The organism is Cupriavidus sp. GW823-FHT06D04 (assembly GCF_058795055.1).
In genome coordinates, this window is sequence record NZ_JBXAHL010000001.1 from 1 (window position 1) to 56028 (window position 56028).

Annotated in this window: 54 protein-coding genes and 2 pseudogenes (1 of these 56 only partly in view); 25 read left to right on the top strand and 31 right to left on the bottom strand. The window is 66.3% G+C overall.

Going from position 1 to position 56028, the window contains the following annotated elements; translation table 11 throughout:
• The 18 genes from AC1Q7H_RS00005 to AC1Q7H_RS00090 form a co-directional block, all read right to left on the bottom strand.
• Positions 1-1414, bottom strand: a 1414-nt coding sequence (locus AC1Q7H_RS00005) for a type IV pilus assembly protein FimV (protein WP_492380804.1), incomplete at its 3' end; no start/stop codon positions are given.
• 287 nt (positions 1415-1701) lie between these two features.
• A complete protein-coding gene (gene asd, locus AC1Q7H_RS00010) occupies positions 1702-2838 on the bottom strand; it encodes an aspartate-semialdehyde dehydrogenase (protein ID WP_013957413.1) in 1137 nt (378 codons plus the stop codon).
• Positions 2839-2928: 90 nt separating this feature from the next.
• The gene (locus AC1Q7H_RS00015) at positions 2929-3060 is read right to left on the bottom strand and encodes a hypothetical protein (RefSeq protein WP_013957414.1); all 132 of its coding nucleotides are present in this window, start codon (positions 3058-3060) and stop codon (positions 2929-2931) included.
• Between the two features lie 113 nt (positions 3061-3173).
• Positions 3174-4241, bottom strand: coding sequence for a 3-isopropylmalate dehydrogenase (gene leuB / locus AC1Q7H_RS00020; protein ID WP_013957415.1), 1068 nt, complete (start codon positions 4239-4241; stop codon positions 3174-3176).
• Positions 4242-4262: 21 nt separating this feature from the next.
• Entirely contained in the window at positions 4263-4913 is a 651-nt protein-coding gene (leuD, locus tag AC1Q7H_RS00025; protein ID WP_211979975.1) for a 3-isopropylmalate dehydratase small subunit, read from the bottom strand.
• A gap of 18 nt (positions 4914-4931) precedes the next feature.
• Positions 4932-6341 (bottom strand): 3-isopropylmalate dehydratase large subunit, encoded by a 1410-nt coding sequence (gene leuC, locus AC1Q7H_RS00030; RefSeq protein ID WP_013957417.1) that lies wholly within the window; start codon positions 6339-6341, stop codon positions 4932-4934.
• 345 nt (positions 6342-6686) lie between these two features.
• On the bottom strand, positions 6687-7388 hold the full coding sequence (locus tag AC1Q7H_RS00035) for an ABC transporter ATP-binding protein (protein WP_013957418.1): 702 nt from the start codon (positions 7386-7388) through the stop codon (positions 6687-6689).
• Positions 7388-8179 carry a high-affinity branched-chain amino acid ABC transporter ATP-binding protein LivG gene (gene livG, locus AC1Q7H_RS00040; protein ID WP_013957419.1) on the bottom strand — a complete coding sequence of 264 codons (792 nt, stop codon included), beginning with the start codon at positions 8177-8179 and terminating at the stop codon, positions 7388-7390. Before livG ends, AC1Q7H_RS00035 begins: the two co-directional genes overlap by 1 nt.
• Positions 8176-9456 carry a high-affinity branched-chain amino acid ABC transporter permease LivM gene (locus AC1Q7H_RS00045; RefSeq protein WP_013957420.1) on the bottom strand — a complete coding sequence of 427 codons (1281 nt, stop codon included), beginning with the start codon at positions 9454-9456 and terminating at the stop codon, positions 8176-8178. Before AC1Q7H_RS00045 ends, livG begins: the two co-directional genes overlap by 4 nt.
• A gap of 14 nt (positions 9457-9470) precedes the next feature.
• Positions 9471-10397 carry a high-affinity branched-chain amino acid ABC transporter permease LivH gene (gene livH, locus AC1Q7H_RS00050; protein WP_010814623.1) on the bottom strand — a complete coding sequence of 309 codons (927 nt, stop codon included), beginning with the start codon at positions 10395-10397 and terminating at the stop codon, positions 9471-9473.
• Between the two features lie 85 nt (positions 10398-10482).
• Entirely contained in the window at positions 10483-11598 is a 1116-nt protein-coding gene (locus tag AC1Q7H_RS00055; RefSeq protein ID WP_013957421.1) for a branched-chain amino acid ABC transporter substrate-binding protein, read from the bottom strand.
• 525 nt (positions 11599-12123) lie between these two features.
• Entirely contained in the window at positions 12124-13425 is a 1302-nt protein-coding gene (gltA, locus tag AC1Q7H_RS00060) for a citrate synthase (RefSeq protein ID WP_013957422.1), read from the bottom strand.
• A gap of 43 nt (positions 13426-13468) precedes the next feature.
• Positions 13469-13756 carry an FAD assembly factor SdhE gene (locus AC1Q7H_RS00065; RefSeq protein ID WP_013957423.1) on the bottom strand — a complete coding sequence of 96 codons (288 nt, stop codon included), beginning with the start codon at positions 13754-13756 and terminating at the stop codon, positions 13469-13471.
• An 82-nt stretch (positions 13757-13838) separates the two neighbouring features.
• Positions 13839-14540, bottom strand: coding sequence for a succinate dehydrogenase iron-sulfur subunit (locus AC1Q7H_RS00070; protein ID WP_011298473.1), 702 nt, complete (start codon positions 14538-14540; stop codon positions 13839-13841).
• 34 nt (positions 14541-14574) lie between these two features.
• Entirely contained in the window at positions 14575-16353 is a 1779-nt protein-coding gene (gene sdhA, locus AC1Q7H_RS00075; protein WP_013957424.1) for a succinate dehydrogenase flavoprotein subunit, read from the bottom strand.
• A gap of 3 nt (positions 16354-16356) precedes the next feature.
• Positions 16357-16722 carry a succinate dehydrogenase, hydrophobic membrane anchor protein gene (sdhD, locus tag AC1Q7H_RS00080; protein ID WP_211979977.1) on the bottom strand — a complete coding sequence of 122 codons (366 nt, stop codon included), beginning with the start codon at positions 16720-16722 and terminating at the stop codon, positions 16357-16359.
• A gap of 11 nt (positions 16723-16733) precedes the next feature.
• On the bottom strand, positions 16734-17144 hold the full coding sequence (gene sdhC / locus AC1Q7H_RS00085) for a succinate dehydrogenase, cytochrome b556 subunit (protein ID WP_010814616.1): 411 nt from the start codon (positions 17142-17144) through the stop codon (positions 16734-16736).
• 281 nt (positions 17145-17425) lie between these two features.
• A complete protein-coding gene (locus AC1Q7H_RS00090; protein WP_211979978.1) occupies positions 17426-18307 on the bottom strand; it encodes a GntR family transcriptional regulator in 882 nt (293 codons plus the stop codon).
• A gap of 410 nt (positions 18308-18717) precedes the next feature.
• On the opposite strand from AC1Q7H_RS00090, the gene AC1Q7H_RS00095 reads away from it, so the two are divergent.
• The 7 genes from AC1Q7H_RS00095 to AC1Q7H_RS00125 all read left to right on the top strand — a co-directional run bounded on the left by AC1Q7H_RS00095 (position 18718) and on the right by AC1Q7H_RS00125 (position 27467).
• Positions 18718-19701: a malate dehydrogenase gene (locus AC1Q7H_RS00095; protein ID WP_010814614.1), complete on the top strand. Its 984-nt coding sequence runs from the start codon at positions 18718-18720 to the stop codon at positions 19699-19701.
• A gap of 132 nt (positions 19702-19833) precedes the next feature.
• Positions 19834-20814, top strand: coding sequence for an HpcH/HpaI aldolase/citrate lyase family protein (locus AC1Q7H_RS00100; RefSeq protein ID WP_211979979.1), 981 nt, complete (start codon positions 19834-19836; stop codon positions 20812-20814).
• Positions 20815-20864: 50 nt separating this feature from the next.
• Positions 20865-22061, top strand: coding sequence for a bifunctional 2-methylcitrate synthase/citrate synthase (gene prpC, locus AC1Q7H_RS00105; RefSeq protein WP_013957427.1), 1197 nt, complete (start codon positions 20865-20867; stop codon positions 22059-22061).
• A 165-nt stretch (positions 22062-22226) separates the two neighbouring features.
• On the top strand, positions 22227-22784 hold the full coding sequence (locus AC1Q7H_RS00110) for a hypothetical protein (RefSeq protein ID WP_211979981.1): 558 nt from the start codon (positions 22227-22229) through the stop codon (positions 22782-22784).
• Positions 22785-23063: 279 nt separating this feature from the next.
• The gene (acnA, locus tag AC1Q7H_RS00115) at positions 23064-25769 is read left to right on the top strand and encodes an aconitate hydratase AcnA (protein ID WP_211979982.1); all 2706 of its coding nucleotides are present in this window, start codon (positions 23064-23066) and stop codon (positions 25767-25769) included.
• 237 nt (positions 25770-26006) lie between these two features.
• Positions 26007-26159 (top strand): hypothetical protein, encoded by a 153-nt coding sequence (locus AC1Q7H_RS00120; protein ID WP_013957430.1) that lies wholly within the window; start codon positions 26007-26009, stop codon positions 26157-26159.
• A gap of 105 nt (positions 26160-26264) precedes the next feature.
• Positions 26265-27467 carry a DUF2863 family protein gene (locus AC1Q7H_RS00125; RefSeq protein WP_013957431.1) on the top strand — a complete coding sequence of 401 codons (1203 nt, stop codon included), beginning with the start codon at positions 26265-26267 and terminating at the stop codon, positions 27465-27467.
• 66 nt (positions 27468-27533) lie between these two features.
• Here AC1Q7H_RS00125 and trmB read toward each other — a convergent pair whose 3' ends face one another.
• The gene (trmB, locus tag AC1Q7H_RS00130; RefSeq protein ID WP_492380805.1) at positions 27534-28220 is read right to left on the bottom strand and encodes a tRNA (guanine(46)-N(7))-methyltransferase TrmB; all 687 of its coding nucleotides are present in this window, start codon (positions 28218-28220) and stop codon (positions 27534-27536) included.
• 137 nt (positions 28221-28357) lie between these two features.
• On the opposite strand from trmB, the gene AC1Q7H_RS00135 reads away from it, so the two are divergent.
• Positions 28358-29989, top strand: coding sequence for an ABC transporter substrate-binding protein (locus tag AC1Q7H_RS00135; RefSeq protein WP_211979984.1), 1632 nt, complete (start codon positions 28358-28360; stop codon positions 29987-29989).
• Positions 29990-30041: 52 nt separating this feature from the next.
• Here AC1Q7H_RS00135 and AC1Q7H_RS00140 read toward each other — a convergent pair whose 3' ends face one another.
• The 3 genes from AC1Q7H_RS00140 to AC1Q7H_RS00150 form a co-directional block, all read right to left on the bottom strand.
• Positions 30042-30914 carry a class I SAM-dependent methyltransferase gene (locus AC1Q7H_RS00140; protein ID WP_211982292.1) on the bottom strand — a complete coding sequence of 291 codons (873 nt, stop codon included), beginning with the start codon at positions 30912-30914 and terminating at the stop codon, positions 30042-30044.
• Positions 30915-30969: 55 nt separating this feature from the next.
• Complete coding sequence (locus AC1Q7H_RS00145; RefSeq protein ID WP_211979985.1) at positions 30970-31722, bottom strand: tetratricopeptide repeat protein; 753 nt, start codon at positions 31720-31722, stop codon at positions 30970-30972.
• Between the two features lie 74 nt (positions 31723-31796).
• Positions 31797-32933 carry a PLP-dependent cysteine synthase family protein gene (locus AC1Q7H_RS00150; protein ID WP_211979986.1) on the bottom strand — a complete coding sequence of 379 codons (1137 nt, stop codon included), beginning with the start codon at positions 32931-32933 and terminating at the stop codon, positions 31797-31799.
• A gap of 324 nt (positions 32934-33257) precedes the next feature.
• Here AC1Q7H_RS00150 and AC1Q7H_RS00155 point away from each other — a divergent pair, with 324 nt between their 5' ends.
• From AC1Q7H_RS00155 to AC1Q7H_RS00165, 3 genes and pseudogenes are all read left to right on the top strand, one after another.
• Positions 33258-33524, top strand: coding sequence for an HPr family phosphocarrier protein (locus AC1Q7H_RS00155; RefSeq protein ID WP_249221186.1), 267 nt, complete (start codon positions 33258-33260; stop codon positions 33522-33524).
• Positions 33521-34393 (top strand): spermine/spermidine synthase domain-containing protein, encoded by an 873-nt coding sequence (locus AC1Q7H_RS00160; protein WP_211979988.1) that lies wholly within the window; start codon positions 33521-33523, stop codon positions 34391-34393. The genes AC1Q7H_RS00155 and AC1Q7H_RS00160 overlap by 4 nt, the downstream gene beginning before the upstream one ends.
• Positions 34394-34449: 56 nt before the next feature.
• Positions 34450-35252 (top strand): annotated as a pseudogene (locus AC1Q7H_RS00165) (YoaK family protein); the annotation flags it as partial.
• A gap of 43 nt (positions 35253-35295) precedes the next feature.
• Here AC1Q7H_RS00165 and AC1Q7H_RS00170 read toward each other — a convergent pair.
• Positions 35296-35733, bottom strand: coding sequence for a universal stress protein (locus AC1Q7H_RS00170; protein ID WP_211979989.1), 438 nt, complete (start codon positions 35731-35733; stop codon positions 35296-35298).
• A 246-nt stretch (positions 35734-35979) separates the two neighbouring features.
• A complete protein-coding gene (locus tag AC1Q7H_RS00175; protein WP_211979990.1) occupies positions 35980-36138 on the bottom strand; it encodes an alpha/beta fold hydrolase in 159 nt (52 codons plus the stop codon).
• A 393-nt stretch (positions 36139-36531) separates the two neighbouring features.
• On the opposite strand from AC1Q7H_RS00175, the gene AC1Q7H_RS00180 reads away from it, so the two are divergent.
• From AC1Q7H_RS00180 to AC1Q7H_RS00195, 4 genes and pseudogenes are all read left to right on the top strand, one after another.
• Complete coding sequence (locus AC1Q7H_RS00180) at positions 36532-36765, top strand: LysR substrate-binding domain-containing protein (protein ID WP_211979991.1); 234 nt, start codon at positions 36532-36534, stop codon at positions 36763-36765.
• Between the two features lie 111 nt (positions 36766-36876).
• On the top strand, positions 36877-37677 hold the full coding sequence (locus AC1Q7H_RS00185; RefSeq protein ID WP_492380806.1) for a dienelactone hydrolase family protein: 801 nt from the start codon (positions 36877-36879) through the stop codon (positions 37675-37677).
• Between the two features lie 103 nt (positions 37678-37780).
• Positions 37781-38116, top strand: a pseudogene (locus AC1Q7H_RS00190) (chemotaxis protein); the annotation flags it as partial.
• Positions 38117-38150: 34 nt separating this feature from the next.
• Positions 38151-38939 carry a type IV pili methyl-accepting chemotaxis transducer N-terminal domain-containing protein gene (locus AC1Q7H_RS00195; RefSeq protein ID WP_013957446.1) on the top strand — a complete coding sequence of 263 codons (789 nt, stop codon included), beginning with the start codon at positions 38151-38153 and terminating at the stop codon, positions 38937-38939.
• Between the two features lie 18 nt (positions 38940-38957).
• On the opposite strand, the gene AC1Q7H_RS00200 is transcribed toward AC1Q7H_RS00195, so the two are convergent.
• The 3 genes from AC1Q7H_RS00200 to AC1Q7H_RS00210 form a co-directional block, all read right to left on the bottom strand.
• A complete protein-coding gene (locus tag AC1Q7H_RS00200) occupies positions 38958-39470 on the bottom strand; it encodes a DNA-deoxyinosine glycosylase (RefSeq protein WP_153953657.1) in 513 nt (170 codons plus the stop codon).
• 73 nt (positions 39471-39543) lie between these two features.
• Positions 39544-41445, bottom strand: coding sequence for a molecular chaperone HtpG (htpG, locus tag AC1Q7H_RS00205; RefSeq protein WP_013957450.1), 1902 nt, complete (start codon positions 41443-41445; stop codon positions 39544-39546).
• A 123-nt stretch (positions 41446-41568) separates the two neighbouring features.
• A complete protein-coding gene (locus tag AC1Q7H_RS00210; protein ID WP_492380807.1) occupies positions 41569-43119 on the bottom strand; it encodes an aminotransferase-like domain-containing protein in 1551 nt (516 codons plus the stop codon).
• 84 nt (positions 43120-43203) lie between these two features.
• On the opposite strand from AC1Q7H_RS00210, the gene AC1Q7H_RS00215 reads away from it, so the two are divergent.
• From AC1Q7H_RS00215 to AC1Q7H_RS00250, 8 genes are read left to right on the top strand one after another with little or no spacing between them, the layout of a single operon-like run.
• Positions 43204-43881, top strand: a complete 678-nt coding sequence (locus tag AC1Q7H_RS00215; protein ID WP_013957452.1) for a VOC family protein — start codon at positions 43204-43206, stop codon at positions 43879-43881.
• A 34-nt stretch (positions 43882-43915) separates the two neighbouring features.
• Positions 43916-44629, top strand: coding sequence for an alanyl-tRNA editing protein (locus AC1Q7H_RS00220; RefSeq protein WP_211979994.1), 714 nt, complete (start codon positions 43916-43918; stop codon positions 44627-44629).
• Positions 44629-45267 (top strand): LysE family translocator, encoded by a 639-nt coding sequence (locus AC1Q7H_RS00225; RefSeq protein ID WP_211979995.1) that lies wholly within the window; start codon positions 44629-44631, stop codon positions 45265-45267. The genes AC1Q7H_RS00220 and AC1Q7H_RS00225 overlap by 1 nt, the downstream gene beginning before the upstream one ends.
• 46 nt (positions 45268-45313) lie before the next feature.
• Positions 45314-46291, top strand: a complete 978-nt coding sequence (locus AC1Q7H_RS00230; protein ID WP_041228431.1) for a DMT family transporter — start codon at positions 45314-45316, stop codon at positions 46289-46291.
• A gap of 11 nt (positions 46292-46302) precedes the next feature.
• On the top strand, positions 46303-46773 hold the full coding sequence (locus AC1Q7H_RS00235) for a RidA family protein (RefSeq protein ID WP_211979996.1): 471 nt from the start codon (positions 46303-46305) through the stop codon (positions 46771-46773).
• 7 nt (positions 46774-46780) lie between these two features.
• Positions 46781-47110 carry a DHCW motif cupin fold protein gene (locus AC1Q7H_RS00240; RefSeq protein WP_010813560.1) on the top strand — a complete coding sequence of 110 codons (330 nt, stop codon included), beginning with the start codon at positions 46781-46783 and terminating at the stop codon, positions 47108-47110.
• A 53-nt stretch (positions 47111-47163) separates the two neighbouring features.
• Positions 47164-48354: an aminotransferase-like domain-containing protein gene (locus AC1Q7H_RS00245; protein WP_013957457.1), complete on the top strand. Its 1191-nt coding sequence runs from the start codon at positions 47164-47166 to the stop codon at positions 48352-48354.
• A gap of 31 nt (positions 48355-48385) precedes the next feature.
• Positions 48386-49030 carry a glutathione S-transferase family protein gene (locus AC1Q7H_RS00250; RefSeq protein ID WP_211979997.1) on the top strand — a complete coding sequence of 215 codons (645 nt, stop codon included), beginning with the start codon at positions 48386-48388 and terminating at the stop codon, positions 49028-49030.
• A 34-nt stretch (positions 49031-49064) separates the two neighbouring features.
• Here AC1Q7H_RS00250 and AC1Q7H_RS00255 read toward each other — a convergent pair whose 3' ends face one another.
• Positions 49065-49718 (bottom strand): LysE family translocator, encoded by a 654-nt coding sequence (locus AC1Q7H_RS00255; RefSeq protein ID WP_013957459.1) that lies wholly within the window; start codon positions 49716-49718, stop codon positions 49065-49067.
• 411 nt (positions 49719-50129) lie between these two features.
• Here AC1Q7H_RS00255 and AC1Q7H_RS00260 point away from each other — a divergent pair, with 411 nt between their 5' ends.
• Both AC1Q7H_RS00260 and AC1Q7H_RS00265 read left to right on the top strand, forming a co-directional pair.
• Positions 50130-51812: an L-lactate permease gene (locus AC1Q7H_RS00260; protein WP_013957460.1), complete on the top strand. Its 1683-nt coding sequence runs from the start codon at positions 50130-50132 to the stop codon at positions 51810-51812.
• Between the two features lie 176 nt (positions 51813-51988).
• Positions 51989-53818, top strand: a complete 1830-nt coding sequence (locus AC1Q7H_RS00265) for an ABC transporter ATP-binding protein (RefSeq protein ID WP_211979998.1) — start codon at positions 51989-51991, stop codon at positions 53816-53818.
• A gap of 13 nt (positions 53819-53831) precedes the next feature.
• Here AC1Q7H_RS00265 and AC1Q7H_RS00270 read toward each other — a convergent pair whose 3' ends face one another.
• The 3 genes from AC1Q7H_RS00270 to parC form a co-directional block, all read right to left on the bottom strand.
• A complete protein-coding gene (locus AC1Q7H_RS00270) occupies positions 53832-54362 on the bottom strand; it encodes a chromate transporter (RefSeq protein ID WP_211979999.1) in 531 nt (176 codons plus the stop codon).
• On the bottom strand, positions 54359-54931 hold the full coding sequence (locus AC1Q7H_RS00275; RefSeq protein ID WP_013957463.1) for a chromate transporter: 573 nt from the start codon (positions 54929-54931) through the stop codon (positions 54359-54361). The genes AC1Q7H_RS00270 and AC1Q7H_RS00275 overlap by 4 nt, the downstream gene beginning before the upstream one ends.
• Before the next feature lie 140 nt (positions 54932-55071).
• Positions 55072-56028, bottom strand: the 3' end of a protein-coding gene (gene parC / locus AC1Q7H_RS00280; protein ID WP_492380808.1) for a DNA topoisomerase IV subunit A. 1383 nt of this gene lie beyond the right edge of the window; 957 of the gene's 2340 nt are visible here — the last part of the coding sequence; its start codon lies off the right edge, out of view — the gene reads right to left on this strand; its stop codon occupies positions 55072-55074.

Genomic DNA, 56028 nt, shown 5'->3' on the forward strand with positions numbered 1-56028 from the left:
CTGCCGGGGCGCTGGCTGCGGTTGCGGCAGCCGTCGCGGCGGCCGCAACCGGCGCGGGGGCCACGGCATCGGCCTTCGGCGGCTGGGCCGCCACCACGGTCGGCGCCGCCGCCGCGGCCTTGGCCGCGGCTTCAGCCTTTTCCTTCTCGGCCAGCACCGTCTGGTTGGCCTGGCTCAGCTTGGCGATCTCGGCGTTCTTCAGCTCGAGCAGCTTCTGCATGTCGCCGACGTTCTTTTCCAGCTGCGCCAGGCGGGCTTGCGCCTCCTTGAGCTCACGCTCGCGCGCGACGCCGGCTTCGGCCTTGGCCGCGGCGTCGGCCTGCGCGCCACGCGCGGCCTTGCTGAGCTTCAGTTCATCACGCGGGCCGTCGGTCGGGGCGGCCTGCTCCTGCACCCGGGCGGTCACGTTGCCGGACTGCTGGCGGCCGCTGTCGGGCTCGACCGACTTGGCCGCGGCAGCGCTGGCCAGCCGGCTGCGGTAGGCATTGAAGCCCTGCGTGCGCGCCACCACCTCGCGGCGGGCGGCCTTGGGTGCGACGGCCTGCGCCTGCTGCTGGGTCGGGACCTGCAGCACCGCACCGCTGCGCAGCCGGTTCATGTTGCCGCCGATAAAGGCGTTGGGATTGTTGCGGTAGAGCGCCACCAGCATCTGGTCCAGCGAGACCGATTCCTGGCCTTGCACGGCTTCGCCGGCGATGGCGTATAGCGTGTCGCCGCGCTGCACGGTGTAGCCGCCGCCGGGCGCCATCTCGGTGCTGCCACTGGCGGCCTGCGCCGGTGCCCGCTTTGCGCTCTGGCGGGCCGGGCGCGCGGGCGCGGCTGGCTTGACTGCCTCGGCGGCCGCGGCGGGCGCAGCTACCTGGGCCGGCGCAGGCTGCGGCGCGGCGGCAGGTGCCGGTGCCGCTACGGGAGGCGCATCCGGCGTCGCCGCCTGCATCACCGTCGCCGGCGAGAAGGTCTGGTTCGAAGGCTTGGCCCCGGCAGGGTCAAGCAAGAAGGTATAGGCGCGCGAGACCTTGCCGCTGGCCCAGCTCATGTCGACCAGGATGTCGACAAAGGGCTCGCTGATCGGCTGGCTGGAGCGGACCCGGGCCACATAGCTGCCGTTCGGGCGGCGCTCCACCTCCAGCCGCAGGCTGCTGACAGCCGGCAGGTAGGTCAGCCCGGCCGCGGCATACGCCGCTGGCGACGCCAGCTTGACATTGAGCCCGGCGGCCTCTTCGGCACTGACCCCACTGATGTCGATCTCAGCCTGCAGCGGCTGCCCCAGATTCGACTGAACCCGCAATTGCCCGAACCCCGCGGCATATGCGGCCGGCTGCGCAAGCAGCAGGCCCAGTGCCGTGACGGCCAGCGTTGACCAGCGCTGACGGGCAGTAGGCGCATCTTTCCGGCGATGTTGGCTCACACTCACCTTGTGCTCCGTTATGTTTTAGTAGCGATATAAATCGACAAACCGACCCCATAAACCAGGTCCGCCCGGCTGGCGGGACATTCTGAACGGCCCCTTTGCCAGCCCGCGCGAGCGGCGCCGGCAACTGCCGGCGCGAGGCGCATGCCGGCGTATTGTGACGCATCGCCCGGGGAAATAGGCGCCCGGATACAACAACGCCGCGCATGGGCGCGGCGTTGTCGGCAAAGCGGTGCATTCTGTTGCCTGGCTGCAACGGACGCAACCAGGCAACAGGCGGGGGCCCCGGATCAGGACTCGATCAGGATACGCAGCATGCGGCGCAGCGGCTCGGCCGCGCCCCACAGCAGCTGGTCACCCACGGTGAAGGCCGACAGGTACTCGCCGCCCATCTGCATCTTGCGCAGGCGGCCGACCGGGATGGTCAGCGTGCCGGTCACGGCAGCGGGCGTCAGGTCGGTCATGCTGGCCTCACGCGTATTCGGCACCACCTTGGCCCACGGGTTGTGGGCGGCGAGCATGCCTTCGATCTCATCGAGCGGCACATCCTTGCGCAGCTTGATGGTCAGCGCCTGCGAGTGGCAGCGCATGGCGCCGATGCGCACGCACAGGCCGTCCACGGCGATCGGCGTGGCGCCGGTCGCACCCAGGAAGCCCTCGCCGCGGCCCAGGATCTTGTTGGTCTCGGCGCCGCCCTTCCATTCTTCCTTGGACTGGCCGTTGCCCAGGTCCTTGTCGATCCAGGGGATCAGGTTGCCGGCCAGCGGCACGCCGAACTGCTTGGTTTCTTCGGCGGACAGGCCATGCTGGGTCGCCAGGATGGTGCGGTCGATTTCCAGGATGGCCGAGGCCGGGTTGTCCAGCAGCGGCTTGACCGAGGCGTTCAGGGTACCGAACTGGGTCAGCAGCTCGCGCATATGCTGCGCGCCGCCGCCCGATGCGGCCTGGTACGTCATCGAGGTCATCCACTCGATCAGGTCGGCCTCGAACAGGCCGCCCAGGCCCATCAGCATGCAGCTGACCGTGCAGTTGCCGCCGATGAAATTCTTCACGCCCTTGGACAGCGCGTCCTTGATCACGCCCTGGTTGACCGGATCCAGCACGATGATGGCATCGTCCTTCATGCGCAGCGAGGACGCCGCGTCGATCCAGTAGCCCTTCCAGCCGGCCGCGCGCAGCTTGGGGAAAACCTCGTTGGTGTAGTCGCCGCCCTGGGCAGTCACGACCACGTCGCACTTCTTCAGCGCTTCGATGTCATTGGCATCTTTCAGCGTGGTTTCGTTCTTCGCCATGGCGGGCGCCTTGCCGCCGGCATTGGACGTGCTGAAGAAGACGGGCTCGATATGGTCGAAATCACGCTCTTCCTGCATGCGCTGCATCAGGACGCTGCCGACCATTCCCCGCCAACCGACGAGACCTACAATCATGATTTACCTCGGATGTGATTTTTACTTCCCCGCCATTTTCCTCGCCCGGCGTGGCTGCGCGGGGAAGACGGGCAGGCACGACGAACGGATCTAGGCGATCGCGGTTTTAATAATGGTTTTAATCGTCGTTGCGGTCTGGCCGAGCGAAATCGTGCCGACCGGGCCGCGGGTAGCGGTCAGGGCAGCAACAGCAGTCAGGGTGGACTGGGAAAATCGGGCCATCGTCAGAGTCTACACGATTTTGCGGCGCTGCCGCAGCGTGCAGATACGGGAAATAAAGGGGACAAATCAGACAAAGGGGGCACTACCTGCGCACCGCCCCCTTCCGGTGTGACTTACAGTGCCGCCAGCACCGCGTCACCCATCTCGCGGGTGCCGACCTGCTTGCAACCCGGCGTCAGGATGTCGCCGGTGCGGTAGCCCTGGGCCAGCACCTTCTTGACGGCGTTCTCGATGCGGTCGGCCTGCTCGGCGCGGTTCAGCGAGTAGCGCAGCATCATCGCCGCCGACAGGATGGTGGCCAGCGGATTGGCCACGCCCTTGCCGGCGATGTCCGGCGCCGAGCCGTGCGACGGCTCGTACAGGCCCTTGTTGTTGGCATCCAGCGACGCCGACGGCAGCATGCCGATGGAGCCGGTCAGCATGGCGGCCTCATCCGACAGGATGTCGCCGAACATATTGCCGGTGACGATCACGTCGAAGCTCTTGGGCGCCTTGACCAGCTGCATGGCCGCGTTGTCGACGTACATGTGCGACAGCTCGACCTCCGGGTACTCTTTGTGCACCTCGATCACGATGTCCTTCCAGAACTGGAAGGTCTCGAGCACGTTGGCCTTGTCGACGCTGCACAGCTTCTTGCCGCGCTTGGCCGCGGCCTGGAATGCCACGTGCGCGATGCGACGGATTTCCGGCTCGCTGTAACGCATGGTGTCGAAGCCTTCGCGCGCGCCCTTGAACAGGCCATCCGGCGCTTCGCGCACGCCGCGCGGCTGGCCGAAGTAGATGTCGCCGTTCAGTTCGCGCACGATCAGGATGTCCAGGCCGGCCACCAGCTCGGGCTTCAGGCTGGAGGCGCCGGTCAGCTCCGGATAGCAGATCGCCGGACGGAAATTGGCGAACAGCTGCAGGTGCTTGCGCAGGCCCAGGATGGCCTGCTCCGGACGCAGCGGGCGCTCCAGGCTGTCGTACTTCCAGTCGCCGACGGCGCCGAACAGGATGGCGTCGGCTTCCTTGGCCAGCTTCAGGGTGTTCTCCGGCAGCGGATGGCCTTCGGCCTCGTAGCCGGCGCCGCCCACCGGGGCGGTTTCCAGTTCGAACTTCTCGTCGAGCGCGTTCAGGACCTTGACGGCCTCCGCGATGATTTCAGGACCAATGCCGTCACCCGGCAGGACTGCGATCTTCATTGTTGTCTTTCCTCTTGAGTCTTATCCGACCAGGCGGTTGTTCAGCCACGGCATCTTCGCCACGCGCTCGGCCTCATAGGCCTTGATCTTGTCGGCGTGGCGCAGGGTCAGGCCGATATCGTCGAAGCCGTTCAGCATGCAGTACTTGCGGAACGGGGCGATGTCGAACTCATACGCCTGGCCGCCCGTCGTCAGCACCACCTGCTTGTCCAGGTCGATGGTCAGCTTATAGCCGTTGAAGGCGTTGGTCTCGTTGAAGAGGTGATCGACCTGCTGTTCGGTCAGCACCACCGGCAGCAGGCCGTTCTTGTAGCAGTTGTTGAAGAAGATGTCGGCAAAGCTGGGCGCGATCACGGCGCGGAAGCCATATTGCGTCAGCGCCCACGGCGCATGCTCGCGCGAGCTGCCGCAGCCGAAGTTGCGGCGGGCCAGCAGGATCGATGCGCCCTGGTAGCGCGGCTGGTTCAGCACGAAGTCCGGGTTCAGCGGACGCTTGCTGTTGTCCATGCCGGGCTGGCCGACGTCCTTGTAGCGCCACTCGTCGAACAGGTTGGGGCCGAAGCCGGTGCGCTGGATCGACTTCAGGAACTGCTTCGGGATGATGGCGTCGGTGTCGACGTTTTCGCGGTCGAGCGGCGCCACGAGGCCGTTGTGTACGGTGAACTTGTCCATGTCTCTTTCCTTACTTCCTCAGCCCAGCTTGCGGATATCGACGAAATGGCCTTCGATGGCGGCGGCCGCTGCCATCGCCGGGCTCACCAGATGCGTGCGCCCGCCCGCGCCCTGGCGGCCTTCGAAGTTGCGGTTCGAAGTCGAGGCGCAACGCTCGCCCGGATCGAGGCGGTCGGCATTCATCGCCAGGCACATCGAGCAGCCCGGCTCGCGCCACTCAAAGCCGGCGGCCTTGAAGATCTTGTCCAGGCCTTCGCGCTCGGCCTGTTCCTTGACCAGGCCCGAACCCGGTACCACCATCGCCAGCTTCACGTTGGCAGCAACCTTGCGGCCCAGCTTCTGCACCACCCACGCAGCGGCGCGCATGTCTTCGATGCGGCTGTTGGTGCAGGAACCGATGAAGACCTTGTCGATATTGATGCTCTCGACCGGCACGTTGGGCTGCAGACCCATGTACTCCAGCGCGCGCTCCATCGCGTTGCGCTTGTTCGGGTCCTTTTCCTTCTCGGGATCCGGCACGCGGTCTTCGATGCTGATCACCATTTCCGGCGAGGTGCCCCAGGTCACCTGCGGACGGACGTCTTCAGCGCGCAGCTCGACCACCTGGTCGAACTTGGCACCGGCATCCGAATGCAGCGTGCGCCAGTAGGCCACGGCCTGCTCCCACTCCACGCCCTGCGGCGCGTAGGGGCGGCCCTTCACGTATTCGAGCGTGACGTCGTCCACCGCCACCAGGCCGGCGCGCGCACCGGCTTCGATAGCCATGTTGCAGACCGTCATGCGGCCTTCCATGGTCAGGTCGCGGATGGCCGAGCCGGCGAACTCGATGGTGTAGCCGGTGCCGCCCGCGGTGCCGATCTTGCCGATCACGGCCAGCACGATGTCCTTGGCGGTGCAGCCGCGCGGCAGCTTGCCTTCCACCTTGACCAGCATGTTCCTGGCCTTCTTGCCCAGCAGCGTCTGCGTGGCCAGCACGTGCTCCACTTCCGAGGTGCCGATGCCGTGCGCCAGCGCGCCGAAAGCGCCGTGCGTGCTGGTATGCGAGTCGCCGCACACCACCGTCATGCCCGGCAGCGTGGCGCCCTGCTCCGGCCCGATCACGTGCACGATGCCCTGGCGGTGGTCGTTCATCTTGAACTGGGTGATGCCAAAGCTGTCGCAGTTCGCGTCCAGCGTGTCGACCTGCAGCTTCGACACCGGATCGGCAATGCCCTGGCTGCGGTCGGTGGTCGGCACGTTGTGGTCCGACACGGCCAGGTTGGCGCTGATGCGCCATACCGGACGCTCCGCCAGCTTCAGCCCTTCAAACGCCTGCGGGCTGGTCACTTCATGCAGCAGGTGGCGGTCGATATAGAGCAGCGTGGTGCCGTCTTCCTCGACGTGGACGGTGTGGTCATCCCAGAGTTTGTCGTAGAGCGTCTTGGCCATGATGCGATGGCGGGCCGGAGGACCAACCCTTTGCAGGAGAAGTCCGCGGTGACCGCGCAGTAGTTTGCAGGGGTTTTTGTTCGCTTCGGTCGCGGTGGCGAACACGGGGGGCAATAGCGATGATCGCGCCGGAAGCCGCCTGAAGCGAGCGTTATTTCAAGCGTTGCGGCAATGCTTGACTTGGCAATCGATTATGCCACAGGGGGTGCGGCACTCAGCCCCCTGTCCGGCCCGGGCGGCGGCTGCGATGTAATGTGATTGGCGAAAGGGGGATTTCGCGGATGGCGAAAAGGAAAAGGCCGCCGCCCCGCCTGGGGGGGCGGCTGAGGCGGCGGCCTCTCAGGATCAGCCGCCCAGGTAGGCGGCCTTGATCCGGTCGTTGGCCAGCAGGTTGGCGCCGGTATCGGCCAGCACCACCTTGCCGGTTTCAAGCACATAGCCGCGGTCCGCCACCTGCAGCGCCTTGTTGGCGTTCTGCTCGACCAGGAACACAGTGACGCCTTCGTCACGAATGGTGCGAATGATGTCGAAGATCTGCGCGATGATCAGCGGCGCCAGCCCAAGCGTGGGCTCGTCCAGCAGCAGCAGGCGCGGCCGGCTCATCAGCGCGCGGCCGATCGCCAGCATCTGCTGCTCGCCGCCCGACATGGTGCCGGCGCGCTGGCTGGCGCGCTGGTTCAGGCGCGGGAACAGCTTGAAGACGTGTTCGATGCCCGCCTCGATCTCGTCGCGCCTGGCGAAAAAAGCGCCCATCTTCAGGTTCTCCAGCACCGTCAGGCTCGGAAACACGCGCCGGCCCTCGGGCGAGATCGCCATGCCCAGCCGCATGATCTCGTGTGTGGACCGGTTGGTGATGTCCTGCCCTTCGAACGTCACGCGCCCGCTGGACGCGCGCGGCGTGCCGCATACGGTCATCATCAGCGTCGTCTTGCCGGCGCCGTTGCTGCCGATCAGGGTGACGATCTCCCCCTTGTTGACTTCGATCGATACGCCCGACAGCGCCTCGACGGCGCCGTAGTGGGTATGGACCTGTTCCAGCTTCAGCATCAGTCCTCTCCCAGGTAGGCCTTGATCACGCGCGGGTCGTTGCGCACTTGCTCCGGCTTGCCAATCACGATCGGCTTGCCGTGCTCCATCACCAGGATGCGGTCGGACACGCCCATCACCAGGCTCATGTCGTGCTCGATCAGCAGCACCGAGATGCCGAACTCGCGCCGCAGCTGGTCGATCAGCTGCTGCAGCTCGATCTTCTCCTGCGGGTTCAGGCCGGCGGCGGGCTCGTCCAGCATCAGCAGGCGCGGCTTGGTGATCATGCAGCGCGCGATCTCCAGCCGGCGCTGGTGGCCGTACGACAGCGTGCCGGCCTCGCGGTTGGCGACCTTGGTCAGGCCCATGCGCTCCAGCCAGACCGCGGCGCGCTCCAGCGCCTCGCGCTCGGCGCGCCGGTAGGCCGGCGTGGCGAACAGGCCTCGCAGGATGCCGGACTGCACCTGCAGGTGCTGCGCGACCAGCAGGTTTTCCACCACTGTCAGCGACTTGAACAGGCGGATATTCTGGAAGGTCCGCACCAGGCCCTGGCGCGCCACCTTGTGGCTGGGCAGGCCGGCAATGTCGCGGCCGTCGAGCGTGACATCGCCCGCGGTCGGCTTGTAGAAGCCGCCCACGCAGTTGAACACCGTGGTCTTGCCGGCGCCGTTGGGGCCGATGATGGCGAAGACCTCATCCTTGCGAACATCGAAATCGATGCCATCGACGGCCAGCAAGCCGCCGAAGCGCATCTGCAGGCCGGAGACTTTCAGCAGCTCGGCTGCTTGCACCGCTTGTTGCACATTGGTCATCGCGGCAACTCCACGTGGGGACGGCTCGCGGGCAGCAGGCCCTGCGGACGCCACATCATCATCAGCACCATCACCAGGCCGAAGATCAGCATGCGGTATTCGGCAAAGCCGCGCGCCACTTCGGGCAGCACCGTCAGCAGGATCGCCGCCAGGATCACGCCCAGCTGCGAGCCCATGCCGCCCAGCACCACCACGGCGAGGATCAGCGCCGACTCGATAAAGGTGAACGATTCCGGATTGACCAGCCCCTGGCGCGCCGCGAAGAACGCGCCGCCGATGCCGGCGAACGATGCGCCCAGCGTGAACGCCGACAGCTTGATGCGGGTCGGGTTCATGCCCAGCGAACGGCACGCGATCTCGTCGTCACGCAGCGCTTCCCAGGCGCGGCCCATCGGCATCCGGATCAGGCGGCTGGTGACGAACAGCGTGAAGCCAACCAGCAGCAGCGCCAGCAGGTACAGGAAGATCACCATGTGCTGGCCGCTGTAGTCCAGGCCGATCAGGTCATGGAAAGTCCTGGTGCCCTCCACGCTCGCACTGCGCGCCATTTCGATGCCGAACACGGTCGGCTTCGGGATGCCCGAGACGCCGTCCGGGCCGCCGGTCAGGCTGGTCAGGTTGTTGGCCAGCAGGCGGATGATCTCGCCGAAGCCCAGCGTCACGATCGCCAGATAGTCTCCTCGCAACCGCAGCACCGGGAAGCCAAGGATAAAGCCGAAGGTCGCCGACATTGCCGCGGCGATCGGCAGGCATTCCCAGAAGCCCAGCCCGAAGTACTGGTTCAGCAGCGCATAGCTATAGCCGCCGATCGCGTAGAAGCCGACATAGCCCAGGTCGAGCAGGCCGGCATAGCCCACCACGATATTCAGGCCCAGCCCCAGGATCACGTAGATCAGCGCCAGCGTGGCCACGTCGACCGCGCCGCGCGAGCCAAAGAACGGCCACACCAGCCCGATCGCCAGCAGCACCCACACCGCCACGCGCTGCTGGCGCGCCCCGAGTTGCGGCACCGACGGCAGGCGCACGGCGCTGCCGGCACGCGACAGCAGCGGCTTGAACAACTGGAACAGGAACACCGCCGCCACGGCGATCCACACCGGCCGCCAGTGCGGCTCGAGCACGACCTTGTAGCCTTCCAGCTTGAGCTGCAGGCCCAGGATGGGAATGGTGAGGATGGCCGTCATCACGGCCGCGAAGATCGCGTTCTTCAGCGATTGCCCGGGTGCGGCCGCGCGGGCGGCTTGCCCCGCGGGCATCGCGCTAATTTTGTTGGTCATGGTCTCGTCCTCCCTCAGACCTTTTCGACATCAGGCTTGCCCAGCAGCCCGGTCGGACGGAACAGCAGCACCAGCACCAGCAGGCTGAACGCAACCACGTCCTTGTACTCGGCCGGCATATAGCCCGAGGCGAAGGTCTCCGCCAGGCCCAGCAGCACGCCGCCGAGCATCGCGCCCGGGATGCTGCCGATGCCGCCCAGCACCGCCGCGGTAAAGGCCTTGATGCCGGCGATAAAGCCGATAAAGGGATTGAGCTTGCCGATGGTCAGGCCGATCAGCACGCCGCCCACCGCCGCCAGCATCGCACCCAGCACGAAGGTGAAGGAAATCACCTTGTTGGTATCGATGCCCAGCAGGTTGGCCATGCGCATGTCTTCGGCGCAGGCGCGGCAGGCACGGCCCATGCGCGAACGGCCGATAAACAGCGTCAGCGCGATCATCAGCACCAGCGTCACGCCGACGATCAGCAGGCGCGAGTACGGCACCGTCACGGTGAAGTCACTGCCCATCTGGAACTCGATGGCGCCCGAGATCAGCACCGGCACGGACACGTCGCGCGCGCCCTGCCCGATCTGGACATAGTTCTGCAGGAAGATCGACATGCCGATGGCCGAGATCAGCGGCACCAGCCGCGGTCCGCCCCGCAAGGGCCGGTATGCCACCCGCTCGACCGCATAGCCGTACACCCCGGTGACCAGCACCGAGACCAGCAAGGCGGCGCCCAGCACCAGCGGCAGGGGGTAGCCTGCCTGGGCGCCGATCGCGGTGAGCGTGACCAGGCCGACATAGGCACCGATCATGTAAATCTCGCCGTGCGCGAAATTGATCATGCCGATGATGCCGTAGACCATTGTGTAGCCGATGGCGATCAGCGCATAGATCGCACCCAGCGTCAGGCCATTGACCAGCTGCTGGGTGAACTGTGGAAGGAATTCATTCATTGGGGAAGCCTCAGGAACTTGAAGCCCGATACCAGAACGCCCCGCCCGGGGTCCGGGCGGGGCGTGTGCGTGGGAAAGCGCCGGCTTAGTTGGCGGCCGTCTTGCTGGCGTCCTTGTGCCAGGTGTAGACCACGAACTTGAAGGACTTCAGGTCGCCCTTGTCGTCGTACTCGACCTTGCCGATCGGGGTGGTGAAGGCGTTCTTGTGCATGTACGCCGCAACCTTGGCCGGGTCGGTGCTCTTGGCGCCGGCAATGGCGTCGCCAATGATCTTGACGGCGGCATAGGCCGGCATCTGGAACGGGCCGTTGGCGTCACGCTTCTTGTCGGCAAAGGCCTTCACCAGCGCGGCGTTGGCCGGATCGGCCGAGAAGTCGGCCGGCAGCGTCACCAGCATGCCCTCCGACGACGGGCCGGCAATCGCGGTCACGTCCTTGTTGCCCACGCCCTCGGGGCCCATGAAGGTGGCCTTGACGCCCTGCTCGCGCGCCTGGCGCAGCAGCAGCCCCATTTCCGGGTGGTAGCCGCCGAAGTAGACGAAGTCCACGCCCTGCGACTTGAGCTTGGTGATGACGGCGGAGTAATCCGAATCGCCGGCGTTGATGCCTTCGAACACGGCCACCGGGATCTTGGCGGCTTCCAGGTCCTTCTTCACCGAGCTGGCGATGCCCTGGCCGTACGACTGCTTGTCGTGCAGCACCGCAACCTTCTTCGGCTTGACCTTGCTAATGATGTACTGGGCAGCGGCCGGGCCCTGCTGGTCGTCGCGGCCGATGGTGCGGAAGATGAACTTGCGCTTCTTGGTCTCGGTCAGCTGCGGCGCGGTGGCTGACGGCGTCACCATGACGATGCCTTCGTTCTCGTAGATGTCCGAAGCCGGGATGGTCGAACCCGAGCAGACGTGGCCGATCACGTACTTGATGTTCTGGCTGACGATCTTGTTGGCAACCGCCACGGCCTGCTTCGGCTCGCAGGCGTCGTCCATCATCACCACTTCGAACTTGTTGCCGCCGGCGCCGCCAGCTGCGTTGATCTGTTCGATGGCGGTCAGCGCACCGGCCTTGACCATGTCGCCATACTGCGCCACCGAGCCACTCATCGGGCCGGCAATGGCGATCTTCACGGTTTCGGCGTTGGCAGCGACGCCAATGGTGGCCAGCATGGTGGCCAGCGAGATGGACGTAAGACGGGACAGCGTCATCAGGAGCTCCTCGATTTATGTTTGGGTCAACCGGGCAGAAACGGTTTGACCTGCGCAATCGAACAACACCCGCGGACTACGAATAAAGACGCCCGAGACGCGGAAGACGGGCCTGCAAGGGAGAGACAGCGTATGCGGGGCCCGGCATGTGTCAGTCCCGCTGGGGTGTCGGGACCAAGGTTCGGAAAGACAACGTTTGATGCGTTCTCTATTGCGCAAGCGATTCGCCTGCCCCGCTTGCCGCACCGCACGCCGGAAGGGTGGCCCGGCTGCCGTCGGCAAAGCAGCCCGCATTATAGGGTCAAATTTCCTGCCACAGGCGGAAATCGCACAACAAATGCGGAACTGAATTGACAGACTGAGACACAATTCTCCGCAAATTGCCGTTCTCACCACTTATCCGGCAATTTCCTGCTCCCTGCCCTGCTGCGACGCACAAGGCGCTCCGGCCCAGAAACACAAACGCCCCGGCGGGCCGGGGCGTTTGTGATTGCTGCATCGCGCAGCCGGATGAAAAGCCAGCGATCAGCGCTTGGCAACGTCCGGCACGTCGCGGGTAGCTGCGCCAACAAACAGCTGACGCGGACGACCGATCTTGTACTCCGGATCGGTAATCATTTCTTCCCACTGCGAGATCCAGCCCGGGGTACGGGCCAGCGCGAAGATGCAGGTGAACAGCGAGGTCGGGATACCCAGCGCGCGCTGGACGATGCCCGAGTAGAAGTCGACGTTCGGGTACAGCTTGCGGCTGACGAAGTACTCGTCTTCCAGGGCGATCTTTTCCAGTTCCATGGCCAGCTTGAACAGCGGGTCGTTGTGCAGGCCCAGTTCTTCCAGCACTTCATGGCAGGTTTCGCGCATCAGCTTGGCGCGCGGATCGTAGTTCTTGTACACGCGGTGGCCAAAGCCCATCAGGCGCACGCCCGAGTTCTTGTCCTTGACCTGCTTGATGAACTCGTTGATGTTGTCGACGCTGCCGATTTCTTCCAGCATCTTCAGCGCGGCTTCGTTTGCGCCGCCGTGGGCCGGGCCCCACAGGCAGGCCACGCCGGCGGCGATGGCTGCGAACGGGTTGGTGCCCGACGAACCGGCCAGGCGCACGGTCGAGGTCGAGGCATTCTGCTCGTGGTCGGCGTGCAGGATGAAGATGCGGTCCAGCGCACGCTCCAGCACCGGGTTCACGGTGTACGGGGCGCACGGCGTGCCGAACAGCATGCGCAGGAAGTTGCCCGAGTAGGACAGGTCGTTCTGCGGATAGATGTACGGCTGGCCGATGTTGTACTTGTACGCCATGGCGACCATGGTCGGCATCTTGGCGATCAGGCGGATGGCCGAGATCTCGCGCTGGTGCGGATCATCGATGTCCATCGCGTCGTGGTAGAACGCGCTCATGGCACCCACCAGGCCCGTCAGCACGGCCATCGGATGGGCATCGCGGCGGAAACCGCGCATGAAGAACTGCAGCTGCTCATGAACCATGGTGTGGTTCATGACGTGGCCGGTGAATTCATCCTTCTGCTTGGCGTTGGGCAGCTCGCCCTTGAGCAGCAGGTAGCAGACTTCGAGGTGGTTGCACTTCTGCGCCAGCTGCTCGATCGGGTAGCCGCGGTACAGCAGCTCGCCCTTGTCACCGTCGATATAGGTGATCTTGGAATTGCACGAAGCCGTCGACATGAAACCGGGGTCGTAAGTGAACTTACCGGTCTGTCCGTACAGCTTGCGAATGTCGATTACATCCGGGCCAACGGTACCCGTGTAAATCGGCAGCTCAACGCTGGGGGAACCATCGGAGAACGATAGCGTGGCTTTCACATCGGACGGCGTCATGTCGGATCCTTCAAATGCTGTGAATAATAATGTTGACCAAAACTCAGACCGTACGCAGCAGGGTGATCACTCGCTGCATCGGGGGCGTGTCGAGCTCACCGTCCAGTTCCTTGCGCGCAAGGAGCAGGTCCATCAACTCGTTGTCGCTGAGTTCGAACAGCACGCTCAGCGAAGCCACGTCCTCGTCGGACAGGCTCTCCTCGTAACGGTTGAAAAAACGTTCGACGATGATGTCGTTCTCCAGAAGGCCGCGGCGGGCGCGCCAGCGCAGGCGGGCGCGCTTGTGCGGATCGGCCTGATGGGAGAAAGTGGTGGCAGGACTCTCAGTCATGGCTTCCTACTTCCGGCACGCCAACCCGATATAGCCGCTCGGGCTGACGTGCCGCTTACAACTACTGCAGACAGCCGCAGGATCAGACCGCGCGGCGGACCATCAGCTCCTTGATCTTGCCGATGGCCTTGGTCGGGTTCAGACCCTTCGGGCACACATCGACGCAGTTCATGATGCTGTGGCAACGGAACAGGCGGTACGGGTCGTTCAGGTTGTCCAGACGCTCGCTGGTGGCCTGGTCGCGGCTGTCCGCGATGAAGCGGTAAGCCTGCAGCAGGCCGGCGGGGCCGACGAACTTGTCCGGATTCCACCAGAACGACGGGCACGACGTCGAGCAGCTGGCGCAGAGAATGCACTCGTACAGGCCGTCCAGCTCGTCACGCTCTTCCGGCGACTGCAGGCGCTCTTTCTCGGGCGGCGGCTCGTCGTTGATCAGGAACGGCTTGATCGAGTTGTACTGCTTGAAGAAGTTCGTCATGTCGACGATCAGGTCGCGCACCACCGGCAGGCCGGGCAGCGGACGCAGCACGATGCGGTCCGGCAGCTCGCGCATATTGGTCAGGCAGGCCAGGCCGTTCTTGCCGTTGATGTTCATCGCGTCCGAGCCGCACACGCCTTCGCGGCACGAACGGCGGAACGAGATGGTCTCGTCCAGCTTCTTCAGCTTGACCAGCGCGTCCAGCAGCATGCGCTCGTGACCGTCCAGCTCGACCTCGTAGGTCTGCATGCGCGGTGCCGCATCCTTGTCCGGATCGTAGCGGTAGACTTCGAAAATACGCTTCATTTCTGTGGGTCCTGTTATCTCTACGATGCGGTGCTCAGAAGGTACGGGCCTTCGGCGGCACGCTTTCCACCGTCAGCGGTTCCATCTTCACCGGCTTGTAGTCGAGGCGGTTGCCTTCGCTGTAGAACAGCGTGTGCTTGAGCCAGTTCTGGTCATCGCGATTCGGGAAGTCGCTGTGCGCGTGGGCACCGCGCGATTCCTTGCGAGCCGCCGCCGAGATCATGGTGGCCTTGGCCACTTCCACCAGGTTGGCCACTTCCAGGGCTTCCACCAGCGCGGTGTTGAAGACCTTGGACTTGTCCTTCAGGTGGATGTTGTTGGCGCGCTCGGAGACTTCCAGGATGCGCTCGACGCCTTCGTCCATCAGCTTCTGCGTACGGAACACGCCCGCATGCGACTGCATGTTCTTGCGAATGTCGTTGGCGACGTCCTGGGTGTATTCGCCCGAGGTCGTCCCTTGCAGCTTGGCCAGGCGCGACATCGCGAGGTCGGCGGCATCGGCCGGCAGCGGCTTGTGTTCCTTCTGCTTCAGGTTCTGCGCAATGATGTGGTTGCCGGCGGCGCGGCCGAACACCACCAGGTCGAGCAGCGAGTTGGTGCCCAGGCGGTTGGCGCCGTGCACCGACACGCACGAGCATTCGCCGATCGCGTAGAAACCGTTCAGGACTTCGTTCGGGTTGCCGTTCTTCGGCACCACGACCTGGCCGTGATAGTTGGTCGGGATACCGCCCATCTGGTAGTGGATGGTCGGGACCACCGGGATCGGTTCCTTGATCGCGTCGACGTTGGCGAACTTCATGCCGATTTCGCGGATCGACGGCAGGCGCTTCATGATAGTCTCGGCACCGACGTGGGTCAGGTCGAGCAGCACGTAGTCGCCGTTCGGGCCGCAGCCGCGGCCTTCCTTGATTTCCTGGTCCATCGAGCGCGAGACGAAGTCACGCGGCGCCAGGTCCTTCAGCGTCGGGGCATAGCGCTCCATGAAGCGCTCGCCGTCCTTGTTGCGCAGGATACCGCCTTCGCCGCGCACGCCTTCGGTGATCAGCACGCCCGCGCCGGCCACGCCGGTCGGGTGGAACTGCCAGAATTCCATGTCTTCCAGCGGCACGCCTGCGCGCGCTGCCATGCCCAGGCCGTCACCGGTGTTGATGAAGGCGTTGGTGGAAGCGGCGTAGATGCGGCCGGCACCGCCGGTCGCGAACAGCGTGGTCTTGGCCTCGAGGATGTAGACCTCGCCGGTTTCCATTTCCAGCGCGGTCACGCCCAGCACGTCGCCGTCCTGGTCGCGGATCAGGTCCAGCGCCATCCACTCGACGAAGAAGTGGGTCTTGGCGCGCACGTTGCGCTGGTACAGCGTGTGCAGCAGTGCGTGGCCGGTACGGTCAGCCGCGGCGCAGGCGCGCTGCACCGGCTTTTCACCGTAGTTGGCGGTGTGGCCGCCGAACGGACGCTGGTAGATGGTGCCGTCGGGGTTGCGGTCGAACGGCATGCCGAAGTGTTCGAGCTCGTACACGACCTTCGGGGCTTCACGGCACATGAACTCGATGGCGTCCTGGTCACCCAGCCAGTCCGAGCCCTTGATGGTGTCGTAGAAGTGGTAGTGCCAGTTGTCTTCGCTCATGTTCCCCAGCGAAGCGCCGATGCCGCCCTGTGCCGCCACCGTGTGCGAGCGCGTCGGGAACACCTTGGACAGCACGGCCACGTTCAGGCCGGCTTCCGCGAGCTGGAGGGATGCGCGCATCCCGGCGCCGCCAGCACCGACGATGACCACGTCGAAACGGCGACGCGGCAATCCAGTCTTGACTGCGACCATTTATTACACCCTCCAGAGAATCTGAGCAGCGTAGCCCGCGCAACCGACGAGCCACAGAATCGTAAGAACTTGCAGCACGAGGCGCACGGCCATCGGACGCACATAGTCCATCCAGATGTCGCGCACGCCGATCCAGGCGTGATACAGCAGCGACAGGATGGTCAGGAACGTGATGATCTTCATCCACTGGTTGGAGAAGAGCCCTGCCCACGCTTCATACGAAGCGCCGTTCGACAGCAGGAAGGCAATGGCCAGGACCACGGTGAAGACCACCATGATCACGGCCGTGACGCGCTGCGCCAGCCAGTCTTTCAGGCCGTAGTGCGCACCGACGACAAGACGCTTGGGACCGATATTATTTTTTGCCACCTTGATTCTCCTCAGAACAGGCCGAACAGCTTCAGGCCGAAAATCAGGGTAAGCAGCAGGCTCACAACCAGCACGCCAATGGCAGACTTGGCCGAGGCCGGCTTGGAAACGCCGACGTGCACGTCCAGCAGCAGGAAACGGATACCCGCGCAGAAGTGATGCAGATAACCCCAGATCAGGACCAGCAGAACCAGCTTGACGAAGCCGCCGGACAGAAGCGCCGAGAACTTTGCGAAGCTCAGTTCCGAAGTGATGCTCTGCTCAAACAGATACAGGACGAAGGGAAGGAGGAGGAACATCAACGCACCGCTCACGCGATGCAGGATGGATACCTTGCCGGCCCAGGGCAACCGGTAGCGCGCAATTTGCGCGATACCGATATTCCGGTACTCCGGCCTGGCTTGTTTGACGGCTTCAGCCATGCGAGACCCCATTTTGCGGTAAACAAAAAACGAAACTGCCATTGCCCTGCATGCAACGGGATGCATTAGGGCAAATCCATGAGATTTTAGCGCCTTTGTTGCGCGCTGCACCAATAATTTTCAGCTATCAGGCACCAACACGTACCGCCCGACAATCGCACACTAATCACATCCGCCGGCAATCAGGCGCAACCTTCACCCGCGCTGCGCAACAGCCCGCACCGTCATGACGAAAGCCACAATAATCAACGCCAGCGGGCGCATCATGCCATGCGCCGGCGTCAGCTCAGGTCGTTCTGGTAATAGTGCCGCGTAGTCACATACAGGCCGCGGCGCACTTCGACGGGGCGGTCGCCATAGGTGTACGACACCCGCTCGACTGACAGCAGCGGCGAGCCTACCGGGACAGACAGCAACTCGGCCGCCGTTTCATCGGCGGGCACGGCGCGGATCTTCTCCGAGGCGCGGATCATGCGCGTGCCGAACTCGGCCTCGAACAATGCATACATGGGGCCCTTCCACTCGGTCAGCTTTTCAGCGGTGAGGCCCTTGAAGTTGGCGCCGAGCAGCCAGATTTCGTCCAGCACGGTCGACTCGCCCGAGAAATTCAGCACGCGGCGGATCTGCACCACGCTGTCGCCGGTGCGGATGTCGAGCAGCCGGGCAATTTCGGCGGGGGCGCGCAGGCGCTTGCATTCCAGCACGCGGCTGGCGCCATAATGGGGTTCGCCTTCGTCGGGGACGAGGCGCAGGAAGCGGAACTTGACCACGTCTTCATGGTGCGTGGTCACGAAGGTGCCCTTGCCCTGCCGGCGCGCCACCAGGTTCTCGGCGGCGAGTTCGTCGATGGCCTTGCGCACCGTGCCCTGGCTGACCTTGTAGCGGGAGGCCAGCTCCATTTCGCTGGGGATCATCTCGCCGGGCTTCCATTCGCCGGATTGCAGGCTGCGCGTGATCAGCGCCTTGATCTGCTGGTAGAGCGGGCTGAAGGTAGGCGACGGCACGGACTGCAGACCAGAGGTGGGGCCAGATTGCGGGGCCGCGTGCGGCACAGGCGCGGGCGGCGAAGAAGGCGGCTGCGTCCCGGCGCCAGGCGTGGCGGCGCCAGATTCCGGCGCGCCGGGTGCGGCTGCGCCGGTCAGGGACGTAGGCAGGGAGGACATAGCGGGATTTCACCACAAAAGGGCAAGATACGTCCAGCCTTACGTTAATTGTCTTATGTCTTATATAAGACATATGAATTGACATCGTGAGAGGCCCGACCTACACTCGCGCTGGTCCACGCCCGCGATGGCCCTCCCAGGCGCGCCAGCAGCAGCCAGGATACCGGACGGCAGTGCTCCGGTCTGGAAATGGCGCCTCGCTTCGCAGTAGACTAACGCTTTGTTGCATCACCATGACCCGTTGTGGCTCTCCTCACCGGTTCCGCCCCGTGGCCCCGCCACCTGGCTCCGGCGGACGGCCGCTCCCCGCTGTGGCGACAACCAGCACCCGGTGACCCGCCGCGCCCCTTGTTACGGCAACGGCATGCCACCGACCGGCTTCCCCCCTTCTATCGTTTGGAGATTTACTCATGGCTAAAGCCCCAATGCGCGTCGCAGTGACCGGCGCCGCTGGCCAGATCGGCTACTCCCTGCTGTTCCGCATCGCCAATGGCGACATGCTGGGCAAAGACCAGCCGGTCATCCTCCAACTGCTCGACCTCCCGCAAGCCCAGCAAGCCGTCAAGGGCGTGGTGATGGAACTGGAAGACTGCGCATTCCCGCTGCTGGCCGGCGTGGTCATCACCGACGACCCCAAGGTTGCCTTCAAGGACGCCGACGTGGCCCTGCTGGTTGGCGCCCGTCCGCGCAGCAAGGGCATGGAGCGCAAGGACCTGCTCGAAGCCAATGCCCAGATCTTCACGGTGCAGGGCAAGGCGCTGGACGAAGTCGCCAGCCGCAACGTCAAGGTGCTGGTGGTCGGCAACCCGGCCAACACCAACGCCTACATCGCCATGAAGTCGGCCCCGAACCTGCCGCGCGAGAACTTTACCGCGATGCTGCGCCTGGACCACAACCGTGCCCTGTCGCAAATCGCCGCCAAGACCGGCAAGCCGGTGTCGTCGATCGAGAAGCTGTTCGTGTGGGGCAACCACAGCCCGACCATGTACGCCGACTACCGCTATGCCACCGTCGACGGCAAGAGCGTCAAGGACCTGATCAACGACCCGGTGTGGAACAATGACGTGTTCCTGCCGACCGTCGGCAAGCGCGGCGCCGCCATCATCGAAGCGCGTGGCCTGTCGTCGGCGGCTTCGGCCGCCAACGCTGCCATCGACCACGTGCGCGACTGGGTGCTGGGCACCAACGGCAAGGTCGTCACCATGGGCATCCCGTCGAACGGTGAGTACGGCATCCCGGCCGACACCATGTTCGGCTACCCGGTGACCACCGCCAACGGCAAGTACGAGATCGTCAAGGGTCTGGAGATCGACGCCTACAGCCAGGAAAAGATCAATATCACCCTGAACGAACTGGAAGAAGAAAAGGCCGGCGTGCAGCACCTGCTGGGCTGATCCTCCGATCGCTCGAGGAAAGACCGGGGTTCCGCAACGATTCACGAATCAGCGCGGACCCCGGTTTTTTAATATCCAGGGGCTACGATGGCCCCTGCTCTCCCCCGTCAACCCAAATCTATCCGAATCAACGTGCATCCTTCCGAGGTCTTGTTCCAGGGCGAAGCCATCCCGGTCCAGTTGCCGGTGTGTGACCACTACGCGGGCAGCGAAAAGCTGATGCGCAAATCGCTTGCCCTGCAACAAGAGCTTGGCCCGGTCTTCGACATCACCTTCGACTGCGAGGACGGCGCCGCCGTCGGCCGTGAGCGCGAGCATGCCGAGCTGTGCGCGCAGCTGGTCAACAGCCCGCTCAATGCCCACAACCGCGTCGGCGTGCGCATCCATGACCCGGCCCACCCGAGCTGGCGCGAAGACGTCGACGTGCTGGTGCGTGCAGCCGGCGCGCGCCTGGCCTATGTGGTGGTGCCCAAGGTCACCGACGTGGTCGAGGTCGCGCGCGTGACCGATCACGTCAACCAGGTGGCGCGCAATGCCGGCATCGCCCGGCATATCCCGATCCATGTGCTGGTCGAGACCCACGCCGCGCTGGAACAGGCCTTCGATATTGCCGCGCTGGTGCAGGTGGAATGCCTGAGCTTCGGCCTGATGGACTTTGTCTCGGCCCATCATGGCGCCATCCCGGGCGAAGCCATGCGCTCGCCGCAGCAGTTCGAACACCCGCTGATCCGCCGCGCCATGCTGGAGATTTCTGCCGCCTGCCACCGCCACGGCAAGGTGCCGTCGCACAACGTCAGCACCGACGTGCAGGCGCCGCAGCGCGCCGGCGACGATGCGCTGCGCGCGCGCAGCGAGTTCGGCTACCTGCGCAAGTGGAGCATCCATCCGGGACAGATCGCACCGATCGTGGCGGCGTTCCGCCCGGGCGCCGACGAAATCGGCGCGGCCAGCCAGATCCTGCTGGCGGCGCACGAGAACAACTGGGCCCCGATCCGCCACGACGGCCAGTTGCACGACCGCGCCAGCTACCGCTACTACTGGTCGCTGCTGCAGCGCGCGCAGGCCACCGGCACGCCGCTGCCGGCCAATGTGGAAGCGCTGTTCTTCGCCTGAAGCGATACCCATACCAAAAACCAATCAGGGCAGCGCCCAAGGAGACACGGATGTCCGCCTCGAAGTTCGCCGCACCCGCCGCCGCACCCGACGCCACGGGCAGCGAGCCAGCCGCGCCCCGGGTCAAGAAATCCGTCGCCCTGTCGGGCGTGACCGCCGGCAATACCGCGCTGTGCACCGTCGGCCGCACCGGCAACGACCTGCACTACCGCGGCTACGACATCCTCGACATCGCCGAGACCTGCGAGTTCGAGGAGATCGCCCACCTGCTGGTGCACGGCAAGCTGCCGACCAAATCCGAACTGGCCGCCTACAAGGCCAAGCTCAAGAGCCTGCGCGGCCTGCCCGCCAATGTGAAGGCCGCGCTCGAATGGGTGCCCGCCAGCGCCCACCCGATGGACGTGATGCGCACCGGCGTGTCGGTGCTGGGCACCGTGCTGCCGGAGAAGGAAGACCACAACACCCCGGGCGCGCGCGACATCGCCGACCGCCTGATGGCCAGCCTGGGCTCGATGCTGCTGTACTGGTATCACTACAGCCACAATGGCAAGCGCATCGAAGTCGAAACCGACGATGACTCCATCGGTGGCCACTTCCTGCACCTGCTGCACGGCGAGAAGCCGTCGGCACTGTGGGAGCGCGCCATGAACACCTCGCTGAACCTGTACGCCGAGCACGAGTTCAACGCCTCGACCTTCGCCGCCCGCGTGATCGCCGGCACGGGTTCGGACATGTATTCGTCGATCAGCGGCGCCATCGGCGCGCTGCGCGGCCCCAAGCACGGCGGCGCCAACGAGGTCGCGTTCGAGATCCAGAAGCGCTACGACAACCCGGACGAGGCCCAGGCCGACATCACCCGCCGCGTCGAGAACAAGGAAGTTGTGATCGGCTTCGGCCACCCGGTGTACACCACCGGCGACCCGCGCAACCAGGTGATCAAGGAAGTGGCGAAGAAGCTGTCGAAGGATGCCGGCTCGATGAAGATGTTCGACATCGCCGAGCGCCTGGAAACGGTGATGTGGGACATCAAGAAGATGTTCCCGAACCTGGACTGGTTCAGCGCGGTGAGCTACCACATGATGGGCGTGCCGACAGCGATGTTCACGCCGCTGTTTGTGATCGCGCGTACCTCGGGCTGGGCCGCGCACATTATCGAGCAGCGCATCGACAACAAGATCATCCGCCCGAGTGCCAACTACACCGGCCCGGAAAACCTGAAGTTTGTGCCGATTGGCAAGCGCAAGTGAAGCCGGGCCAACTAGCCCCCTTCGATAATGTAACCAAAGACCAGAGCACTACGCCGCCCTGGGCAAATCGTAGAGAATAGCGGCGGAATTTGTCCCGGCGCCGCCCGATTTGACGGCGGCGAATGAAACATAAACCGATTTCAGTATCCGAAAGGCACTCACAAAATGAAACATCTTGTCCTTGCCGCCTGCATCGGCGCATTCAGCCTGACCACCGCGACCGCCGTGATGGCACAGGAACCTGCCAAGAAGACCACCACCAAGAAGGCTTCGAGCAAGAAGAAGGCAGCTGCCGGGACCGCCGCGGCGGCCGGCGCTGCTGCCGCGGTCACGCCGAACGGCGAAAAATGGCAGTGTGAACTGGGCAACAATCTGTATATCGCCGGCGACATGCTGCGCGACGAGGTCCTGACCGTGCACTGGCAAGGCCGCGACTACAAGCTGCCGCGCCAGCCCACGGTGACCGGCGCCGACCGCTACTACGACGCCCGCACCGGCCTGGACCTGGTGGTGATCCCGAGCAAGGCCATGCTGTTCAACAAGAACCTGGGCCAGCGCCTGGCCGACGACTGCCAGAGCGCCGCCATGCAGGCCGGCGCCGCAGCCCCGACCCAGGCCGGCGGCCTGCGCGCCCCGGCCACCACCCCGCTGCTGGTCACGCCCCCGGGCGGCCCGACGCAGGTGCCGGAAGGCGTCCAGCAATCCGCAGCGCCCAAGCAGTAAGTCCGTACCGGGGCGCTGGCGGCCGCTGAATTCCGGCCGCCAGCGCCCTTTTTTGCCTTGCCGGGCGGTCAATCCCGGGCGGGCATGCTGTGGGGCCGGTGTCGTTGCGGCCAGCGGGATGCCGAGCCGGGTGGCGCCAAAGCCGCGCGGCGGTTAGAGTATGCAGTTGCAGTGCGCTGCCGGCCTCGGACCGCGGTCAAATGCCGCGGCAGCGCACCGGGGTCTTGATTCAGGTCCGAGCCAAATGCCATCGCATCATCCTTCGATCGGAGTACGGCAATGCCCCACAACCTCAAGAACACGCTAAAAGAATTCAAGATCGGCTCTTCCGGCAAGGGCCAGTATTACTCCCTGCCCCAGTTGGGCGAGGAGCTGGACGTGGCAATCGGGCGCCTGCCGGTGTCGATCCGCGTGGTGCTGGAATCGGTGCTGCGCAACTGCGACGGCAAGAAGGTCACCGAAGAGCACGTCAGGCAACTGGCCAGCTGGAAGCCGAACGCCGAGCGCGTCGACGAGATTCCCTTCGTGGTGGCCCGCGTGGTCTTGCAGGACTTTACCGGCGTGCCGCTGCTGGCCGACCTGGCCGCGATGCGCAACGTCGCCGAGAAGATGGGCAAGAACCCCAAGAAGATCGAGCCGCTGGTGCCGGTGGACCTGGTGGTCGACCACTCGGTGCAGGTCGACCATTTCCGCGAAAAGAAGGCGCTGGACCTGAACATGCAGCTGGAATTCCAGCGCAACAACGAGCGCTACCAGTTCATGAAGTGGGGCATGCAGGCGTTCGATACCTTCGGCGTGGTGCAGCCGGGCTTCGGCATCGTGCATCAGGTCAACCTGGAATACCTGGCCCGTGGCGTGCACAAGAAAGACGGCGTCTACTACCCGGACACTCTGGTCGGCACTGACTCGCACACCACTATGATCAACGGCATCGGCGTGGTGGGCTGGGGCGTCGGCGGCATCGAGGCCGAGGCCGGCATGCTGGGCCAGCCGGTCTATTTCCTGACGCCGGACGTGGTTGGCGTGGAACTGAAGGGCCGCCTGCGCGAAGGCGTCACCGCCACCGACCTGGTGCTGACCATCACCGAGATGCTGCGCAAGGAAAAGGTCGTTGGCAAGTTCGTCGAGTTCTTCGGCGAAGGCACCGCTAGCCTGGCCCTGCCCGACCGCGCCACCATCGGCAACATGGCGCCGGAATACGGCGCCACCATGGGCTTCTTCCCGGTGGACGAGAAGACCATCGACTACTTCAAGGGCACCGGCCGCACCGAAGAGGAAATCGCCGCGTTCGAGGGCTATTTCCGCGCACAGAAGATGTTCGGCATTCCCAAGGCCGGCGAGATCGACTACAGCAAGGTGGTGACGCTGGACCTGGGCACGGTGGCGCCGTCGCTGGCGGGCCCGAAGCGCCCGCAGGACCGCATCGAGATCGGCAACGTCAAGAGCACCTTCGCCTCGCTGTTCAGCAAGCCGGTGGCCGAGAACGGCTTCAACAAGGAGGCGGCCGACCTAGACCGCGCCTACACCACCACCGACGGCCTCGAGGTGAAGAACGGCGACGTGCTGATCGCCGCGATCACGTCCTGCACCAACACCTCCAACCCGAGCGTGCTGCTGGGCGCCGGCCTGCTGGCCAAGAAGGCGGTGGAAGCCGGCCTGACAGTGGCGCCGCACATCAAGACCTCGCTGGCCCCGGGCAGCCGCGTGGTGACGGAATACCTGACGGCCGCCGGCCTGCTTCCCTACCTGGAAAAGCTGGGCTTCGGCGTGACCGCCTATGGCTGCACCACCTGCATCGGCAACGCCGGCGACCTGACGCCCGAGCTGAACGAGGCCATCACCAAGAACGACCTCGTGGCCGCTGCCGTGCTGTCGGGCAACCGCAATTTCGAAGCCCGCATCCACCCGAACATCCGCGCCAACTTCCTGGCCTCGCCGCCGCTGGTGGTAGCCTACGCCATCGCCGGCAATGTCACGCGCGACCTGATGACCGAGCCCGTGGGCAAGGGCAAGAAGGGCCGCGACATCTACCTGGGCGATATCTGGCCGACCTCGGAAGAAATCCACGCACTGATGAAGTACGCGATGGATGCCAAGACCTTCAAGGGCAACTACGAACAGGTCAAGAAGCCGAGCAAGCTGTGGGCCGGCATCAAGGGCACCAAGGGCCAGGTGTACGACTGGCCCAAGTCGACGTACATCGCCGAGCCGCCCTTCTTCCAGGACTTCAGCATGCAGCCCGCCGCCACCAGCGCCAGCGTGCGCGGGGCGCGTGCGCTGGGCATCTTCGGGGATTCGGTGACGACCGACCACATCTCTCCGGCCGGTTCGATCAAGGACACCTCGCCCGCGGGCAAATACCTGCTGTCGCACGGCGTGCTGAAGGCCGACTTCAACAGCTACGGTTCGCGCCGCGGCAACCATGAAGTCATGATGCGCGGCACCTTCGCCAACGTGCGCATCAAGAACCTGATGATCCCGCCCAAGGCCGACGGCTCGCGCGTGGAAGGCGGCATCACGCTGCACCAGCCCACTGGCGACGAAATGTCGATCTACGATGCCGCCATGAAGTACGTTGCCGAGGGCACGCCCACGGTGGTGTTTGGCGGCGAAGAGTACGGCACTGGCTCGTCGCGCGACTGGGCCGCCAAGGGCACGCAGCTGCTGGGCGTGAAGGCCGTGGTGGCACGCAGCTTCGAGCGCATCCACCGCTCCAACCTGGTCGGCATGGGCGTGCTGCCGCTGCAGTTCAAGGGCAATGACAGTGCGCAGACGCTGGGCATCACCGGCAACGAGACCTTCGACATTGAAGGGATCGAGGGCGACCTGAAGCCGCAGCAGGACGTGGTGCTGGTGATCCGTCGAGCCAATGGCGACGAGCAGCGCGTGCCGGTGCTGCTGCGCATCGATACGCCGATCGAGGTCGACTACTACAACCACGGCGGCATCCTGCCGTTCGTGTTGCGCCAGCTGCTGGCCGCCTGAGATCCACCTGAGGCGCCCGCAGCCTGCCAAGGCTGACGCCGCCTGCCTGGCCCCGTTGCGGGGCCCAGGCAGGCGGCGTTTTTCATTGGTGTCCTGCGCCCCTTGCATCACCCCGAACGAAGTCGGGCGCGTGTAAGTTCCACGCAAGCCAGTACTGCCACACTGTGTTCCACAAGAACAGCGGTCGCACGACCGGAAGCCGGGTCCGCCCCGCATCATCCAGAATCAGGAGACACCATGGTTAAGATCCTTATCGCATTCGTCGTGGTTGCCGGCGCGGCCCTCTACCTGCTGACCAAGGGCGGCAGCGACGTTTCCATGTCCGGCGAGTCGCACAGCGTCGAGAGCCACGCGCCCGCGGCCCCTGGCGCCGCTCCGGCCCAGAAATAAGCCGCACGCCCGGGCGCGTCCGCACAGGCTGCACGCATATAGCGGCCTGCGTGTCAACGCAACGAGTAGAATACCGTTTTACGCATAAACGGACGGTTTCTTTCTATGGCAGGTTTTCGCCCCAAGGCTTCCCCACGACTCTCCCCTGACGCCGAGCGTCTGGTGGCCGATGCGCTCGCCCTCGACGCTTCGGGCAGCCGCATGGAGGACGCGTACTGGGAACGGCGGCTCTCGCAGCGCCTGGGCCGCCTGCTGAAGAACGGGAGCCAGACCGCGCTCGACGCGGCGCTGGAACACCTGTTCAAGCACAATGCAGACGCCTCCGACGTACTGGCCGAGCAGGCCGAGACGCTCGCCGAATCCGCCACCATCGAGGTCGACGGCCAGCGCTATGACGCGCTGCTGATTGCCGCCCCGATCCTGGCGCACACGCGCTACGCGATTCCCTCCGGCTCGCTCAAGCCGGAGCTGGCGCAGACGCTGGCGGTGCACCTGCAGGCACATGTGCTGGCCACCGGCACCAAGGTCTCGCTGTCGCCCTACCTCTACAGCATCGACCAGCTGCCGCGCACGCACAGCGACACCTTTGCGCTCACGCACAAGCTGGCCGCGGCCGCCCTGGCCGGCACGGTACCCAAGGTCGACCTGCGCGACCTGCCCGAGACCGCGCCGATCCTGGCCGATCCGCGCTACCTGCTGGCCGTGGTGGTGGCCCCGCACGAGCAGGCGCTGTTCCGCTGGCAGGAAGACGCCAAGGATCACCACGCCGAGCGCTCGACCTGCCTCGACCAATGGCGCACCCAGGTGCAGCCGTCGGTGGCGCTGCTGCTGCCGGGCTGCGAGTTCGAGCTGCTGCTGCCTGACGCCTTCTTCCTGTCCTGCCGCGAGTCCGACAAGAGCATCCGCCCGCTGACCGTGCGCGCCGCGGTCAACTACCTGTGCGGCACCCTCGACATCTCCGCCGGCCAGCTGGCCGCCGTGGTGGCTGCCTTCGGCGAGGAAGTGGTCGAGGAATACCGCGTGGGCTTCACCATGCGCGGCGAGAAGGATGTGATCTACGGCATTGTGTGGCCGGTCTACGGCCGCGAAGCCGGCGAGGTCGATGCCGACGAAAAGGGCAACCCGCTCGAGCAGATCTGCGAGGAACTGCGCAACGCCGGCGTGGAAGACATCTTCCGCCACGCCGCGCTGTTCGATCCGGAATACTGCGAGGACTGCGGCACGCCGCTGTACGCGGACCGCAACGGCGAGATCGTGCACGCCGAACTGCCCGAGGACGCGCCGACGCAGCAGCCGCTGTTCCACTGACGCATCCGGCTGCGCCAGGCAAAAAGACGGCCCGCATGCGCGGGCCGTTTCTCATTGGCGAGCCGCTCAGGCGGGCTTGCGCTCGCTGACGCAGCGCCACAAGCCATGGCCCGATGCGCCGTACTTGCGCTCGAACGGCGTCATCGGCTGCGCCGGCGCCCACGCCTCTACCTGCGCCGGGCGCCCGACCAGCGCCAGCGCCTGGACAAACTCATCGATATAGATGCGCCAGTTGCTGCGGCACTCCAAGTAGTCGCCGCAGGCAGCCAGCGCCGGGAACACCGCATGGCCCTGCCAGCGCCGCCCCAGGTGGCCGATCTTGGGCCACGGGTTCGGGTACAGCACGTAGTGGCGCGCCACCGGCACGGCCTCGGCCTGCAGCAGGCGCCAGGCATCGACCAGGTCGGCCCGCGCCCAGCAGAAGTTGGCGGGCATCGGCGCCTCGCCCCACCAGTCCTTGCCGGCGGCCAGGCGCTTCTCGGACTGGTCGATGCCGATCACGAAGTGGTCCGGGAACGCCGTCGCCAGCCGCAGCGTGCTTTCGCCCACGCCGCAGCCCGCATCCAGGATCAGCGGCGCGCCGCCGGCCTGCTGCCAGCTTTGCAGCGCCGCGCCGAGCTCGCGCCGGCTGGCTTTGCCGATGGGCTTGCGGAACGGCTCGGCCAGGTGGCGCGCGACGCGCGCGGCCAGGTGTTCGTGGACATCGGACTGGGCCGAGACAATGGTGCGGGAATTGGCAAACATGGGCGCCATTCTAACGGCGCCGCCCCGCATCGGCTTGGCAGCCCGCGCCAAAGGCTGCAACCAAGCCACTTTAGCGGCACAATGCGGGACAAACCCGCCTGAGAACCCGGCCGCGTCCGCGCGGACCCGTACGAGGAGCCAGCCAGATGACACCGACCCACGCCCTGCCGCCGCAACGTCCGCCCCGCCGCCCTGCCCGCCGCGCCGTGCTCCATGCCGCCACCGCGCTGGTGCTGGCCAGCGCCGCCTTCACGCTGCTGCCGGCGGGAGCCGCCCACGCCGAAGACCTGCGCATCGGCCTGGCGGCCGACGTGACCTCGATGGACCCGCACTGGAACAATTCCGGCCCCAACAACGCCATCGCGCTGCATGTGTTCGAGTCGCTGGTGTTCATGGACAAGAATGCGCGCTACATCCCCGGCCTGGCGCTGTCGTGGAAGCCGGTCAACGCCATCACCTGGGAGATCAAGCTGCGCCCCAACGTGAAGTGGCACGACGGCTCGCCCTTTACCAGCGAGGACGTCAAGGCCTCGCTGGAGCGCCCGGAGAAGCTGGTCAACAGCCCGGGCTCGTTCACCAGCTACACCAAGCCGATCGCGCGCATCGACACGCCCGACCCGCTGACGGTGCGCCTGACCATGAGCGTGCCCAATTACGCCAACCTGGCCAACGACCTGAACAGCGTGCCGATCATGCCGAAGAAGGTCGCCGCCACGCTGACGCAGGCGGACTTTGATTCGGGCAAAGTCATGATCGGCACCGGCCCGTTCAAGTTCGTGCGCTTTGCGCGCGGGCAGGAAATCGTGATGGAGCGCAACCCCAACTACTGGGGCCCCAAGCCCGAGTGGGACCGCGCCATCTTCCGCATCATCACTGACAACGGCGCGCGTTCGTCCGCGCTGCTGGCTGGCGATGTCGACGTGATCGAGAGCGTACCGTCGGCCGACGTCGCCAAGCTAAAGCAGAACCCGAAGTTCAAGATCGAGCAGCAGGTGTCGTGGCGCACCATCTTCTGGCAAATGGAGCAGTCGCGCGACAACCCGCCCTTTGTCACCGACAAGGCCGGCAAGCCGCTGGGCAAGAACCCGTTCAAGGATGCGCGCGTGCGCGCCGCAATCAGCAAGTCGCTGAACCGCGACGCCATCGTCAGCCGCATCATGGAAGGGCTGGCGGTGCCGGCCTCGTCGATCGTCTCGCCGCAGATCTTCGGGCATCCCGGCACCAAGCCTGAAGCCTATGACCCGGAAGGCGCGAAAAAGCTGCTGGCCGCCGCAGGCTACCCCGATGGCTTCGGCCTGACGCTGCACGCCACCAACAACCGTTACCTGAACGACGCCGCGGTGGCGCAGGCCACCGCCAGCATGCTGACGCGCATCGGCATCCAGACCAAGGTGGAGACGTTGCCGGTGGCGGCCTACTTCACGCGCGCACGCCAGGGCGAGTTCGCCTTCCAGATGCTGGGCTGGGGTTCGGCCGCGGCTGACGTGGCACTGCGCTCGATTACCGGCACGCCCAACCCCAAGACCGGCTATGGCACCTGGAACTGGGGCAAGTACAGCAACCCCCAACTGGACCAGCTGATCGAGAAGTCGCTGACCACCGTCAGCAGCGACAAGGCCCGCGAAGAGAATGCCCGCATCGCGGCCAAATTTGCGCTGGCCGACCACGCGATCATTCCGTCGCACAGCCAGCTGGCGATGTGGGCGATGAAGAAGGGACTGAAGTACGAGGCGCGCACCGACGAGTGGTCGCTGGCGCAGTTCTTCCACAAGGAGTGAGTGCGGCGCTGCCTGCAGCCGCTCTCCCGCGCAGCGGGAGAGCGGCAGTTCCTCAGATCTTCAACTGCTCTTCCTGCCGCACATTCGCCGCGCGCAGTTTCTGCACCCAGTCGCGCGCCGGCAGGCCGGTGGTCTTTTCCACCACCTCGGCACGCCCCTCCAGCGCTTCCCACGACACATCAATATCCGGCCCGTTGAAGGCCATCGCGATGATGTTGCCGTCATGCACTTCCGGGAACACCAGCACGCGGTTGTCAAAGGCATCGCAGATGCGTTCGATATTCTTCGGAAAGCTGTCGTGGTCGCCGAACAGGTTGATGGTCATCACCCCGGGTGCCTTCAGCGTGCGGCGGCAGGCTCGGTAGAACGCGGTGGTGTCCAGCACCGGGCCGCGCGCGGTGGCGTCGTACAGGTCCACCTGCAGCACGTCGATGGCGCTGGCGTGGGTGCCGTCCATGACGTAGTCCCAGGCATCCTGCTCGCGCACGGTCAGGCGCGCATCGTCCTCGCGCAGGCCGAACATGCTGCGCCCGGCGATGATCACCGCGGGGTTCAGCTCCACCGCAGTCACGCGCGCTTGGCTGAACTGGCGGTGGCAGAACTTGGTCAGCGCCGCGGCTCCCAAGCCAAGCTGGACCACGTGGAATTCTTCAACGGAAGGCGACAGGAACAGCAGCCAGGCCATCATCTGCTGCGCGTATTCCAGCTCGATCGCATCGGGCTTGCGCAGGCGCATCGCGCCCTGCACCCACTCGGTGCCGAAGTGCAGGTAGCGCACCCCTTCCATTTCCGAGAAGGTCACCGGCGCGAAGCGCGGCGTCATGCGCTTTTCTTCGCGTGCCGGCGCCTCGCCACGGCTGCGGGTGCCACGTGCCGGACGGCGCGAGGCCACGGCTTCAATCGATTTGCGTTTCAGTAGGGTCATGTTGTCGAGAAAGGCGTTCAGCACCCGTTCCAGCATGGATGGGGACAAACGCGGATTACTTGCCCAGCGCCGACTGTGCGCGCTGCAGCCATTCGCGGTTGTGTTCGCGGGCGTGGCGCGGCCAGTGGCGGGCGTCGTGGACGATATCGGCATAGAGTTGCTGCGCGCGTTCGCGGTCGGCGGCGTCGGGCTGCGCCGCCAGCCAGTCGGCAAAGAGGCAGCGCGGCGCGGCATCGCTGGCGCTGGTCAGCGCCTGCTCGAACGCGGCCCGCGTGCCGGATGCACCGGTGGCCGCCAGCGCGCGCGCAAACAGCAGGGCCGGATCGGGCTGCTGGCGCGACTGCGGATTGGCGGCGAACAGCTTCTCCAGCGTTGCCAGCGCGCCGGCGGCATCGTTGGTGGCGAACTGCGCCTGTGCCAGTCCCTGCAGTAGCGCCGGATCGGTCGCAAACGGTCCGTTGGCCGCTGCCTGGTAGTGCTGCAGGGCTTCCGACGGCTGCCCGGCCGCCAGCAGCGCGGCGCCCAGGCGCATGCGGTGCGCCACCGTCGGGGCGCGGTCAAAGTCTGAGCGGGCCTCGCGCACCGCGCGGTTCGGATCGACCAGTTGCGTGATGGCACGCGTGGCCGCACGCGCGCCGCGCGACTGGCGCAGCGCGGGCAGGTAGATCGCGAAGAAATACACCACGCTGCCCAGCCCCGGGAACAGGAACAGGATCAGCAGCCAGTACATGTTCTGGTGCGTGCGCACCGCGTGCACCGCAAAGAACAGTGCGACGATGATATGGATGCTGATGCCGAAGATACGCATAGGGAATTCACCTTTGAATCAATGGCCGGCACGCCGGCCGCCGGCATTGTGACAGAAAGGCAGGGCGCCGGGTTTCAGCCGCCCGCCGCAATGCCGGCGCCGGCCGACTGCAGCCCCGCCACCGCCTGCGGCGTCAGCACGGCCTCGCCATTGACCGCACGCGCCACCAGCGCATCGGCCGCCTCGATGGCAATGCCCTGTGCGCTGTACCAGGCATCGTCGTAATAGGTGTTGCCGTAGCGCTCGCCGCTGTCGCACAGCAGGCTGACGATGGCGCCGCCCTCACCCGCCGCGTGCATCTGCTGGGCCAGGTACAGCACGCCGACGAAATTGGTGCCGGTGGACCCGCCCACGCGGCGCCCGAAGCGCCCGGCCAGGTAGCGCATGGCCGCGAACGAGAGCGCATCCGGCACCTTCAGCATGGCGTCGATGCAGGTCGGGATAAACGAATGCTCCACGCGCGGCCGGCCGATGCCTTCGATGCGCGAGCCCTCCGCCAGGGACAGCTCCGGCTGCGGCTTGCCCTCCAGGCAGCTGCGGAAGTAGTCGAAGAACACCGAGTTCTCCGGGTCCGCGCACAACACGCGGGTCTGGTGGCGGCGATAGGCCACATAGCGCCCCAGCGTGGCGATGGTGCCGCCGGTGCCGCCGCTCGATACCAGCCAGGCCGGCACCGCATGCTCTTCCTGCGCCATCTGCTTGAAGATCGACTCGGCGATATTGTTGTTGGCGCGCCAGTCGGTGGCGCGCTCGGCGTAGGTGAACTGGTCCATGAAATGCCCGCCCGTCTCCTGCGCGATGTGGCGCGAGGCGGCGTAGATCTCGGACGGGCTGTCCACTAGGTGGCAGTGCCCGCCGTAGAACTCGATCGCCTCGATCTTGGCGCGCGAGGTGCCCGCCGGGATCACCGCCACGAACGGCAGCCCGAGCAGCCGCGCAAAGTAAGCCTCGGAGATTGCCGTCGAGCCGCTGGATGCCTCCACCACCGTGCTGCCCTCATGCAGCCAGCCGTTGCACAGCGCGTACAGGAACAGCGACCGCGCCAGCCGGTGCTTGAGGCTGCCGGTCGGATGACTGGACTCGTCCTTGAAATAGACGCGGATGTCAGGGTAGCCCGGCAGTTCCAGCGGGATCAGGTGGGTGTCGGCGGAACGGTTGAAATCCGCATCGATCTTGCGGATGGCCTCATGGGTCCAGTCGGAAAGTGGCATGGCAGTGTTCCGGGCAGGCCGGGCATCGGGACAGACCGTCAGGATGCCAGAAGCGCACGCCACAAATCCAGTTTCCGGGATGGGCAGGCGGCCTGGCACAACCCGCAAAGGGCGGTTTCTCCACAACCGCGGGACCAGGCATGGCATTTCCTGTCCGGATGCAGCCACCGGCGCGGGTGCTGGGATATGATAATAGGACTAACATCATATGTGACTGCAACAGATGTCCCCGATGTCCGCGATACCCGGGAGCACCCGCCACCTTGCCCGCCCCAGCCAGCCGACCGGTCCCGCTCCCCGGGTCCTGCATTGCGCAAGGCTGCCGTGATCGAGGCCACCCTCAACATCGCCGCCGGCAAGGGTTTCCAGGGGCGTGGCTCGGCGCGCGTGAGCCTGGTGGCCGGCCGCTATGCCAACCGCATCGTGCTGGTCACGGACTCCGGCTCGGCCGATGCGCATGACGTGATGGCCGTCATGCGCCTGCGCACGCCGCCAGGCACCGTGCTGCGCATCCAGGCCGACGACCCGGACGAAGTCGCCGCGGTCTGGGCCATCGCACGAATATTCGGACCAGGGAACGGCCAGCCATGAGCGAACGCAAACCGGACGCCGGCACTGGCATCGCCGCGGATAGCGGCCGCACGTCCTTTGACTCCTATATGCGGTTCCTGGCCGAAGCCCCGCGTGACGGCACGCCCGTGGTGCTGGAGACCGAGACCGCCCTGTCGCTGCACTTCGACGTGCTGGCCACGCAGAGCTTCATGTCGCGGCGCGATCCCGACCGGCTGGTGCTGGGCTATACGCGCACCATGATGGGATTCCTGCTGCTGCATCCGTCGCCGGCACGGATTTCGGTGATCGGGCTCGGCGGAGGCTCGCTGGTCAAGTATTGCTACCGGCACCTGCCTGCCACGCGGGTGGTTGCTGTCGAGATCGACCCAGCGGTGATCGCACTGCGCGAGCGCTTCCGCATTCCGCCCGACGATGTCCGCCTGCAGGTGGTCTGCGCCGATGGCGCCGAGTACGTCAGGGGCCGGGAAGCGCGCCCCGAGGTCATCCTCGTCGACGGCTTCCTGGCTGACGGCATGCCGCTGCAGCTTGGCTCTGCCGGCTTCTACGCGGCCTGCCACGCGAGGCTGGCCGACGACGGCGTGCTGGTCGCCAACTTCCTGGCAAGCGACCGTGGCATGCCGCACTACCTGGACGCGGTGCGCGCCGTGTTCGGGGTCTCGATGTCGGTCGCGCGCGCCGAGGACAGCTGCAACTACACGTTGTTTGCCTGGAAAGGCCAGCCCCGGCTGCCGTCGCTGCAGACGCTCCTGGCACGCGCACGGGTGCTGGAAGCCGTGCATGCGCTGAAGCTGACACCGACTGCCCGCCGCATGAAGCGCGGCGAGGCAGTTGCCGCCGACCCCGACGCCTGGCACGCCCTTGCCCGGCCGCCCCGGCACGCCCTGTAGCGGCAACGCAGGTCCTCCGCCTCCCTTTCCAATCCGCCAGACGCCGCCCCATCGCCATGCCGATCCTGTACCTGCGCAAACTGACTGGGAAGCGGCGCAGCCCCCACGCCAACCGGCACCTGGCCGGCTACCCTGCTTTGTCGCAGGCGCCATCAATGCCGGCGGCTTCCTGGCCGTGCAGCAATACACCTCGCATATGTCCGGCGTGGTCTCAGCCATGGCCGACAACCTGGCGCTGGGCAGCTTCGCGCTGGTGCTGGACGGGGTCGGGGCGCTGCTGTCGTTTCTCGGCGGCGCTGCGTGCTCGGCGGTGCTGGTCAACTGGGGGCGGCGCGAGCGGCTGCACAGTGAATACGCGCTGCCGCTGGCGCTGGAAGCGGGGCTGCTGCTGTGCTTAGGCCTGATCGGCGGCAACCCTGGGGCAGCACCAGTGGCTGTTCGTGCCAGCCACGGTGATGCTGCTGTGCTTCATCATGGGGCTGCAGAATGCCATGATCACCAAGCCCTCGAACGCCGAGATCCGCACCACCCACCTCACTGGCATGGTTACCGATATCGGCATCGAGCTGGGTAAGCTGTGCTACTGGAACGCAGCCGCGCCGGCACGCACGCCATCAAGCACACAAGCGCGCCCCCTGCCCCGCGTGCTCGCCGACCGGTGCAGCGCCTGCTGGTGGTGCTGGTCACGCTGTTCTTTGCCGGCGGCGTCGCCGGCGCGCTGGGGTTCAAGCACCTGGGTTTCAGCGCCACGCTGCCGCTGGCCGTGCTGCTGGCGCTGATCGCAGTGCCGCTGACCGACGACCTGCGCAGCCGCTGGCGCACAGGCTCACTGCCGCGCCTGGCGGCGCGGACGCGGCAACGCGTGCAGGCGGGCGCGCTACACCGGCGGCGCTAGGCGCCGTCTAGCGGTACACCAGCACCGGAATCTTGCTGTGCGTCAGCACCTTCAGGGTTTCGCTGCCGATCAGCATGCCCTGGACCCCGCGCCGCCCGTGCGAAGCCATCACGATCAGGTCGCAGCCCATCTCCTCGGCCGTCTTGATGATGGCCTCGTAGGGATGGTCGTTGACGACGTATGCCGTTTCACAGGGCACGCCTGCGGCGCCGGCTTCGTCGGCCAGTCCGCGCAGGTAGCGGGTTGCTTCTTCCCAGGCTTGCTTCACGTAGGTTTCGCGCGTGCCCTCCAGCATCTCGACCTGGTAGGTCAGCACGTGGTAGTTCGGACAGACCCGCACCGCGGTGGTACGCGCCCCCATTTCCCGCGCCAGGATCAGGGCCTTGCGGAATGCCGATTCAGACAGGTCGGAGCCATCGACCGCCAGCAGGAGATGCTTGAACATGATTGCCTCCTTGCCTGCATAGTTGCCGGCTAAGGCGCTCACTTCCGATGCGTCGTCGCCATGCGTCCGAAAGTGCGAGCCCCGCAAGGCGCACAGGGAGCGACCGATACCTCCGGTTTCGAATGATTCGTCGCTCGACTCCAGTATAGGTGCGCCATGGCCCACGGCAATCCGGCATGCGTCACATGCGCACGGGTGGATTCAATACCAGCGATTTGCGAAGCCGTTGGCTGGCTGCGGGCCGCGTCAGGCCCGACCAGGGTCGCGCCGGATCGTTGCGCAATCCTCCGTCAGCCATGCGGCGACAGCCTCGACCACCGCTTGCGGCGCTTCCATGGTGATCATGTGCCCCGCATCCTCGATCACTTCAAGCCGCGCCGCCGGGATCCGCTCGCGCATGTCCACGTGGCTGTCCAGCGGGTTCCAGTGATCCTGGCGGCCGTCGGGCAGGTAATGGCCGGCAGCAGCGCCGATGCGTCCGGACGCCCGAGCAACGCCCGCACCTGCGCACGCGCGTGGGTCCGGTGGACTTCAGCACCGCGTCCGTGGATGCCTCGCTGGAGTTCGGCGACGGCCAGCGGCCGGGCCTGCATAACGATTTCGTGGTGCCGCTGCGGTTGTCGCCCTATGCGGCGCCGTCATGGGTGGCCGCGCATGGCCAGGCGATCGACGCCGGCACGCCGCGGTCGGCGCTGATCCAGCACCTGACGCTGTCCGACGCATGGGAAGGCTGGTTCGCACGGCAAGGCATCAAAGCCAGCCCCGGGCCACGAAGGGCCGCGCTACGAGGTGATGTCGATGGCGTTGAACGCCACCGTGGCGGGGATGGGCGTGGCGCTGCTGCCCTCCTACATGACCGGGGACCTGCTGGCGGTCGGCAAGCTGGAGCGCCTTTCCGACACAGCCTGGCAACATCCGAAGGGCCTGGTGTATCCGCCGGCGTCGGCACAGATGCGGGCGCTGAAGGTGTTTCGCGACTGGCTGTTGCAGCAGCACGAGGCAGGTGCCGCCGAAGGAAGCCTGAAGGCCTAATGCCGGTCGGCATACGCGCGAGTCTCGCGCCGGGCTAAGCGGATTTCCTGATGTGTGTGGCTGCGCTGACTGAGCTAGCATCCTATGCACCATCCCTCTTCATGCCCCGCCATGCGTGACTTCAAGCGGTTGCTATCGTGCCTGCTGGCTGCATTGTGTGCTGCTTGTGCACAGACGATGCCTCAGCCCTCCGGTCCGCTCGCATTCAACGCGGCGACGGTAGGAAGCCCGGGAAGCCGCGCCACGGCAGAACTGTACCGGCCCGAGGGCGCCGGCCCGTTTCCCGCGGTCGTCGCGCTGCACGGCTGCGATGGCGTCAGCCCGCACTACCGGACCTGGGCACGCCGGCTGGCCTCGTGGGGCTATGTGGTACTGCTGGTGGACAGCTTTGGCCCGCGCAACCTCAGGACGGTATGCAACCATGGCCGGGACGTCCCCCCCGAGCTGCGCGCGCAAGATGCACTGGGCGCCGCCGCTTACCTGCGCGCGCGGCTGGACGTGGTGGGGAGCCGCATCGGCGTCATTGGCTTCTCGCACGGTGGCTGGACTGTGCTCAAGAGCGTGCTCGCCAGCGATGCCGGAGTCGAGGTCACCCACCCCTTCGCCGCCGCCGTGGCGTTCTACCCAGGCTGCGAGATGCCCCGCTCCGTCCTGCTCACCGACACACTAATCCTGATCGGCGACGCCGACGACTGGACGCCCGCCGCGCGCTGCGAACGCTGGCGCGATATCGTTATGAAGCACGACCATACGGTCGAGATGATCGTGTACCGCGGCGCCGTACATGGCTTTGACACGAGCCGTCCGCCCCATGCCTTCGCCGGGCACATCGTCGGTCAGGATCCCGCTGCCGCCGAAGATGCCATCGCGCGGACGCAAACCTTTTTCCGGCAGCGCCTGATGGCGCCGTAGACAGTTGCTCCGGGCGCAACCAGCGTGAGCTATGGCATAGATATTGCGTAGAGGACACACAGGCCAACGGCGGCCTTGAAACAGATTGGCAAGCCGCGATGACATGCTCCGAAAAGGAGCATCCCGGGCAACGACGCCCCGAAGCGAATGGACCACGAACCGGACAACCGGTTCGCAGGCATCGCGCTTCGGGGCGCTTTGGCTTTGCCGGTCAGCGCGGTGCGCGTCTGCGTCGACACTACCTGCAAGGCATGGCATGAACGCTCTCTCTACTCAGTCACCCGAGACCGAGATGTCCGCCGAAACCATCGGCGCATCGGTCAACCTTTCCGGAAGGCAGCGCATGCTGTCGCAACGGATCGTCCTCCAGATGCTGCTCGCTTCGCGGGGGGACACTGCCGCGCTCGATATCGCACGCAAGCGCCCGTCAATGTTCGAGCCGGGGCCAACCAGAGTTTGATGCGGAGACGCCCTTGAAACGTTACCTCTGTTCCTTCTGCCTGATTGTCTGCAGCGTCCTGTCCCTGGCCGGGACCGCTTCCGCCGAAACGCTGACGATCAACGCGGCGATCAACAAGGCGGGCCGCCAGCGCATGCTGTCTCAGCGCATGGCCAAGGCTTACTGCCAGGCAGGCCTCGGCGTTGAAGTCGAACGTTCAAAGAAGATTCTCGAACAGTCCGCAGCGCTCTTCGACAAGCAACTCATGGAGCTGAAGGCGTTCGCGCCCACGCCTGATATCAAGGACACCTACGCCAGGCTCGAGCAGACATGGATTCCCTATAGACAGTTGCTGTCCGGCGGCGATCCGAATCCCGATAGCGCGAAAACCATCGCAAGAATGAGCGAGGACGTGCTGAAGCTTGCGCAACAGGGAACCCTCCTGCTCGAGAAACATTCTGGCACCGCGACGGGCAAGCTGATCAACGTTGCCGGCCGCCAGCGGATGCTCTCGCAGAGAATCGCCAAGATCAGCATGTTCCGCGCCTGGGGAATTACCTCCCCCCAGATGGCGCAGGATCTGGACACGGCTACCAGGGAATTCGCAGCCGCGCAGGAGCTCCTCACCTCGGCGCCGCAAAACACCGAGGCAATCCGTCGCGAACTGCTGCTTGCCGGCTCTCAGTGGCTGTTCTTTGAAGAGGCACTCAACCAGACCGGGGTCAGTCGCGCGGAACAGTTGAGAAACATCGCCACGACCAGCGAGCGTATTCTTCAGGTGATGGATGACGTCACCGGCATGTATGAAGGGATGCCCAGGTAACGTGGGTGCGTGAACGAGCTATGCCAGATGCTGCTTTACAGACAGCCACGCCTGCAATGCCTGCCAGGCGCGCAGCTTTTCCGGGTAGGACAAGGTATGAGCGGGACTACTGGATGGAAGCTTGATGGTCCGGTGATGGTCGTCATGCTGCCCGAGTACCTTCAAACCGATACGCGCAGCAGTGCCGCCATTGAAGGCGATGACAGCCAGCCTGGGTAGTGATTCGATCAGGCTCGCCAGGTCGTTGCCGGCGTGATCCCGGATGTTGCTGTCCAGGCTGCCCTCACGCTTCGCTTGCGCCACCACGTCCCACAGACCGACGTGATGCGCCAGAAGCGTTTGCAGCCGCGCGGCATAGTCCATGTGGACCAGGTCTTCACCCAGAACATCGCCGGTCAGGCGCCAGAACTGATTCTGCCGATGCGCGTAATACTGGCTTTGCGCCAGTGACGCCTCGCCCGGCAGGCTGCCAAGAATGAGGATGCGCGTGCCGGCGTCAACGACAGGCGGGAAGCACCGCTTCAGCGTCATCGGTCACGCGCTCCGTTACAACACATTGAGATGGGAATCCCCCGCCGCCTACGCGGCGAGGGCAGCCGGGGCGTCAGGCCAGCAGCTTGTTGACGCGCTGCACATATGCAGCCGGATCGTCCAGCATGCCGCCTTCGGCCAGCAGCGCCTGGTCGAACAGCACCTGCACGCGGTCGCTGAAGGCATCGCCCTCGGGGAGATCGCGCAGTTTCTGCACCAGCGCGTGTTCCGGGTTCAGTTCCAGGATCGGCTGGGCGTCCGGCGCCTTCTGGCCGGCCTGCTTGAGCAGGCGCTGCAGATAGCCGCTCATGTCGCCTTCGTCAGAGACCAGGCACGAGGCCGACGCGGTCAGGCGCAGCGTCACGCGCACGTCCTTGGCCTTGCCGTCGAGCACGCCCTTGGCGCGTTCGACCACGTCCTTCCAGTCGGCCTCGGCCTTTTCCTGCTCGGCCTTCTCGGCTTCGTCGGCGAGCTTGCCCAGGTCCAGGTCGCCGCGCGCGACCGACACCAGTTCCTTGCCGTCGAACTCGCGCAGGAACGACAGCATCCATTCGTCGACGCGGTCGGTCAGCAGCACCACTTCGATCCCCTTCTTGCGGAACACTTCCAGGTGCGGGCTGTTCTTCGCGGCGGACCAGGTATCGGCCGTGACGTAGTAGATCTTGTCCTGGCCTTCCTTCATGCGGCCGACGTAGGCGGCCAGCGCCACATTCTGCTCGGCGGTGTCGTTGTGCGTGGAGGCAAAGCGCAGCAGCTTCGCCACGCGCTCCAGGTTGGCCTGGTCTTCGCCGATGCCCTCCTTGAGCGCCTGGCCGAACTGCTGCCAGAAGGTGGTGTACTTGGCGCGCTCGGCTTCTTCTTCACTGTCGGCCAGCGTTTCCAGCATCGACAGCACGCGCTTGGTGCAGCCCTCGCGGATGGCCTTGACGTCGCGGCTTTCCTGCAGCAGTTCGCGCGATACGTTCAGCGGCAGGTCGGCGGAATCGACCACGCCCTTGACCCAGCGCAGGTAGCCCGGCAGCAGCTGGTCGGCGTCGTCCATGATGAAGACGCGCTTGACGTACAGCTTCAGGCCGGCCTTGTGGTTGCGGTCCCACAGGTCGAACGGGGCGCGCGCCGGGATATACAGCAGCTGGGTGTATTCGCTGCGGCCTTCCACGCGGTTGTGGGTCCAGGCCAGCGGCGCCTCGTTGTCGTGCGCGATGTGCTGGTAGAAGGCGGTGTACTGCTCGTCGGTGATGTCGGACTTGGCACGCGTCCACAACGCGCTCGCCTGGTTCACGCTTTCCCACTCGGCGGTGCGCTGGTAGGTGCTGGATTCTGCGTCCCACACCTCCTTGGGCATGCGGATCGGCAGCGAGATATGGTCCGAATACTTCTGGATGATGCCCTTCAGGCGCCAGGCCGAGAGGAAGTCGTCCTCGCCCTCGCGCAGGTGCAGCGTGATGGTGGTGCCGCGCTCGGTGCGGGCTATGGCATCGATGGTGAACTCGCCGTCGCCGGTGCTTTCCCAGCGCACTGCGTCTTCGGCGCCCAAGCCGGCGCGGCGCGTTTCCACCGTGACCTTGTCAGCGACGATAAAGGCCGAGTAGAAGCCCACGCCGAACTGGCCGATCAGCGCGGCGTCTTTCTGCTGGTCGCCGGACAATTGCTGGAAGAATTCCTTGGTGCCCGAGCGGGCGATGGTGCCGAGGTTGCGGATGGCCTCGTCGCGGCTCATGCCGATGCCGTTGTCGGTGATCGTCAGCGTGCGCGCCTTGGCGTCGGCCTCGATGCGGATCGCCAGGTCGGCGTCGTTCTCCAGCAGGGACGGGTTCGCGATCGCCTCGAAGCGCAGCTTGTCGGTGGCGTCCGAAGCATTCGAGACCAGCTCGCGCAGGAAAATTTCCTTGTTGCTGTACAGCGAGTGGATCATCAGGTGCAGCAGTTGCTTCACTTCCGCCTGGAAGCTCATCGTCTCGTGCGGTGCGGTCATGGTTCTCCTCTTGGAAACAGGCGAATCTTGAAAGTGGGTGTGACCACGGTCATGTGGCCGGTGCCGCCAGACATAGGGCCGCCCGGGCCATTTTTCAAGGCCCGGGTGCTGCCGGGATGTGACTTACAGGCGTTCGAGCTGGCGCGCCAGGAAGGCCAGCATGTCCGGGTGGCCGCTGCTGGCAACGTTGAAGCGCATCCAGCCCGACGGCATCTGCGACGGCGAGAACAGGCTGCCCGGAGCGAACAGGTAGCCTTCTTCATGCCCCGCGGTGGCGATCGCGTTGGTGTCGCGGCCGGTATCGGCCCACAGGTACATGCCGGCGTGCTGGCCGGGAAAGAGACGCAGGCCCAGCCGCTCCAGCTCGCGCCGGGTCTCGTTGCGGGCGCGGTCCAGCCGGGTGCGCACGCGCTCCACATGCTTGCGGTAGTGGCCCTCCGTCAGCACCTTGTACAGCACGCGCTCGTTGATCTCAGGCGTGGCCAGCCCCGCCAGCAGCTTGCTGTCGGTCAGCGCCGACGCCATCTCCGGGTGCGCGGCGATAAAGCCCACGCGCAGGTTGGCCGCCAGGGTCTTGGAAAAGCTGCCCAGGTAGATCACCCGGCGCAGTTGGTCCAGGCTGGCCAGCCGGGTGGCGGCGTGGCCGGGCGGGCACAGGTCACAGTAGATGTCGTCCTCGACGATCAGGAAGTCGTACTGCTCGGCCAGGCGCAGCAGCTGGAAGACCTTGGCCGCCGACAGCGAGGTGCCGGTGGGATTGTGCAGCACCGAGTTGATCACGAACAGCTTGGGCCGCCGTGCCTGCACGATGCGCTCCAGCGCCTCCAGGTCCGGCCCCTCGGCGGTGTAGGGCACGCCGATCACCTGGGCGCCCTGCGCGGCAAAGCGGCCGAACATCACGAACCAGGCCGGGTCGCCCACCAGCACCGTGTCGCCGGGCTGCAGGTAGAGCCGCGCAATCAGGTCCAGGGCCTGGGTGATGCCCGAAGTCAGCACGATCTGCTCGGCGCTGGCACCGATCTCCAGTTCTTCCAGCCGGGTGCGCAGCTGCTGGCGCAGCGGCAGGAAGCCCTGCGGCGTGCCGCTGGCCAGGAAATGGTTGCCGGGCTGGCGGCCCAGCCCGCGCAGCGCGCTGGCAATCAGTTCGCCGTCGAGCCAGTCATTGGGCAGGAAGCCCAGCCCGGGCGCTTTGTGCGCCTCGGCGGTATGGAACATGCTGCGCAGCAGCCAGGTCACGTCGATATTGCGCGCCACCGCCACGCCGCCGGACACCGGCGCCGCGGGCGCGGCCGGGGCGCGCTCGCGCACGTAGAAGCCGGAGCCGCGGCGCGATTCCAGGTAGCCCAGCGCCACCAGCCGCTCATAGGCCTCGACCACGGTAAAGCGCGAGATGCCCTTCTCCTGCGCCAGCTGCCGGATCGACGGCATGCGCATGCCGGCGCGGAACACGCGCTCGTCGATGCGCATGCGGGCCCATTCGGTCAGCTGCTCGACCAGCGTCATCTGCGCCGAAGGGATCGGATCCGGGAAGCGCTCGGTGGGCGGCACCACCAGCCGCAGCGCGCGGCCGGAGGCATGCCCCGATGTGCTTTTGGCGTCGCCTCCACTATCCTTCTGACGGGCGACGGTGGCAGTCTCGCTGCCCGCGTCGCCATCCCTGCCGTTGGCATCCATGTGCTGCTCCTGCAACTGTACTGAATACGATCCGCTCAACTGTACCGGTACTGTACCGACTACCTTGTCTACCATCAAGCCACGATGAAGCTCGCCCTCGATCACCTCGTCATCGCCGCGCCCGACCTGGCCGCCGGCACGGACTACATTGCCGGCCTGCTGGGCATTGCGCCCCAGGGCGGCGGTGCGCACGCGGCCATGGCCACGCACAACCGCGTGCTGGGCATGTTCGGCGGCGTCTACCTAGAAGTGATCGCGGTCGATCCGGCCGCCGCCGCGCCGGCACGCCCGCGCTGGTTCGGCCTGGACACCGAGGCCGTGCAGCAGCGCCTGCGCGACGGCCCGTTCCTGCTGCACTGGGCCGCGCGCGCGGAACGCCCCGCCGACCTTGGCCGGTGGCAGGCGCAGTACCCGGAGCGCATCGCCCCGGTCATCCCGATGACCCGCGGCGGCCTGCACTGGCGCATCACCGTGCCCGAGGACGGCAGCCTGCCCGCCTGGCCGGGCGAGGCCGACAGCGCTGGCGACGGCCTGCTGCCCAGCCTGATCCAGTGGGACGTGGCCAGCTACCCCGGCGTCAGCCTGCCGCGGCAGGACCTGGCGCTGCGCAGGCTGTCCGGGCGCCACCCGCGCGCCGAGCTGCTGCGCCAGGGACTGGCCTGGCTGGGCGCCGACCACCTCATCGCCATCGAGCAGGCCGACGGCCCGCCTGAACTGATTGCCGAAATCGAAACCGCGCAGGGCATCCGCATCCTGCGCTAGCCACACCCAGAACAAGCCCACCAGGAGACCCCCGATGTCCGCCACCCGCAAGCGCTTCGACGAAGCCCCCTACCTCGACCACTGCACCGCCACCGTGGTGGCGGCCGGCGCCGAAGGGATCGAACTCGACGAAACCGTGTGCTACGCGCGCAGCGGCGGCCAGGCCGGCGACACCGCCACGCTGGCGCTGGCCGACGGGCGCTCGGTGGCCATCGTCGACACTGTCTACGCCGACGACCGCAGCCGCATCCTGCATGTGCCCGCACCGGATGCGCCGCTGCCGCGCGTGGGCGAGCGCGTCACCGTGACCATCGACTGGGCGCGCCGCCACAAGCTGATGCGGCTGCATACCTGCCTGCACCTGCTGGGCTCGCTGATCCCGGCGCCGGTGACCGGCTGCGGCATCTCGCCGGAGTCGGCGCGCGTCGACTTTGACCTGCCGGAGTCGACCCTGGACAAGGCCGACCTGACCGAGCGCCTGAACGCGCTGATCCACGCCAACACCGCGGTGCGCACCACGCTGATCACGCCGCAGGAACTGGCCGCCCAGCCAGAGCTGGTGCGCACCATCGGCGCCGCGCCGCCGGTGGGCACGGCCAGCATCCGCATCATCGAGATCCCCGGCGTGGACCGCCAGCCCTGCGGCGGCACGCACGTGGCCAACACCAGCGAGATCGGCGCGGTGGTGGTGACCAAGATTGAGAAGAAAAGCCGCACCAACCGGCGCGTGGTGGTCGCGTTCGCGTGATGGCGTCCGGCTTGCTCACCGGCCTGACGGCCGCGCAGTTCCTGGCCCTGCTGACCCTACTGACGGTGGGCCTGTTCACGCCCGGGCCCAACACCGCCATCGCCGCGGTCACTGGCGCCAACTTCGGGCTGCGCGCCACGCTGCCGCACTGCGTGGGCGTGGCCTTCGGCTTTGCCAGCATCCTGGCGCTGTGCGCGCTGGGCGTGGGCGCGCTGGTCCTGGGCCAGCCCGCGCTGGCCGCCAGCGTGCACCTGGCCGGCGTGACCTACCTGCTGTGGCTGGCGTGGAAGATCGCGCGCAGCACGGTGCTGGCGCAGAAGCAGGTGCTGCGCCCGCTGAGCGTGTGGCAGTCGGCGGTGCTGCAGTACGCCAACATCAAGGCGTGGATGCTGGCGCTGGCGGTCGCGGCCTCTTACATGACGGGCGCGCCCTCGCCGGTGCAGCGCGTGCTGCTGGTGTGCGGCGTGTTCGCCGTGCTGGGCTTTGTCAGCAACGGCGTGTACGGCGTGCTGGGCGCATCGCTGCGGCAATGGCTGCAGCAAGGCCAGCGCGTGCGCTGGTTCAACCGCGCCATGGGCGCGGCGCTGGCGCTGACCGCGCTGTGGATTGCGGTCAGTGCCAGCCCGGGCGTGCAGTGACCCCCGGCGATCCGATTCCGAGCCAATGACAACCAAGACCCCGACCATGCCCGCCAGCCGCCCCGCTTCACCGCCACTGACGTCTGCCCCACCGGCCTCCGGCGGCATGCTGCTCGGCTTTGTCGGTGTGGCGATCTTCAGCCAGACGCTGCCGTTCACGCGCATGGCGGTGGCCGAACTGGACCCGATCTTTGTCGCACTGGCGCGCGCCGTCCTGGCCGCGCTGCTGGCGCTGGCGCTGCTGGCCTGGCGCGGCGCGCTGTCCGCCAGCCGCCGCCCGCGCGGCGGCCAGTGGCCGCGGCTGGCCGTGACCGCGCTGGGCGTGGTGGCGGGTTTCCCGCTGTTTTCTTCGCTGGCGATGCGCGAGGTGCCGGCCAGCCACGGCGCCATCGTGACCGGCCTGCTGCCGCTGGCGACCGCGGTATTCGCCGCCTGGTTCGGGCGTGAGCGGCCGTCGCCGGCGTTCTGGCTGTCGGCATTGGCCGGCAGCGCGCTGGTGGTGGGCTTTGCCGTCTGGCAGGGCGCCGGCGGCCTGCAGCATGCGGACTGGTACCTGTTCGCCGCCGTGGTGCTGGGCGCGCTGGGCTATGCCGAGGGCGGCAAGCTGTCGCGCGAACTGGGCGGGCTGGAAACCATCAGCTGGGCGCTGGCGGTGTCGCTGCCGGTGCTGGTGCCGGTGGTGGCCTGGCTGACCCTGCGCGACCTGCCGGCGATTGCCGCGGCGTCGCCGCGCGCCTGGGGCGGCATGGCCTATGTGTCGGTGTTCTCGATGTTTGTCGGCTTCCTTTTCTGGTACGCCGGTCTCGCAAAAGGCGGCGTGGCGCGCGTCGGCCAGATACAATTGCTGCAGCCGTTCCTGACGCTGGCGGGAGGCGCGCTGATCCTGGCCGAGCCGCTTGACGCCCCCACCATCGCCTTCGCGGTGGCGGTGATCGCCGTCGTGGCCCTTGGCCGCCGCGCCGCCGTGCAGCAAAGCGCACCTGCCGCGGAAACACCACCGATCCTCCCTGGACGCATTCACTGACTGGAGCCTACATGTCCCAAACCTCGGTCTACGACACCCTTGCCCGCCTCGGCATCGAACTGCCGGCCGTCAACGCCCCCGCCGCCGCCTATGTGATGGCCGCGCAAACCGGCAACACCGTGTTCCTGTCCGGCCATATCGCCCGCAAGGACGGCAAGGTATGGACCGGCAAGCTGGGCAAGGACATCGATACCGAGTCCGGCAAGGCCGCCGCGCGCGCGATCGCCATCGACCTGCTGGCCACGCTGCACGCGCATGTGGGCGACCTGAACCGCGTCACCCGCATCGTCAAGCTGATGAGCCTGGTCAACTCGACCCCCGAATTCACCGAGCAGCACCTGGTCACCAACGGCGCCTCCGAGCTGCTGGCCGAAGTGTTCGGCGACAAGGGCAAGCATGCGCGCAGCGCCTTCGGCGTGGCGCAGGTCCCGCTGGGCGCCTGCGTCGAGATCGAGATGATCGCCGAAGTCAAGGCGGCCTGAGGCCCGCATGCGCATCGACAACCTGCCCTTCGGCACCACCGACTGGTCGGCCATCGCGCCGACCCGCCACCCCGGCGAGCAGGGCGAGGCCACCTGGCGCACGCGCCAGTTCGGCGACATCCGCGTGCGCATGGTCGAATACTCGCCCGGCTACCTGGCCGACCACTGGTGCAGCAAGGGCCATATCCTGTTCGTGCTGGACGGCGAGCTCCATACCGAGCTGGAAGACGGCCGGCAGTTCGTGCTCGGCGCGGGAACCAGCTACCAGGTAGCCGACCAGGCGGAAGCGCACCGTTCGTCCTCGCCGAAGGGCGCACGACTATTTATCGTTGACTGAGCGGCAGGCTTGCCGCTCAGCCCAGAATCCCCCCAGACCACAAGAGACACATCATGAAATGGGCCATCTCCCGCCGGGCACAGCAACTGACCAGCTCGGCCATCCGCGAAATCCTGAAGGTCACCGAGCGTCCGGAAGTCATTTCGTTCGCCGGCGGCCTGCCGTCGCCGGCCTCGTTCCCGGTAGCGGCCATGGAGGCAGCGACGGCCCGCGTATTCGCCGACAACCCGCAGGCGGCGCTGCAATACGCCGCGACCGAAGGCTACCTGCCGCTGCGCGAGTTCGTCGCCAGGCGCCATGGCGCGCCGGTCGAGCGCGTGCTGATCACCACCGGCTCGCAGCAGGCACTGGACCTGATCGCCAAGGTGATGATCGACCCGGGCAGCAAGGTGCTGGTGGAAACCCCCAGCTACCTCGGCGCACTGCAGGCGTTCTCGCTGTTCGAACCTGAGTTCGTCTCGATCCCGAGCGACGACAAGGGCCTCCTGCCCGAGGCGCTGACGCCCGAGCTGACCGCCGGCGCGCGCTTCCTGTACGCCCTGCCCAACTTCCAGAACCCGACCGGGCGCCGCCTGCCGCTGGAGCGCCGCGAGGCGCTGGTGGCCCGCGCAAAGGAACAGGGCGTGCTGCTGGTCGAGGACGATCCCTACGGCGCGCTCAGCTACACCGGCGACCAGCTGCCCAGCCTGCTGTCGATGAACCCGGACGGCGTGATCTACATGGGCTCGTTCTCGAAGATCCTGGCCCCCGGCATGCGCCTGGGCTACGTGATCGCCCCGCCCGAGCTGCACTTCAAGCTGTGCCAGGCCAAGCAGGCGTCTGACCTGCACACGCCGACCTTCACCCAGCGCGTGGCCTACGAGACCATCCGCGACGGCCTGCTCGACACGCATATCCCGACCATCCGCGAGCTCTACGGCAAGCAGTGCCAGTACATGCTGGACGCGCTCAAGCGCCATATGCCCGAGGGCGTGACCTGGAACGCGCCCGAAGGCGGCATGTTCATCTGGATGGAGCTGCCCGAGGGCCTGGACAGCATGGTGATCCTGGAAGAAGCCGTGAAGCGCAACGTGGCCTATGTGCCGGGCGCGCCGTTCTACGCCAGCAACCCGAAGCGCAACGCGCTGCGCCTGGCCTTTGTCACGGTGTCGGCCGAGCGCATCGAGCAGGGCGTGGCGATCCTTGGTGAGCTGTTCCGCGAAGCCATCGCCGCGGCCGCCGCCAAGCAACCGCGCGCGGCCTGAAGCCCGGGCGCGCATCACCACAGGAGCCGACATGTTGCGTATCTGGGGCCGACTCTCCTCCATCAACGTGCAGAAAGTGGTCTGGTGCGCGCGCGAGCTGCACCTGGACCATGAGCGCGTGGATATCGGCGTGACCAAGGGCGACCTCGACACCGAAGCCTATGTGCGCCTGAACCCGAACCGCCAGATCCCCGTGATCGAGGATTTCCGCGGCACCGATGTCGGCGGCGAGCCCTTCGTGCTGTGGGAATCCAATGCGATCGTGCGGTACCTGTGCGCGCGCTACGGCGAAGGCACACTGTGGCCCGAGGACGTCAAGGCACGCGCCTCGGCCGACCGCTGGATGGACTGGCAGACCACCGCCTTCAGCCCGGCCATGGTGACGGCGTTCCTGAACCTGGTGCGCAAGCCAGAAGCGGAGCGCGACGAGGCCGCCATCAAGGCATCGTGCGAGCGCACCGAGCCGCTGGCGGCGTTGCTGGACAAGGCGCTGGCCGGGCGCGAGTTCATCGGCGGCGACCGCTTCACCATGGCCGACATCTCGCTGGCCTGCGCCGCGCACCGCTGGATGGGGCTGCCGCTCAAGCACCAGCCGCGCCCCGACCTGGAGCGCTGGTTGAGCGCGATGCGCGCCCGCCCCGCCGCGGACGGCATCCTGGAACTGCCGCTGCGCTGAGCCGCGGCAGTTTTTTCTTTCCTGCGGTCCGGCCTTACTTCACGGCGCGCGAGCCCGATGCCGCGGTAAATACCCCCAGCCCGATAAACGCCGCGCCGGTCAGGTAGCGGCCGAACGCGCGCGCCCTGCCGGCGCGGCGCAGTGCCGGCATCACCGCGGCGGCGGCCATCACATAGCAGGCATCGGTGGTCGCGGCAATCAGCACGAAGGCCACGCCCAGCGCCAGGCTCTGCGTCAGCGCCGAGCCCGCCGGGTTCATGAACTGCGGCAGGAAGGCGGCAAAGAAGATCGCGGTCTTGGGGTTGAGCAACGCCACCACGAAGCCGTCGCGCACCACCTGGCGCAGGCTGCGTGGCGCCACCTCCGGGGTGTCGCCGTTCGCGGCCGCCCCACCCCCGCGCAGCGCGCGGATGCCCAGCCAGATCAGGTAGGCCGCTCCCGCGTACTTGACCACCGAAAACGCCAGCGCCGACACCGAGAACAGCATCGCCAGGCCCAGCGAGGCGCCGATGGCGTTGCCCAGGTTGCCCAGCGCCACCGCGCCGATCGAGGCCAGCCCGGCCCGCCGGCCCTGCGCCAGCGTGCGCGTGACGATATAGACCACGGCCGGGCCGGGCGTGATGGCCAGCGCCAGGCTGGCGAGCACGAATGCGGTGAGCAAAGGCCAAGGGGGAAAGAACTCGGTCATGGGCAGCCTCATTCAATGGTTGGATGCGGGCAGCGCACCCGCGGCATGACGCCCGCCAGTATGCGCCGACTGCCGGCGCTTGCGCCAGTGCCGGCATGGCTGCCGGGCCAGTCATGCGAGCCGGTGGCAGGCACGCAGACTTTTGCAACAGGCGCCGTTTAGAGTACTCTGGCCGGTGTGCCTGGAAGGCACCACGTGCGCCGCAATGCCCCCCAGGGAAACCCTGATCCCTGAATGTGGCTCATGCCAGGCGTGACGCAATGTACGGCAGCGATCACGGAACCCGTTCCTACAATCGCTGGTTCTTTCCCGCGCGCGGCGGATGCCGCTCGCCGGTGCAAAGCGCATGCACGGCGCCGAGGGCACGCAGATCGTCCCGGCGCCTGAGCCAACCTGAGGAGGACATCGATCGTGTGGAGTCAAGTCTATGACCCGCTAGGCAATATGGCGCTGTCGACCATTGCCGCGGGGATTCCCGTCGCCGTGCTGCTGGCAGCGCTGGCGTTCTTTCATATGCAGGCCCACTTGGCGGCCGGGCTGGCGTTGCTGATCGGCATGGTGGTCGCCTCGACGGTGTTCGGCATGCCGGCGGCGATGGCCGGCAAGGCGGCGGGGCTGGGCATCGTGTCCGGGCTGTTCCCGATCGGCTGGATCGTGCTGAACATCATCTTCCTGCATCGGCTGACAACCCTGAATGGATCCTTCAAGGTCTTGCAGAACTCGATCTCCGGCATCACCGAGGACCGCCGCCTGCAACTGCTGCTGGTGGCGTTCAGCTTCGGCGCCTTCTTCGAGGGCGCGGCTGGCTTCGGCACGCCGGTGGCCGTGACCGGCGCCATCCTGATCGGCCTGGGCTTCTCGCCGCTGGCCGCCTCGGGCCTGGCGCTGATCGCCAACACCGCGCCGGTGGCCTATGGCGCGCTGGGCGCCCCGATCATCGGCCTGGCGTCGGTGACCGGGCTGGACCTGCTCGACCTGTCGGCCATGATCGGCCGCCAGCTGCCGTTCTTCTCGGTGATCGTGCCGTTCTGGCTGATCTGGGCCTTTGCCGGCTTCCGCGGCATGCTGGCGATCTGGCCGGCGATCCTGGTGGCGGGCGTGAGCTTTGCGATCCCGCAGTTCCTGGTGTCGAACTTCCACGGCCCGTGGCTGGTGGACGTAATCGCCGCGCTGGTGTCGATGGGCTCGCTGACGCTGTTCCTGAAGGTCTGGCATCCGAAGGAGATCTGGACCTCGACCAGGATCCTGGGCCGCCACGACGACTCCAAGGTCGACCATCCCGAAGCGCTCGAAGCCGATGCGCGCGCCAGCGCCGCCTCGGTCGGCATCTCGGTGGCCAAGGCCTGGATGCCGTGGGTGATCCTGACGGTGTTCGTCTTCGTCTGGGGCGTGCCCGAGTTCAAGAAGCTGATGGATAGCCTGTGGGCGTGGAAATTCCCGATCCCGGGGCTGGACAAGGCTGTCGTCAAGGTACCGCCGGTCGTGCCCAAGGACGTCATCGAAGGCGCGGTCTTCAACTTCAACGTGCTGTCGATGGCCGGCACCGGCATCTTTGTCTCCGCCATCGCCGGCGGCCTGCTGATGGGCTACTCGGTGCCGCGCCTGTTCAAGGAGTACTGGGAAACCATCAAGCTGGTGCGCTACTCGCTCCTGACCATCTGCGCGATGTTCGGCATCGGCTACCTGACCCGCTACTCGGGCCTGGATGCCACGCTGGGCCTGGCCTTCGCCCACACCGGCGTGTTCTATCCGCTGTTCGGCACCATGCTGGGCTGGTTGGGCGTGGCACTGACCGGTTCGGACACGGCCTCGAACGTGCTGTTCGGCGGCCTGCAGAAGACCACGGCGGAGCAGCTGGGCCTGTCGCCGGTGCTGATGGCCTCGGCCAACAGCTCGGGCGGCGTGATGGGCAAGATGATCGATGCGCAGTCCATCGTGGTGGCGTCGACCGCCACCAAGTGGTACGGCCACGAGGGCGACATCCTGCGCTATGTGTTCTTCCACTCGATCGTGCTGGCGATCCTGGTGGGCCTGTTCGTGACGCTGCAGGCCTACGTGCCGCCGTTCACGCATATGGTGATCCATCACCCCTGACCGTTCAGCAGTTTCCGCACTGCGGTTCAGACAAGGCCCCACCCCTGGCGGTTCCAGCCCTGGCGGGGCTTTTCCATTGTGCAAGGCGCGTATCATGTTGTGTCTGATCCGCCGCACGCGCGCCCCCACCTCCCACGAAGACGCCGGGGCGCGCCGGGCACAACGGGAAACCTACCATGTTGCGTCGCCTGGAAAGACTGATCGACCCCTTCCGGGGCATGCCCGACCACGAGCCACCCGGCCAGGTCTGGCGCTTTTATGCCTGGTACCTGCGCGAAGTCTGGGGCGTGTTCGCGCTGCTGTTGCTGGTGGGCCTTGTCGGCGCGCTGATCGAGGTGGCACTGTTCAGCTTCCTCGGCCGGCTGGTCGACATGGCCCAGACCACGCCCGGCGCGGAGTTCTTCAGCCGGCATCGCAATGAACTGCTGTGGATGGCGGCGGTGGCGCTGCTGCTGCGCCCGATCTTCTTCGGCCTGCACGACGTGCTGGTGCACCAGGTCATCAACCCCGGCCTGGCCAACATGATCCGCTGGCAGAATCACCGCTACGTGCTCAAGCAGAGCCTGTCGTTCTTCCAGAACGACTTTGCCGGGCGCATCGCGCAGCGCATCATGCAGACCGGCTTCTCGCTGCGCGACTCGGCCGTGCAGGCGGTGGACGCGATCTGGCACGTGGTGATCTATGCGGTCAGCTCGCTGGTGCTGTTCGCGCAGGCCGACTGGCGGCTGATGATCCCGCTGCTGCTGTGGATCGTCTGCTACGTGGCTGCCCTGCTCCATTTCGTGCCGCGCGTGAAGCAGCGCTCGGTGGTGGCCACGGAATCGCGCTCGCGGCTGATGGGGCGCATCGTCGACGGCTACACCAATATCACCACGCTCAAGCTGTTCGCCCATACCCGGCACGAGGAAGACTATGCGCGCGACGCCATGGCCGACCAGACCGACAAGGTGCGCCTGGCCGGACGCATGATCAGCGGCATGGACATCACCATCACCGCCATGAACGGCGCGCTGATCGCCGGCACCACCGGGCTGGCGCTGTGGCTGTGGAGCGAGGGCCATGTCACCACCGGCGCGATTGCGCTCACCACCGGGCTGGTGATCCGCATCAACAATATGTCGGGCTGGATCATGTGGGTGGTCAACGGCATCTTCGAGAACGTCGGGCAGGTGCAGGACGGCATGAAGACGATTGCCGTGCCGCGCGTGGTCACCGACCGCGCCGACGCAAAGCCGTTGCGCGTCACCCATGGCGAGGTCCGCTTCGAGCAGGTGGGATTCCACTACGGCAAGGGCTCAGGCGTCATCGAAGGCGTAGACCTGACGGTGCGCCCTGGCGAGAAGATCGGGCTGGTCGGTCCTTCCGGCGCTGGCAAGTCGACGCTGGTCAACCTGCTGCTGCGTCTCTACGACGTCGAGCGCGGCCGCATCCTGATCGACGGCCAAGACATCGCCGCGGTCACGCAGGAAAGCCTGCGCGCACAGATCGGCATGGTCACGCAGGACACCTCGCTGCTGCACCGGTCGATCCGCGACAACCTGCGCTACGGCAAGCCCGCCAGCACCGAAACTGAACTGGCCGAAGCCCTGCACCGCGCCCGCGCCGACGAATTCACCCCGCACCTGGTCGACGCCCACGGCAATACCGGGCTGGAGGCGCAGGTCGGCGAGCGCGGCGTGAAATTGTCAGGCGGGCAGCGCCAGCGCATTGCCATCGCGCGCGTGCTGCTCAAGAATGCGCCGATCCTGATCCTGGACGAAGCCACCTCGGCCCTGGATTCGGAAGTGGAAGCGGCGATCCAGGAGAGCCTGGAAACGCTGATGCAGGGCAAGACGGTGATCGCCATCGCGCACCGGCTGTCGACGATCGCGCGCATGGACCGCCTGGTGGTGCTGGACAACGGGCATATCGTCGAGAGTGGCACGCACGCGCAACTGCTGGCGCACGGCGGGCTGTATGCGCGGCTGTGGGCGCACCAGACCGGGGGCTTTGTCGGCGTCGACTGACCGGACGGCGGGGCTAGACCAGCCCCAGCAGGCCGGCCGCGCCGCCGAGCGCCACCAGCACCAGCGGATGCACCCGCGTCTTCAGCATCAGCAGCACCGTGCCGGCGGTGACCAGCATCGCCGCCCAGTGCAGGTCGACGCTGCGCGCCAGCACCCAGCCCGACGCGAACATCAGGCCGATGGTCAGCGCCGCCAGAGCGCGCCGGATCAACCCCGGCCAGCGTGCGTGCGGCGAGCGCCCGGAGAAATACTCGAAACACAAGGCGATCAGGCTCGATGGCCCGCAGATGCCGAGCATGGATGTCAGCGCTCCGGCCAGCCCCGCCACCTGCCAGCCGAACAGCGATACGAACAGGATGTTCGGCCCCGGCGCCGCCTGCGAGATCGCGTACATCGCCGAGAACTGCGCATCGGTCAGCCAGCCATTGGCCTCCACCAGATAGCGGTGCATGTCGGGCAGCGTGGTGCTGGCGCCACCGATCGCCAGCAGCGACAGCACGCCGAAATGGGCCAGCAGGCTGCCCAGGATTTCGCCCGGACTCATGCCTGCGCGCCCTTGCCGATGCACCACTCCCACACCAGCGCCAGCGGCACCAGCACGGCCATCACCGGCACCAGTGGCCAGCGCAGCAGGCCGATGGTGACAAAGGCGACAGCGCCGATCAGCACATTGCGCACGGTCATCGACAGGCTCTGCGCCAGCCGGAAGCCGGTGGCCAGCATCAGTCCGGCCGACACCGCCGTCATGCCGGTCAGCATGCGCCGCACCGCGGCGACGTCCTGGTAGTGCTGGTACAGCAGCATCAAACCCATCACCACCCCCATCGGCACCATCACCAGCCCGCTGAACGCGGCCAGCGCGCCGCGCCAGCCGGCAAAACGCAGACCCAGCATCAGCGCCAGGTTGATCACATTGGGGCCGGGCAGCACCTGTCCCAGGCTGAGCAGCTCGACGAAGTCGCGGTCGTCCAGCCAGCGGTTGCGGTCGACCACCGCGCGCCGCACGAAGGGCAGCACGCCGCCGAAGCCGGACAGGCCCATGCGGGCAAACTCGATGAAGAGTTTGCGCGGACCGGGCGCGGGGGCGAGATCGGAAAGCGGGGGGACGGACATGCGGGACGAAGCGAGCGCTGTTTGATTCTTGTTATTTCGGACCGGCTACATTCCCTTATGTCGGGAATTGCAGGCGCAGCACCTGCCAACGGTTTGCTCCCTCTCCCGCAAGCGGGATAGGGAGCAAACCAACAGGGAACTCAGTTGCCGGCCGGCGGCTCCACGCGTACCGGATCGATGCGCGGCTCCTTGAGCTTGGCCTCGATGGACTTGCCCTTGCGCGCGCGCTTGCCCACGTAGGCCTGCAAGGCCACGCCTGCCAGCTTCTGCGAAGTCGGCTTGCCGCCGCGCCCCGCGCCCGAGAGCATCAGTCCCGGCGCGCCGGCGCCCACTGCCTGCAGCAGCTTCTCCTTGGGCTCCAGCTCCATCAGGATCACGCCGCGCCCGCCTGCGGACAGCACCTTCACTTCATCGAGCGCCACCAGCAGCAGGCGGCCGTTGCCGGACAGGCAGGCCGCATGCGTTGCCTCGTCGCCCAGCGGCGCCGGCACCAGCGGCGTGTCGCCGTCATCGAGCGTCAGGAACGACTTGCCGCCCTTCTGCCGGCTGATCATGTCGCCCACCCTGGTCTGGAAGCCATTGCCGCCCGCGGTGGCAATCAGCATGCGCTGCTCGGCAGCGCCCGCGAAGGTATGCGCGACCTGGCTGCCGGACTGCAGCTCGATCAGCGTGGTGATGGGCACCCCGTCGCCGCGCCCGCCAGGCAGGCTGGCGACCGGCACGGAATAGACCCGGCCGTTGGTGCCGAAGGCCAGCAGCACGTCGACGGTGCGGCATTCGAAGGTGCCATAGAGCGCATCGCCGGCCTTGAAGGTGAACTGCTGCGCATCGTGGCCATGGCCCTGGCGCGTGCGCACCCAGCCCTTCTGCGACATCACCACAGTCACCGGTTCGTCGACCACGCGCACTTCGGCCGCGGCGCGGCGTTCTTCCTGGATCAGGGTGCGGCGCGGGTCCTTGTCTTCCGGGCTGTACTGCTTGGCGTCGGTCTCGATCTCCTTGATGATGCGGCGGCGCATCATGGTTTCGGACTTGAGCAGCACGTCCAGATCGGCCTGCTCCTCGCGCAGCTCCTTCAGTTCCTTCTCGATGCGGAT

Excerpts from the sequence above, each read along its gene's own strand:
- asd (WP_013957413.1), bottom strand. The coding sequence starts at position 2,838 with ATGATTGTAGGTCTCGTCGGTTGGCGGGGAATGGTCGGCAGCGTCCTG.
- AC1Q7H_RS00015 (WP_013957414.1), bottom strand. The coding sequence starts at position 3,060 with ATGGCCCGATTTTCCCAGTCCACCCTGACTGCTGTTGCTGCCCTGACC.
- leuB (WP_013957415.1), bottom strand. The coding sequence starts at position 4,241 with ATGAAGATCGCAGTCCTGCCGGGTGACGGCATTGGTCCTGAAATCATC.
- leuD (WP_211979975.1), bottom strand. The coding sequence starts at position 4,913 with ATGGACAAGTTCACCGTACACAACGGCCTCGTGGCGCCGCTCGACCGC.
- leuC (WP_013957417.1), bottom strand. The coding sequence starts at position 6,341 with ATGGCCAAGACGCTCTACGACAAACTCTGGGATGACCACACCGTCCAC.
- AC1Q7H_RS00035 (WP_013957418.1), bottom strand. The coding sequence starts at position 7,388 with ATGCTGAAGCTGGAACAGGTCCATACCCACTACGGCGCCGTCGAGGCG.
- livG (WP_013957419.1), bottom strand. The coding sequence starts at position 8,179 with ATGACCAATGTGCAACAAGCGGTGCAAGCAGCCGAGCTGCTGAAAGTC.
- AC1Q7H_RS00045 (WP_013957420.1), bottom strand. The coding sequence starts at position 9,456 with ATGACCAACAAAATTAGCGCGATGCCCGCGGGGCAAGCCGCCCGCGCG.
- livH (WP_010814623.1), bottom strand. The coding sequence starts at position 10,397 with ATGAATGAATTCCTTCCACAGTTCACCCAGCAGCTGGTCAATGGCCTG.
- AC1Q7H_RS00055 (WP_013957421.1), bottom strand. The coding sequence starts at position 11,598 with ATGACGCTGTCCCGTCTTACGTCCATCTCGCTGGCCACCATGCTGGCC.
- gltA (WP_013957422.1), bottom strand. The coding sequence starts at position 13,425 with ATGACGCCGTCCGATGTGAAAGCCACGCTATCGTTCTCCGATGGTTCC.
- AC1Q7H_RS00065 (WP_013957423.1), bottom strand. The coding sequence starts at position 13,756 with ATGACTGAGAGTCCTGCCACCACTTTCTCCCATCAGGCCGATCCGCAC.
- AC1Q7H_RS00070 (WP_011298473.1), bottom strand. The coding sequence starts at position 14,540 with ATGAAGCGTATTTTCGAAGTCTACCGCTACGATCCGGACAAGGATGCG.
- sdhA (WP_013957424.1), bottom strand. The coding sequence starts at position 16,353 with ATGGTCGCAGTCAAGACTGGATTGCCGCGTCGCCGTTTCGACGTGGTC.
- sdhC (WP_010814616.1), bottom strand. The coding sequence starts at position 17,144 with ATGGCTGAAGCCGTCAAACAAGCCAGGCCGGAGTACCGGAATATCGGT.
- AC1Q7H_RS00090 (WP_211979978.1), bottom strand. The coding sequence starts at position 18,307 with ATGTCCTCCCTGCCTACGTCCCTGACCGGCGCAGCCGCACCCGGCGCG.
- AC1Q7H_RS00095 (WP_010814614.1), top strand. The coding sequence starts at position 18,718 with ATGGCTAAAGCCCCAATGCGCGTCGCAGTGACCGGCGCCGCTGGCCAG.
- prpC (WP_013957427.1), top strand. The coding sequence starts at position 20,865 with ATGTCCGCCTCGAAGTTCGCCGCACCCGCCGCCGCACCCGACGCCACG.
- AC1Q7H_RS00110 (WP_211979981.1), top strand. The coding sequence starts at position 22,227 with ATGAAACATCTTGTCCTTGCCGCCTGCATCGGCGCATTCAGCCTGACC.
- acnA (WP_211979982.1), top strand. The coding sequence starts at position 23,064 with ATGCCCCACAACCTCAAGAACACGCTAAAAGAATTCAAGATCGGCTCT.
- AC1Q7H_RS00120 (WP_013957430.1), top strand. The coding sequence starts at position 26,007 with ATGGTTAAGATCCTTATCGCATTCGTCGTGGTTGCCGGCGCGGCCCTC.
- AC1Q7H_RS00125 (WP_013957431.1), top strand. The coding sequence starts at position 26,265 with ATGGCAGGTTTTCGCCCCAAGGCTTCCCCACGACTCTCCCCTGACGCC.
- trmB (WP_492380805.1), bottom strand. The coding sequence starts at position 28,220 with ATGGCGCCCATGTTTGCCAATTCCCGCACCATTGTCTCGGCCCAGTCC.
- AC1Q7H_RS00135 (WP_211979984.1), top strand. The coding sequence starts at position 28,358 with ATGACACCGACCCACGCCCTGCCGCCGCAACGTCCGCCCCGCCGCCCT.
- AC1Q7H_RS00140 (WP_211982292.1), bottom strand. The coding sequence starts at position 30,914 with ATGACCCTACTGAAACGCAAATCGATTGAAGCCGTGGCCTCGCGCCGT.
- AC1Q7H_RS00145 (WP_211979985.1), bottom strand. The coding sequence starts at position 31,722 with ATGCGTATCTTCGGCATCAGCATCCATATCATCGTCGCACTGTTCTTT.
- AC1Q7H_RS00150 (WP_211979986.1), bottom strand. The coding sequence starts at position 32,933 with ATGCCACTTTCCGACTGGACCCATGAGGCCATCCGCAAGATCGATGCG.
- AC1Q7H_RS00160 (WP_211979988.1), top strand. The coding sequence starts at position 33,521 with ATGAGCGAACGCAAACCGGACGCCGGCACTGGCATCGCCGCGGATAGC.
- AC1Q7H_RS00170 (WP_211979989.1), bottom strand. The coding sequence starts at position 35,733 with ATGTTCAAGCATCTCCTGCTGGCGGTCGATGGCTCCGACCTGTCTGAA.
- AC1Q7H_RS00180 (WP_211979991.1), top strand. The coding sequence starts at position 36,532 with ATGGCGTTGAACGCCACCGTGGCGGGGATGGGCGTGGCGCTGCTGCCC.
- AC1Q7H_RS00185 (WP_492380806.1), top strand. The coding sequence starts at position 36,877 with ATGCGTGACTTCAAGCGGTTGCTATCGTGCCTGCTGGCTGCATTGTGT.
- AC1Q7H_RS00200 (WP_153953657.1), bottom strand. The coding sequence starts at position 39,470 with ATGACGCTGAAGCGGTGCTTCCCGCCTGTCGTTGACGCCGGCACGCGC.
- htpG (WP_013957450.1), bottom strand. The coding sequence starts at position 41,445 with ATGACCGCACCGCACGAGACGATGAGCTTCCAGGCGGAAGTGAAGCAA.
- AC1Q7H_RS00210 (WP_492380807.1), bottom strand. The coding sequence starts at position 43,119 with ATGGATGCCAACGGCAGGGATGGCGACGCGGGCAGCGAGACTGCCACC.
- AC1Q7H_RS00215 (WP_013957452.1), top strand. The coding sequence starts at position 43,204 with ATGAAGCTCGCCCTCGATCACCTCGTCATCGCCGCGCCCGACCTGGCC.
- AC1Q7H_RS00220 (WP_211979994.1), top strand. The coding sequence starts at position 43,916 with ATGTCCGCCACCCGCAAGCGCTTCGACGAAGCCCCCTACCTCGACCAC.
- AC1Q7H_RS00225 (WP_211979995.1), top strand. The coding sequence starts at position 44,629 with ATGGCGTCCGGCTTGCTCACCGGCCTGACGGCCGCGCAGTTCCTGGCC.
- AC1Q7H_RS00230 (WP_041228431.1), top strand. The coding sequence starts at position 45,314 with ATGCCCGCCAGCCGCCCCGCTTCACCGCCACTGACGTCTGCCCCACCG.
- AC1Q7H_RS00235 (WP_211979996.1), top strand. The coding sequence starts at position 46,303 with ATGTCCCAAACCTCGGTCTACGACACCCTTGCCCGCCTCGGCATCGAA.
- AC1Q7H_RS00240 (WP_010813560.1), top strand. The coding sequence starts at position 46,781 with ATGCGCATCGACAACCTGCCCTTCGGCACCACCGACTGGTCGGCCATC.
- AC1Q7H_RS00245 (WP_013957457.1), top strand. The coding sequence starts at position 47,164 with ATGAAATGGGCCATCTCCCGCCGGGCACAGCAACTGACCAGCTCGGCC.
- AC1Q7H_RS00250 (WP_211979997.1), top strand. The coding sequence starts at position 48,386 with ATGTTGCGTATCTGGGGCCGACTCTCCTCCATCAACGTGCAGAAAGTG.
- AC1Q7H_RS00255 (WP_013957459.1), bottom strand. The coding sequence starts at position 49,718 with ATGACCGAGTTCTTTCCCCCTTGGCCTTTGCTCACCGCATTCGTGCTC.
- AC1Q7H_RS00265 (WP_211979998.1), top strand. The coding sequence starts at position 51,989 with ATGTTGCGTCGCCTGGAAAGACTGATCGACCCCTTCCGGGGCATGCCC.
- AC1Q7H_RS00270 (WP_211979999.1), bottom strand. The coding sequence starts at position 54,362 with ATGAGTCCGGGCGAAATCCTGGGCAGCCTGCTGGCCCATTTCGGCGTG.
- AC1Q7H_RS00275 (WP_013957463.1), bottom strand. The coding sequence starts at position 54,931 with ATGTCCGTCCCCCCGCTTTCCGATCTCGCCCCCGCGCCCGGTCCGCGC.